This window comes from Arthrobacter sp. NPDC097144 (assembly GCF_044762205.1).
GTDB lineage: Bacteria > Actinomycetota > Actinomycetes > Actinomycetales > Micrococcaceae > Arthrobacter_B.
In genome coordinates this window covers 1-55,286 of sequence record NZ_JBIWDW010000009.1, presented here as the reverse complement: position 1 = coordinate 55,286, position 55,286 = coordinate 1, and the positions used below count along the sequence as shown (strand labels likewise).

The window sequence follows — 55,286 nt, the reverse complement described above, 5'->3', positions numbered from 1 at the left end:
GCCCGCAGAAGTTCCGGTGCTCACACGCCTGCCGGAGCCGGGACGGCGGCCGGGTCCGGCGTTGCTGCCGGAAGCTGCCCTGCCGTGGAGTCTTCAGCTGCGGGCCTCACTGGACCTCCCACGCGGGTGAAGAGTCCCGTTTCGACGGTCAGCCCGGGACCAAAGGCCATGGAGCAGATGCGTTCGTTGCCCCCGCGGAACGGTTGTTCCAGGATGTGCTTAAGAACGAACATCACCGTGGCGCTGGACATGTTGCCCCAGTTGCGCAGGGTTTCACGGGCCGGAACCAGCTGTTCCTCGGTGAGGTCGAGCTTGGCCTCCACCTTGTCCAGAATGCTCCGGCCGCCGGGATGGATGGCCCAATGTTCAATGTCGCGGTAAGCCTGCCCGGTGAGGGTGGGGTCCTTGGCAAGAAGCGGCTCGAGCGCGCCGACAATGTGGTCGTCGATAATGTGCGGCACATATGTTCCCAACACCATCTCGAAGCCCTCGTCGCCGATGTTCCACGCCATCGATTCCTCGCCCACCGGCGTCAGGATGGTCTCGAAGTGGTCCAGCTGGATTCCCGGGGCGTTGCCGGGCAGCTCCCGGGCAGTAATAACGGCCGCAGCGGAACCGTCAGCAAAGAGGGAGGAGCCCATGATGGTGTCCGGGTCATTGGAGGTCCGCACGTGCAGGGAGCACAGCTCGGCGCTGACCATCAGGACCACGGCGTCGGGGTCCGCTTCACAGAAGGACTTGGCCGCCCGCATCGCCGGGAAGGCGGCGTAGCAGCCCATGAAACCCAGATGGAACCGCTGCACCGACGGGTTCAGGCCAAGCGCCCGGACCACCTTGTAATCGGGGCCAGGATTGAAGAAACCCGTGCAGGAAACGGTAATCACGTGGGTGATGTCAGCAGGGCTGATGCCCTCGCACGCATCAACTGCTTTGCGGGCGGATTCGATGAATAGTTTGGTGGCTTCGGTTGCAAAAATGTCATTCCGGGTTTTTGTGCTGGGACTCAGCATGTTGCCGGTTTCAGCATCAAAGAATTTCGGATTTTCCGAACGGTAGGACAGCGAAAGCTCGCTGAGGGCCGTGCGGCGCGTATCGATTGCAGCTGAGTTAAAACAGGTATTGACCAGCCTTTGTCCCAGCCGGGTAAGGCCGGGCTGGGCGGCAAAGACGTCTCGTGCCTCGGTTTGTACCAGCACGGTAGGCGGGACAGCAATTTCCAGTGAACTGAGGGTAACCGTCATAGTCCATTCTTAGGGGAATGTTCTGCGGGACACAATGGTGTGGTCCGCTGTTACTTCCCGCGGGGGAGCTCGCCAGAGGCCCGTGGTACTGCCGTATTCGAACCGATTTCCGCAGCGGTACGGTGTTTCCGGGGATTGCTATTGTTATGTGCCCGCCGGCAACGTGATCCCCACCGAAGGTGCCACCACGGGCCAGGCGGCGAAGATTTGCAACAACCTGATGTTGTTCATCAACCTTGCGGCAACGTCCGAGGGAGCTGTCCTGGCCGACAGGCAAGACCCGCCCGGGCGGCGGCAGCTAGGCGGACCGGGCGCCCACATCTGCAGGCCGGAGGAGGTCCTTCTCCAGCACCAGGTCCACGGCGAGCGTCTTATAGCCCTCGGCCTCAAACAGCACAGTCACCGTACCGTCGTCATAGCTCATGACGGTTCCCGGACCCCACTCGGCGTGCAGCACCGCAGAATGCAGTGGAAAGGGCGGTGCCGGAGATTGGCCGCCCTGGGCGGCCTCCGGTTCCGCGGGGATTCCTTCCGCGGCTGCGCGGTCACAGTTGTCGCAGTTGCCGCAGGGCTCCTCGAGCTGTTCGCCAAAGTATCCGAGCAGGAACTGGCGGCGGCAGGAGGTTGTCTCAGCGTATTGGCGTGCCATGTCCACGCGGGACTGATCGATGTGCTCGCGCCGCCGGGCTGCATCCAGGGCAGCGGACAGGGCATCCTCCGGAGCCATGTCTTCCGCGCGGTAGACGCCGTTCTTTTCCCAGGCCGCTCCTGCTTCCCGAAGCAGGTTCAGCAGGCCGCCCAAGCGCCGGGAACTGATGCCCAGGGCAGTCCGCAGCTGCGCGGAAGTGGCGCCGGCGTCGTTGGCCCGCAGCACCGCATAGAGCTGGCGCAGACCCTCTTCGTCGGGGGATTTACTGGCAAAGAACCGGCGCAGTCCCAGGTCCTCCGGCCGGTAGTGGAGCACCGCCTGCGCCGGTTCCCCGTCCCGCCCGGCCCGTCCGATCTCCTGGTAATAACTATCCAGGGAGTCTGAAATCGCGGCATGCACCACAAAGCGGACATTGGGCTTGTCGATTCCCATTCCAAAGGCGTTTGTGGCAGCCACCACATCCACCTCGTCGGCCAGGAATTGCCGGTGGACCTCCGCACGGTCCTTGCTCCGCCGGGCCGAATGATAGAAATCCGAGCGCAAGCCGCGCTCTTCCAATTCGGAGGCGTAGTCTTCGGTGTCCCGGCGGGTAGCGACATATAAAAGACCGGGGCCGTCCAGTTCCGGAACGGAGTTCAGGACGGCGCGGCGTTTGTCTCCGGCTTCCACGTACATGTGGACAGCCAGGTGCAGATTGGGCCGGTCGAAACCGTGGGAGAGCACCAGCGGATCACGGAGATTCAGCACGGAGGCAATTTCACTGCGCACCGGAGGAGCGGCAGTGGCGGTCAGCGCGAGGACCGGCCGGCCCAGGGCTGATACCAGAGACCCGAGCTTCAGGTAGTCAGGGCGGAAGTCATGGCCCCAGGCGGAGACACAGTGCGCTTCATCGATGACGAGGAGGGACACCTCTAGAGCCATGAGCCGGCCAACGACTTCATCCCGGGCCAGCTGTTCCGGGGCCAGGAAGATGAACTTTGCCCGGCTGTCCTCGTCGGGGTTTTCAGCGGCTGCCCACGCTTCATCAATGGAACCCTGCGGCTCCGTCGAGTTCAGGACGTAGGCCCGCGGGCGGCCGATGGCCTCATTGATTGCGTCAGCCTGGTCCCGCTGGAGCGCGATCAAAGGGGAAACTACAACGGCAACGCCCGGGAGCGTCAGCGCTGGGACCTGATAAATGGCGGATTTTCCGTAGCCCGTGGGCATCACACAGACGGCGTCCCGTCCGCCTGCAACAGCTTCCATGGCCTCAAGCTGCCCGTCCCGGAAGGAGTCCCAGCCGAAGACACTGGCTGCGGTGTGCAAAAGATCGCGACGTGTAATAGTCATGGAACCCCTTGTTCTGCCTGCCGGCCTACCCGGTGGCCACCCTCATCCATAATACTAAGCCGACTTAGTATATTTCCGCGATGCGATGTTTGGACGCGGCCGGGCGGCGCGGTACCACTGCCGGCAGAGCAGGAAAATCAGTGCCAGCTCCACCGCTCCGCCGCCGTAATACAGGATCAGGGCGCCTGTCTCCCCGTTCGCCTGGCCCACTCCCGCAGGGGGAACAGCATAGAGCGTCTTCGTCAGGATGTTGTGGGCCGCTGCCGAAAGAACCAGCACCACTGCACGCAGCCGCACTCCGGCGCGGTGGCGCATGGGGTCCCGGCCAACGAGGGCCGCGGTGTACAGGTAGCCGGCGGCCACCAGATGGAAGGTCACCAGCCAATGGACCGGCGGTGACTCCTGCATGGCGGTAAACACCCCGGTACGGAACATCACCACCATTCCTCCGATGTTCAGGACGGCGGCAGTTACCGGGAAGGCCAGGAACCGCAGCAGCGGGCTGCCCAGAAAACGGGAGACCCGGCGGGCGGGAACAACATCCAGCGCGCACAGGGCGAGGGATGCCGGCCGGGAGAGAACCAGGAGCAGCGGCCCCAGCATGCCGGCCAGGATGTGGGCGAGGCTCAGCGCAGCGAAATCCTGGTGGCTGCGGGCGGCCAGCGGACCCATGACAGTAACCAGGACTGCGGCAACCCCGGCCGTGAACAGAAACGAACGCCGCTGCGGCCAGTTCCTGGACCGGGCTGACAGCGCGCCGGCCCAGTAGGCGGCAACGGCTGCGGCGGCGGGTATGAGAAACAGCAATTCAACACCAAATCCACCGCTTTGATGGCTGTGCACGGCTAGCTCCGGGCTGCCCCGGCGTGTGCCGGAACCGCATGGCGCGTCCGGTAGAGCAGGGCGGCGCCGGCAAGAATCATCACCGCCGCAGTGAGGTTCCACGCCAGATCGTAGGGCAGCAGGGCAACCTCATAGCGGATCTGGTGCAGCCCCATGAGCTTGTGCTGGACGGTGCCGTCATAGAGCTGGAAGGCGCCGGTGCCCAGCAGGACGGCACCGGCCCACCTGGCGGGCAGCAGGATGGCCCGGCGGCGCAGGTCGGCAAACAGGAACAATCCGGCCACCACGGCAAACCAGCCGAAGGCATGGAACAGTCCGTCGGACAGGAGTCCGACTGATGTGGTGGATTTGTCGTAGAAATGGTGCCACTGCAGCAACTGGTGGAAGAGAACCTCGTCCACAAAAGCGGCCACCCCGATTCCCACTAACACTCCGGAGAGGACGTTGCGGCGGGTGGGGCGGGCCGGAGCTTTGGCGGGCGTGCTCATCCAGAGAAGATAACACCGGCCCCGTGGACGGCGCATCCCGGCAGGCAGGCACTCCCGCTGTTGTTGCCGAACCATGCACTGGTGCTCTCCGGCAGGCATGGACCACCATAATTCCATGTGGATGGGCATTATCGAATTTGATCTGTTGTTGGGAGACGTGCATTCGCTCAAGGGCAAACGCTCAGTCATCCGCCCGATCCTGGCCGAGCTGCGGAGAAAATTCGAGGTATCGGCCGCCGAAACCGGTGAGCCGGACCTGCACCGGCGTGCGGGCATCGGGGTGGGGTTGGTGACGGCGGACAGCGCCCACGCGGTGGAGGTGCTTGACGCCGTCGAACGCCTGGTAGCCGGACGGCCCGAGATTGAACTGCTCAGTGCCCGACGGCGGCTGTTCAGTTCCGAGGACTGGTAGCCGGTGAGTACGTCCCGCTATGCACCACGCCCATCCTGATACTGGGTTTCACTTGTTATCCGGGTTAGGGTGCACAAACAGCGGTACAACGACGTTTCGCGGTGTGCTGACAAGTTTCAGACTGAGAACCTAGGGAGATGGCAATGGCGCAATCGGTACCAGCGCGGAAATTCACGGCACAGGACACCACGGTGGATCTGTTGATCATTGGCTCAGGTACCGGAATGGCTGCAGCCCTGGCGGCGGCAGAACAGGGTTCCTCCGTTCTGATCGTGGAAAAGACCGCCACGGTGGGCGGGTCCACGGCCCGTTCCGGCGGAGCATTCTGGATTCCCAACAATCCGGTCCTCAAGGCTGCCGGTGCCGCCGATACACCCGTCCGGGCCACAGCGTATGTCGACGCCGTCGTCGCCGGCACTTCCTCCGCAGAACGTTGGCAGGCTTTCCTGGACAACGGAACCGCCACAGTGGAAATGCTGCAGCGAACCACGCCCATGAAATTCATGTGGGATGAAGAGTATTCGGATTACCATCCGGAGGAGCCGGGCGGATCGGCTGCGGGCCGCAGCTGTGAGTGCAAGCCTTTCGACGCAAATGTCCTCGGTGAGGAACGCGGCCGGCTTCGCGGCGGCACCATGGAATCTTCTTTGCCGATGGCCATCACCGGCAAGGACTACCGTGCGCTGAACCTGATCTCCAAAGCGCCGGTCCAGGGGCTCAGCACCGCAGCCACCCGGATCTTCCAGGGCGTTGGCGGCCTCGCATTGAAGCGGGACTACGTGGCCGGCGGGCAGGCCCTCGCGGCTGGTTTGTACGCCGGGGTGCTGGCAGCCGGCATTCCCGTCTGGACGGAAACCTCCCTGGTGCGGCTCGTTACCGAAAGTGGCCGGGTGACGGGAGCGGTGCTGCAGCAGGATGGCCGAGAGGTCACGGTGACCGCTCGGCAGGGCGTGGTCCTCGCCGCCGGCGGATTTGACCATGACATGGCCATGCGTCATGAGCACCAGTCGAAAATGCTGGAAAACTGGAGTTTTGGCAGTGAAGGAAACACCGGTGACGCCATTAAGGCTGCCGTTTCCGTCGGTGCCGGCACCGCGCTGATGGACCAGTCCTGGTGGTTCCCGGCCGTTGCCCCGCTGCCCGGCGGAGCGCCGTCGGTCATGCTCGCGGAACGTTCCCTGCCCGGATCCCTCATTGTTGACGGCAGCGGATCCCGTTTCGTGAACGAGGCCCAGGATTACATGTCCTTTGGCCAGCGCGTCCTGGAACGTGAACGCCAGGGCAACCCGGTAGGCACCATGTGGATGGTGTTCGACCAGGAATACCGGAACAGCTACATCCTTGCCGGAAGCCTGTTTCCCCGGATGGCGCTGCCGGAGAAATGGTATGAGGAAGGGATTGCAGCCAAGGCTGAGAGCCTGGGCGAACTGGCACGGAAAATCGGCATGCCGGAGGAAACATTCACGGCAACAGCATCCCGCTTCAATGAACTGGCCGGGGCCGGCGTCGACGAGGACTTCCACCGCGGATCGAGCGCCTATGACCGGTACTACGGCGACCCCACGGTTCGGCCCAACCCCAACCTGCGCCCCCTTTCCGGCAAGGTGTTCTATGCCGTCAAGGTTGTTCTCAGCGACCTGGGCACATGCGGCGGCCTCACCGCTGATGCGCGGGGACGGGTCCTGACCGAAGACGGCTCCGCCGTTGATGGTCTGTATGCCATCGGAAACACCGCTGCCAACGTGTTCGGCAAGAGCTATCCGGGCGCAGGGGCAACCATCGGCCAAGGGCTGGTGTACGGCTACATTGTGGCCCGGGACGCTGCGGCGCGGCCGGCCGCGGCTGGAGACGGGGTCCGGGCAGGAGCGGGGGAAGCGCCGGCACAGGCGGGTTAGTTTCCGCACGTGCTTGTTTCCCCTCTCGATAGTCGATAGATTTGCGCTGACAATCAATCGGTGTCCGTCAGTCGATGAGGGGAAATTCCATGAGCAGGTTAACTATCCTGGCGCTGCGCGTCGTGCTGGCTGCAGTCCTTGCCGGCACGCTGTTTGTGCAGACCGTCATGGTGCCCCTGCTGGCCACTGATCTGGCACAGGCGGGCCCGGACGCAGACGCCGTCCGGGTTCCCGTCGTCGTCATTATTGTCCTGGGCCTCATCGCGGTGCAGGTCATCCTGGTCTGTGTCTGGTGCCTGTTGACCATGGTGCGCAGGGGAACGGTGTTTTCCCCGGCCGCCTTCCGCTATGTGGACGGGGTGATAGGTGCCGTCAGCGCGGGTTCCCTGCTCCTGTTCGCCCTGGGAGCGGTGCTTGCCCCGGGAGAGGGTGTGGCGCCCGGCGTCGTCCTGCTCATAGGAGGAGCGGGACTGGCCATCGCAGGGGGAGCACTGATCGTCCTGGTGCTGCGGATGCTGCTGGCCCGTGCTGTCGCCACCGATGTGGAGGCAACTCAGTTGCGCAGCGAACTCGGAGAGGTGATCTGATGCCCATCATCGTGGACATCGACGTCATGGTGGCCAAACGGAAGATACCGGTGGGTGTCCTGGCTGAGCGCATCGGAATCACCCCGGCCAACCTCGCCGTCCTCAAGAACGGCCGGGCCAAGGCGGTGCGGTTCACCACGCTGGCCGCCCTGTGCGAAGTGCTGGACTGCCAGCCCGGTGACCTGCTGCGGTGGGAGCCGGACGAGGAGACACCGGTTGATGAGCTTGCCGCGCCCCAGCCCGTGAATCGGCAATAGTTGACCGATCCTGCGGCCCGTAGGGAACAATTGGGCGGGTGAGTCTTCCTTCGGTACACCCCAAGAACCCGGCAGCTTCCTCCGCAACGCGTCCCGCCCGGCAGGAGGGCGGGAAAGCAGGCACGGCCGCCGAGCAGGTCACCGGCCGGGTCTGCGCACAGATCGCCGCGGAGCTGGATGTGGCCCCGTGGCAGGTGCGTGCCGCCGTCGACCTTCTGGACAGCGGCGCCACCGTCCCCTTCATTGCCCGGTACCGCAAGGAGGCCACCGGAACCCTCGATGATGCGCAGCTGCGCGAACTCGACGAGCGCCTGCGGTACCTGCGCGAGCTGGAGGACCGGCGGCAGTCCGTCCGGGAAGCCATCGAGAGCCAGGGCAAGCTGACTCCGCAGCTGGCAGCGGCCATCGCCGCAGCGGACACCAAATCCCGGCTCGAGGATATTTACCTGCCGTACAAAACCAAGCGGCGCACCAAGGCGCAGATGGCCCGCGAAGCCGGCCTGGAACCGTTGGCGGAGGCGCTGCTGGCCAACCCCTCGCTGGATCCGGAACGCACAGCCGCCGGATATGTCAACGACGCCGTCCCGGACGGGGCGGAAGCGCTCGCCGGAGCGCGGGCCATCCTGATTGAACGGGCGGGCCAGGACGCGGACCTGCTCACCGGGCAGCGCGAGCGGCTCTGGAAGCAGGGCAAATTGCGCTCGCAGGTCAAGGCCGGCAAGGAAACTGAAGGCCAGAAATTCGCCGACTACTTCGCGTTCACCGGCTCGCCGTCGAGCATGCCCTCGCACCGGGTGCTGGCGCTGCTGCGCGGGGAGAAGGAAGGCGTCCTGGACCTTGAGCTGGCGGAGGCTGACCCGGCCGACGCCGCAGCCCTGACCGCAGCCCGGCAGAAGTATGAGCGGGCAGTGGCCGCTCACCTGGGCGTGAGTGACCGCGGCCGGCCGGCCGATGCCTGGCTTCTGCAGACTGCACAGCTCGCGTGGCGGCGGATCCTGGCCAAGCTCTCTGCCGATCTGCGCGTCCGCCTCTTCACCTCTGCTGAAACCGAAGCAGTGCGCGTCTTTGCCGCCAATCTCCGCGACGTCCTGCTGGCCGCCCCGGCCGGGAACCGGCCCACCCTGGGGCTGGATCCCGGGCTGCGCACCGGTGTGAAGGTTGCGGTGGTGGACGGCACCGGCCAGTCAGTGGCCACCGACACCATCTATCCGCATGCTCCCGCCCGCAAATGGGATGAGGCGCTGTCCCGGCTCGCGGAGCTGGTGAAGCAGCACCATGTGGAGCTGATTGCCATCGGCAACGGCACCGCCTCGCGCGAAACCGACAAGCTGGCCACCGAACTGATCCGGCTGCTGCCCGGTGCAGGCCTGCAGAAGCTGGTGGTCTCCGAAGCCGGAGCCTCCGTCTACTCCGCGTCCGCCCTTGCCTCGGCGGAACTGCCGGGAATGGACGTATCGCTGCGCGGAGCCGTGTCCATTGCCCGGCGGCTGCAGGACCCGCTGGCGGAGCTGGTGAAGATCGACCCCAAATCGATCGGTGTTGGCCAGTATCAGCATGATGTCAGTGCCGCCAAACTGGAACGTTCCCTGAACGCCGTGATCGAAGACTGCGTGACCGCTGTCGGCGTTGATGTGAATACCGCATCGCCGGCGCTGCTGACCCGCGTGGCCGGTGTGGGGCCGCTGCTGAGCGAGAACATTGTGGCTTACCGCAATGAGAACGGGCCTTTTGCCCGGCGTGCCGATCTGAAAAAGGTGCCCCGGCTGGGTGCCAAGGCCTTTGAACAGTGCGCCGGCTTCCTGCGCGTTACGGCCGGGAGTGAGCCGCTGGACGCCTCCAGTGTGCATCCGGAGTCCTACGGCACTGCCCGCAAAATTCTTGCTGCGGCCGGTGCCCGGATGAGCCCGTCCGGTACGGTGCTGGACAACCTTGACCCGGCCGCGTTTGTGGATGATTCGGTGGGCCTGCCCACGATCCTGGATATCCTGGCCGAACTGCGCAAACCCGGCCGCGACCCCCGGCCGGAATTCCGCACTGCAACCTTCTCGGAGGGCGTGGAGAAGATTTCCGACCTCCGGCCGGGAATGGTGCTGGACGGCGTGGTCACGAATGTGGCGGCCTTCGGGGCTTTTGTCGATGTGGGGGTGCACCAGGACGGGCTGGTTCATATTTCGGCCATGTCCTCCACTTTCGTCTCGGACCCGCACGACGTCGTGAAGTCCGGACAGGTGGTCAAGGTCAGGGTGCTGGAAGCGGACCCGGACCGTCAACGGATCTCACTGACACTTCGCCTGGACGACGATGCTGCTGCCGCCGGCCCCCGGGCTCCGCGGGACAGGACATCCAACGGCCGCCCGGCCAATGGAGGCAAGGCGGCCGGCCGCACAGCGGCGGCAAAGTCCGGCGGCGGCAAGGGGTCAGCTCCGCAGCGCGCGGGCAAGGCGGGGACCTCCGCCCCGGACAGCGGGCGCCGCCGTCCTGCGGCTCCAGTGCAGCCGCAGGGGCCGATGGCCGAAGCGCTGCGCCGGGCCGGACTGGTCTAGCCGTCCGAAGATTCCGGCGCTGCCAGGGCTTCTTCCGGGGCGGTGCCGCCGGCGGCAGCGGGATCACCGGGGTCTTTTCCTGAGTGGCCGGCCGGAACCGTGCCTGCAGGGGAAGTGCCCTGAGCCTCACGGATGTTGGCGGCCTTCTGTTCCGGCCGGGCGTCCCGGCCCGGCCGGCGGGGGCCGCCGGTCGGTTCGGGCTGGGGCGTGCTGGGGCCCAGCGGATCCTCATCGGTGTTGGCAGGTCCTGCGGGTTCCGTGGTCATTGAGTGCCTTTCTTCCTCATTGGTTTTTGGAGACTACCACCGGGTTCCCCCGGCGATCCGCGCCTGCCGCGTTCCCGGTCTCCCCGGTGGCGGGCATGAGATTCCAGGTTTGGAGCCGGCCGCACATCCCGTACACGGGATCGGAGGAGGTGGGCGCGGCGGAGCGCACGACGGCGCGGGACAGATGGGTGCCGTCACCCACTGCCAGCCGTTCCAGCTGTTCCAGGCTCTGCTGGGCCTGGGCCAGCGGACCGTTGCGGACAAGGGCCGTCCACGTTGCCACTTTGTCCTGAACGAGGGCGGCCGCCTGCCGGTGGAGGTGGTCCAGGGCCTGCGGACCCTCGGTTTCCAGACGGGAGCGAAGGGCAAGGAATCCTTCCATCGCCAGGTCCCGGCGGGCCACCACGGCTGCCTCCCTGGCCGCCGCTGTGCCTTCGGACGGGAGGGCGGCTGCCCTGCGGTATGTCTCCGGATCATTCAGATAGCGGTCAGGGAAGGTAAGGACCGCATCACCGTTTTCCGGCAGCCCGGAATTGCCCATGACAGCGACAATTTCCAGGGCGCCGTCGTCGTTGATGAGCCGGTGGACCGTGCCCGGGGTAAACCACAGCACGGTGCCCGGTGCCAGCGGATGTTCGTCAAAGCCGGTGGAACTGAGCGTCTGCACCCGCCCGCGTCCGGCCACCACCACATAACTTTCAGTGGTGGCCGTGTGTAAATGGGGGCTGCCCCCGCACTGGCCGTCCACCGCATCCCACGTGTAGACGTTGATCCGGGTGACCCCGGTGCCGCCGGGGAATCCGGCGGTTCCGTCCCCGGTGACGGGTAGCATCAGCGGCCGGCCGCGGCGGAGGACCCGAGCAGCTGCAGGCTGGCTTCGGCAAGCTGCTCCGACCCCTCCACGCCGCGGTCCAGGTCCGCAATCACCACGGCGTACTCGTAGGACAGGCGCTGCCCCGGCTCGAACGTGAGTTCCGTGGAGTAGTAGGGGGACGGGCTCACGACGGCGAAGATCCCGGTGCGGACAAACCATTCGGTGTTCTCAGCCCCGGCGTAGGAATTGTTGGGCGAATCGACGAAGACCAGCGTAGAAGCGCCGCCCTCGCCGTCGCGCCGGCCGCTGAAGGCCATCCAGGGGAAGCGGATTCCGTTAAGGTCGTCGCCGCCTTCCCTGCCGGGAATGTAGACGGAGCCGCCGGTGAAGGAGCGGGGGCCGCGCCAAAACAGTCCGCCATAGCCGGCATTCTCCCGGCCATTGGCGGTGGGGCTGCCCATCACGATGTCGGATCCGGACACATTGGTGAAAGAGGTGGAATAGGTCAGCGTCCAGGCCCGCTCGTCGGGTTCGCCGTCGAGCACGTCCACCGCGAACCGGCGCTCTTCCCTGACCCACAGCTCACCGGCCTGGGTAATCCACCGTGCCGGACCGTGCCGGCGGGTCGGGAAAGCGCTTCCGCTGCGCTTACCCTTGTACAGATCGGAAGTGATGTCAATCACGCGATATGCAGGTGCGTGCCGAGCATCTGCCCCAGTCAGCCACTCCCGGCGCGTAACGGAGCGGGCAGAACAGCCCTTCTCCGGCGGACGGAACCTCGAACAAGCCCGCGGACAGAACAGAGGGCCGGGGGATATGTTTCCCCGGCCCTCCGTCTGGCTTTTCTGTCCTGTTTGGTGCCCCTGGCTGCCCGGGTGCCCCGGTTGCCCGGGTTCAGTCGCGGCTAATGAGCTTCCCCAGCTCAGATGTATGCAGGTTGTCCAGCAGGTCGCGGGGATCTTCGAAGATTTCCTTGGCCCCGGCGTCGCGCAGTTCGGCTTCACTGGTGCCGCCGCAGAGCAGCCCAATGGTGGGAATCTCCAGATCGGCGGCTGCCTTTACGTCCCACACTGAATCACCGACGAAGATGGTGTCTTCAGCTGTAAGGCCGGAGGTGTCCAAGGCTGCCTGCAGGATGTTCGGTGCCGGCTTGGATTCTTCGGCGTCGGATGAACTGGTGGCGGCGGCAATGGCCGAATCGGCATCGATCACGCCGCGCAGGACTTTCAGCTCGGGCTCCGTCGCCGAAGAGGCCAGCACCACGGTCAGATCCTGATCAGCGCAGGCGAGCAGGAGCTCCCGTGCGCCGTTGAAGGAGCGCAGGGACGGCCACCAGGTGGAGAAGATGGCACCGTGGGTTTCGTCGAGTTTCTCGTCCTCGTCCGTGTTCCTGTCTTCACCCAGCAGGTGTTCCACGAGTTTGTCTCCGCCCATGCCGATGGCGCGGTGCACGGCGGACATGGGGACGTCGTGGTCCATTCGACGGAACGCCTGCCACCAGGCCACGGCGTGCAGATAGTTGGAATCGACCAGTGTTCCGTCGACGTCGAAAAGGACGCCGCGCTTGGCGGCGCTGTTCTGTGCCATGTAGGTCCTGCCTTCACTTGAGTGCGATTGAGGTGAGGTTCTAAAGTCTAGTGACCGCCGGACCGGGTGGGCCAAGGAAGCTGACCAGTTGATCCTCCAAAGCGCTGCGGTCCTTCAATTCGCACTCCCATACCGTCAGCGATTCCCACCCTGCGAGGGTCAGCGACTCTACTGCCGCGGCATCGCGCAGGGCGGTCCGCCGGCGTTTCTCAGCCCAAAAGGCGCCGTTGGTCTGCGGCGCATGCTGTCCGGCGGGACAGCTGTGCAGATGCCAGAAACATCCGTTGACGAAAACGACTTTGCGCCGCGCAGCGAACACCAGGTCGGGCTTTCCCGGGAGCAGTTTTCCGCCGGCGGAACCGTGAAGGCGGAACCGGTAGCCGGCCGCATGAAGCAGCCGCCGTACCAGGAGCTCAGGTTTGGTGTTCTTGCTCCGGATCCTGGACATGTTCCGGCTGCGCTGCTCAGCAGTGACGGTATCGGCCATGAATCCAGTCTAGGTAAGGGTGGAGGCTGCGCCTGCCGCAGACAACTAGATGCAGACGCCGGTGTAAGGGTCGCAGAGCGACTGTCCCGTGGGTACGGCAAAGGTGCCGTCGCCGCCCTCAACCAGCCGCAGGGCGCCCATATCCTCCAGGGTTTTAAGGACGTTCAGGGTCTGCACTCCACCGAGGTCAAATTCCTCGGCAACGTCCTGGGGCTGGACCCTTCCGTAGCGGCGAACGTAGTCGATCACTTTCTGATCAATGGTCTGCATGGTGCCCTTCTCGCTTTTCGCGTTACTTCTCACGTCGCGTCACTTCTCCTTCGGCGCGCTATTCGGTCCAACACCGGCCCCGTCCGCGGCATTCCCCGGATCAGCTTCCACGCGGCCGGTACAGCGCTGCGCCCTAGCCACGGCCCGCAGACTCGGCCTACCTTGGCTGTTAAACGGGAAACACTCGAAGGGCTGGTCTATGGCTTCCATCCGAATCATCGGCACTGGAGGGACCATCGCGTCCCGCAGCACCGGGCCCGGCGGGTTGGTGCCTACGGATCACGCCGCCGACTTAATCCGCGGGCTCTCCCGCCGGCATACCGTGACCGTGCAGGACGTCATGGTCAGCGGAAGCTACACGCTGCAGCTCTCGGACCTTCGCCGCATCGCGCAGGCTGCCCGGAACGCGGTCATGGATTCCACCGTGGACGGCGTGGTGATCACCCACGGAACAGACACCATGGAGGAATCAGCCTTCCTGCTGGATCTGGTCCACAGCTCACCCAAGCCGGTGGTGTTTACCGGTTCCCGGCGTCCCGCCGACAGCCCGGCACCTGACGGCCCGCAGAACCTGGAAGAGGCGGTGGAGGCTGCGGCTTCTCCGGAGCTGCGCGGCACCGGCGTGCTTATTTCATTTGCGGGGACGGTCCGATCCGCCCGCGGTGCCTTCGCCGCCAGTACCACGGCTGCAGATCCCTTTGCCGGCGGCACGGAGGTCGCACACTTCATCGGCGACAGCCTGCACGTAACAGCCCGGCCGCTGCGGCCGGCTGCGCTGCGCATGCCGGGCGAGAAGTTCGACGCCGCCCGGGTCAACATCATCGACTGTCCGCTCGGCGCGGATCCTGCCCTTTTCTCCTATGCCGTCCACGCCGGCGCCGATGCCGTCGTCCTTGCCGGAACAGGGCTCGGCAATGCCGGTCCCGGGTTTGCTGAAGCAGTCCAGGACGCTGTGCGGGCCGGGTGCTTTGTGGTGCTGAGTTCCCGGGTGCCTTTTGGGCCCGTGGTGCCGACGTTCGGAGCAGGGGGCGGAGTTGACCTGGTGCGGGCCGGAGCCATTCCGTCGGGGGATCTCAAGCCCGCCCAGGCGCGCATCCTCGCGGCCCTGCTCACCTCTCAGCCCGCTACCCCGGAACAGATTCTCCGCGCCCTCACCTCCGCTCCCGGCAGGCAGGGCGGGCAGTCCGGATGAGAGCGCAGCAGGAGGTACTCGAATTTTGTACCTGATGGTTCCGAAAGACGTAAGCTGGCTTACTATTAAGGGCACAGATGTACCCCTTACAAGGAGGTAAGAGATGTCGGGCTACTTCAAGCTGGTAGACGCCCACGACGGCGCGTTCCGGATTAAGCTCATTTCCGGTGACGGCGCCCTGATGGCGGTATCAGCGATGTTCCCCACGAAACAGGCGGCTGTTGCCGGTATTGAACTGCTGCGCGAGATTGCCGGCACCGGCCCGATCGTGGACCAAAGCCACGACGCCGATGTGCTGGGCGAGGCCAGACGCAACACTGGAAGGGCAAGGGCTTCCTGACGGTAAGCCCGTCGGTTCAACCGTCATATCGGCCGTAATACCAACGCCGTAATGCCAACGCCCTAATACCAACTGAGAAGGCCTGGGATTCCGAAATGGAATCCCAGGCCTTCTCAGTTGCCCTCTTCGCCGCCTGTTCCCAGTCCCCGGGGGAAGGACCAGTTTTACTAAGCGGCTTGGTTACTGCCGGCCTACTTCTTGCCGGCGTCGTCTCCCTCAGCTGCATCCTGGGTGTGCTGGCGCTGAGTGTCCGGATCGACCGAAGTGTCCCCTTCCGAGGGAGCCTCATTGTGGGTCCGATCCTGGTCCTCGCCGGCTGCGGGGTTTTCCTTTTCAGTCATGGTTTCTCTCCAGTCAGGTAGGGGCGGACAGCAGCTCTGTGGAAGAGCAACCCTTAGCCGCAAGTCTAGGAACCAGTGGTCCGTACAGAAAGGGGCAACCATCAACTGGCCGGTGCGGCGGACACCGGAGCCAAGCGGTTGTCCGCTGGCGACCAGTATCAGTCGTAGCCAGAGCCATAATCTGCCGGTACCGTGAACCGGATGCAGCCAACCACAGACGCGGACGTCATTGTTGTAGGAGCCGGACTGGCGGGGCTGGTGGCAACCTCGGAACTCATTGACGCCGGCCGCACCGTCATCCTGCTGGAACAGGAGGGCGAGGCGAGCCTCGGCGGGCAGGCCTGGTGGTCCTTCGGCGGGCTGTTCATGGTGGATACACCCGAGCAGCGGAGGCTGAGGGTCCGCGATTCCGTGGATCTTGCCTGGCAGGACTGGCTGGGGACGGCAGGGTTTGACCGGCCGGAAGATCATTGGCCGCGTCGCTGGGCCGAGGCCTACGTTCACTTTGCGGCCGGGGAAAAACGAGCGTGGCTGCATGAAATGGGCCATCGGCTGTTCCCCGTGGTCGGCTGGGCGGAACGCGGCGGCTACGGTGCCACCGGCCCCGGCAACTCCGTGCCCCGGTTCCACATCACCTGGGGCACCGGACCGGGCATCACCGCACCGTTCGAAGCAAAGGTGCGCGACGGCGTCGCCCGCGGACGGGTTCGCCTGGCCTTCCGCCACCGGATGGAGGAGCTGGCGCTCAGCAACGGAGGCGTCACCGGAGTTCGCGGGACTGTCCTGGAGCCGACGACGGCGGCCCGCGGCGCTGCGACCAGCCGCACACCGGCGGGGGAGTTCGAGTTCTCAGCCGGCGCCGTCGTGATTACCACCGGTGGAATTGGCGGGAACCATTCCCTCGTGCGCAAGGCGTGGCCGGCGCGGATGGGCTCTGCGCCGGCCACCATGCTCAGCGGTGTGCCTGAACATGTGGACGGCCGGGGCATCCTGGCCGCTGAAGCCGCCGGCGGCCGGGGCATCAACCCGGACCGGATGTGGCACTACGTGGAGGGCATCAAGAACTGGAACCCGGTGTGGGCGAACCACGGCATCCGGATCCTGCCCGGGCCGTCCTCGCTGTGGCTGGACGCTGCGGGACATCGGCTGCCCGTGCCGCTGTTTCCGGGCTTCGATACCCTGGGTACGCTGGAACATCTGCGCACCACAGGCCATGACTACAGCTGGTTCCTTTTGAACAAGGCGATCATCCGGAAAGAGTTTGCACTGTCCGGGTCCGAGCAGAACCCGGACCTGACCGGCAAGTCCGTGCGGGATGTGCTGGGGCGTGCCACGGCCGGAGTGCCCGGACCGGTGCAGAAGTTCCTGGACCACGGCGAGGATTTCCTCACCGCCGGTTCGGTGGAGGAACTGGTGGCGGGGATGAATGCGCTGGCAAAGGACTCCACCAACGGTGACGCTCCGGTGCTGTCCGCCGAGGCAGTCCGCGGTGAGCTGGAAGCCCGCGACCGTGAAATTGCCAATCCGTTCAGCAAGGACAGCCAGGTGACCGCGATCCGGGGTGCACGAAACTATTTGGGGGACCGGCTCATTCGCACAGCGGCTCCGCGTCCAATCCTGGATCCCAAAGACGGTCCGCTCATCGCAGTCCGGCTGTCCGTGCTGACCCGCAAGAGCCTCGGCGGGTTGGAAACCGACCTCGAGTCGCGTGTCCTCGGGCTGGACGGCAACCCCGTTCCCGGCCTTTTCGCCGCCGGGGAAGCCGCGGGTTTTGGCGGTGGCGGCATGCACGGCTACCGGTCCCTGGAGGGAACCTTCCTGGGCGGCTGCCTGTTCAGCGGCCGGGCGGCGGGACGGGCCGCGGGCCGCTGACCGGCAGGCCGCCGGCGCCTAAGCTGTTCCCTGTCAAGAATGCGTCAAGAATCCGTCAAGAACCCGGTGTGGAGCCGGCCATGATGAGGTCCGCAATCTCGGTAAAGCCCAGTCGCTGCGCATTCTCCAGGGCCGTCCGGCCCTCAGGGTCGCGGATCATCGGGTCCGCGCCGGCGGCCAGGAGTAGCCGGACTACCTCCTGCTGGCGAGGCCCGCCGGTATTCAGCAGGATGGCCTCCTGCAGGGCTGTCCAGCCCAGGTTGTTGACGTGGTTTACGGGAACCCCCGCGGTAAGGAGGATGGCCACCGTCTCTGTGTGTCCGTGCTCGCTGGCCGGAATCAGCGCCGTTCCGCCGTAGCGGTTGGTGCTGGCTACGTCCGCTCCTGCAGCCAGTGTCAGCTGCAGGACCTCGTTGAACCCTTCTGCCCCGGCGTACAGGAACGCCGAATCCTGGATGGCGTCCTTGGCGTTGACACTGCCTCCAGCCGCGATCAGCGTGGCTACTTGGGCGGCGTCGTTGGCTTTGGCGGCCAGGATCAGGCGTCCGTCCACGTCCGCCTGCGCTTGAGGGGACAGGGCTAATGGTTCGGGCGCGGCAGCCGGCGGTTCTGCGGACGACGTCGGCGCGGGGGTTGCCGACGGGGTTGACGTTGCACCGCTGGCCAGGTCGCGGGAGGCAGCGGGCTGACCGGATTCCGTGCTGCAGGCGGCCGGCCCGATGGCCGCGGCACAGGCCAGGACCAGAAACAGGGCGTTCCGGGGGCGAATCATGCCTTCTCCTTCATGGCGGCTGCCGGGTCACCTTCCGGTTCCGGCTGTGCCGGCGATGGTTGCCGCTCCTGCTGCGGCGCAGGCTTCATCCAGCATGCCATCGGGTGCACCGCCCACACCAATGCCGGCCACGGAGACCCCGTTGACCTTTAGCGGAACCCCGCCGGCAAGGAAGAGGGTCCCGGGAAGGTCGGCGATGCTGGGCCCGTTCCCCGCAATCCGCTGGGACAGCTCGCTGGTGGGTGCGCCAAAGGCGGCAGCCGTGTATGCCTTCTGCCGGGCAGCTTCAATGGTGTGCTCGGCGGCATTGTCACCGTGAAGCAGGGCCTGCACAGTGCCAAAGCGGTCTACCAGCGCCACCGTCACAAACGGCAGGTTATCCGCCGCACAATGACTCAAGGCTTCCCGGACCGCGGCAGCTGAAGCGTCAGCACTGATGCGGTTTTGGGTCACTGTGGTCTCCGGGGCCGGCTGGATGTCCACAGTCGCCGCGGGGGCGGCACTGGCGGCGGTACTGGTGGCAGAGCTGGAATCCGGGGCGGTACCGGCATTGGCGGCGGCGGTCAGCCCGCCCGTGAGGAGCAACGCTCCGGCCACGGCAACAGTGGTGATTTTCGTGGACTTCTGCATGGGTTCTCCTGCGAACGGTGGGGCTTGCCCCGTGGACGCCCGGCTGATTTGCCCGGGCTTGGCTTCCATCTTTCCGGCCGCCGGTTCGGCGGGCATCGAGCCTTGGGCTGCCGTTTCCTCCACCAACCGGCTGGAAGTATCAGCCAAAAGGTGGAGACGCGGAGAAGCTGGGACGACGGCGTGGGCCCTAGCATGGTGGAGAGCACACCATCCACCGGAACCGGACCTCCTATGCCCTTTTTGCCTGCCGCCCCCGACTCCCTGCACGCACTGGCGCCGGAGCCACAGTCCCGGCAGCTCCCCGATCCTGTTGAGGCTGGCCCGCTGCGCCGGATTGACGCCGTCGTCCATCTGGGGTTTGCCGTGCTGCTGGTGGCCTCGGCCGTCCGGTACGTGATGCGGCATAGCCCCTCGGAGAAACTGGGTGTGCTGGCGCTTGCCGCGGCGGCGTGCGCGATCTATGCCCTGATTGCCGTTTTGTCCCGGCGGCCGCGGCCGTGGGCGGTGTACATGTATGTATTGGTGGCCCTCTGGTCGGTGCTGGTGGTGATAGCGCCGAGCTTTGCCTGGGGCTCCTTCGCGGTGTTCTTCCTCTGCCGGATGGCCTTCACCGGCTGGACCGCCTATCTCACCGGCGGCATAACGACGGCGGCAACCGCTGTGGGGCTCTTCAGGTTGGGCGGCGGCACCGATGTAGCCCTGCTCCTGGGACCGCTCGCCGTGGGCGTGGTGCTCACCCTGATTTACGACCGCATTGAACACGATGCAGCCGAGCAGCGCCGCCTGCATGCTGCGGTGTCCCTGGCACAGGGACAGCTTGCGGTCACGGAGCGCCGGGCCGGCAGCATTGAAGAACGCGCGCGGGTGTCACGGGAAATCCACGACACCGTAACCCAGGGCCTGGCCAGCAGCCTGCTTCATCTGGAGGCCGCCCAGCGGTCCTGGCCCGGCCCGGCCACACAGGACGAAATCCGGTCCGCCAGCGTCATGCTCCGGCAAAGCCTGGCCGATGCCCGCAGCCTGGTCCATGACCTCGCGTCCCCCGGGCTGGAAACGGCGCCGCTGCCCGATGCCCTGCTGCAGGCGGCATCACACTACCTGCCCGGGGTGCGCTTATACGTGACCGGGGAACCCCGTCCGGTGGGCGGTGACACCCGCCACGCCTTGTTGCGGGTGCTCCAGAGCGCGGCAGCCAACAGTGCCCTGCATGCCGGGGCGGCCCACACTACGGTGACGCTGGGGTTCCTGCCGGATTCCGTCACGCTGGACGTGTACGACGACGGCGTGGGGTTTGATCCGGCGCTACTGTCCCAGCCCTCGGAAGCGGGAGGTTATGGGCTGCGCGCCATGCGGCAGCGAGTGGAGCAGCTCGGCGGTGAATTTTCGGTGGAAAGCAGTCCCGGTGCCGGAACCGTGATTGCCGCGAAACTGCCTGCCGGGAAGCTGGCTGCGGGAGCAAACCGATGAGTACTATTACCGTGCTCCTGGTCGATGACCATCTGGTGATCCGCAGCGGACTCCGCGCACTGCTGGCGACGCAGCCGGACATCGAGGTGGTAGCTGAGGCAGCCTCCGGCGAAGACGCGCTCGTACTCACCCAGCAGCACACCCCCGCCGTGGTGATGATGGACCTTGCAATGGGGGCCGGCATGGACGGCATCCAAGCGATCAGGGAGCTGCGCCGGCGCACCAGCCGGCAGGCGATCATTGTCTTCACCACCTATGATTCCGACGCCGATATTGTCCGTGCGGTGGACGCCGGCGCGATGGGCTATCTGCTCAAGGATGCTTCATCCGAGGAGATCTTCGCCGCGATCCGCGGCGCGGTCCAGGGCAGGAGCGTGATGAGCGCCCCGGTGGCCTCGCGGCTCTTCGAGCAACTGCGCAACCCCGACGCCGTCCTGACCCCGCGGGAGGCAGAGCTGTTGGGGCTGCTGACCGAAGGCCTCAGCAACAAGGAGCTCGGCCGCAGGCTCTTTATTTCCGAGGCCACTGTTAAAACACACCTGGCGCATGTCTACGCCAAACTCGGGGTTGACACCCGGGCAGCGGCTATTGCCACCGCTATTCGCAGGGAGCGCATGCGCTAGCGGCTGTCTCAGGGCTCTCTCGTCGGGAGACTGGCCCGCGTCAGCACGTCAATGAGGAGGAGGCAGCGCCGCCGCAGGTTTAAAAACGGTGCCTCCCTTCCGGGAGACACCGTTTTTAAACCTGCTGAAGACTCAGCCCGACAGCCTTAGCCCACCAACTCTGCCAGTGCCGAATACGAGGACTGCGCACCCTCGCGGGTGGCAGCAAGTGCGCCGGCACGGGCTGCGAACGTGGCAGCCTCGGCGAGCGAATCCCCAGCCGCAAGGCGGGCAGCCGTGGCCGCTGTGAAGGCGTCCCCGCAGCCGGTGGTGTCCACCGCGGTAACCCGGGTGGGTGCCACGTTGACCACGCGTTCCGCACCGGCGGCAGTGCCGTCCAAAACGACTGCGCCGTCCCCGCCCAGGGTGATGATCGTGCGCCGGACACCGAGCTCACCGAGTGCGGCGATGACCGCTTCCCAGTCCGACGCCGGATCGGCCAGACCGGTCACGAGCGCCGCTTCGTGGGCGTTGAGCAGCAGCACATCGGTCAGTGACAGCAGCTCCGCCGGAACTTCCTGGTACGGCGAGAGGTTCAGCAGAACGGAAGCTCCGGCGTCGTGCCCTGCCCGGGCGGCAGCGGTGACAGCTTCGAGCGGAACCTCCAGGCTCAGGGTGAGCACGGCGGCTCCGTCGAAAAGGTCTGCCGGCAGCTCGGCTCCGGTGACCGTGCCGTTGGCGCCGGGGGAGACGATGATGGTGTTTTCCCCGGCAGCGTCCACCACGATCATGGCCGTACCGGTGGCCGTGTCTGCGCGGCGGAGCACCCGGGAGGCATCCACGCCGACATTCCCCGCGGCCTTCAGCAGCAGGTCTCCGTGGCCGTCGGCGCCCACCGCACCGAACAGGCGGACCTCGGCGCCCAAAATGGCCGCGGCTGCCGCCTGGTTGGCGCTCTTTCCGCCGGGAACAATCACCAGTTCAGACCCGTTGAGGGTTTCCCCGGGCTGCGGGAAGCGATCGGTGCGGACGGTGAGGTCAGCATTCAGCGACCCTACAACTACAACTACTCCGGCGGACATACGGGAACTCTCCTTGGGGATGAACTGCGGATCAGACGGTGTCAGTGCCGGGCAGGCACGGGGCTGGCGCCGCCCACTTCGGCGTCGGCAGGCTTGGGAATCAGGAAGGATGTGGCCAGGGCCAAAACGAGGATGATCAGACCGGCAATAATACCGCCGTAGTAACCGTCAGCACCCGACCCGTCTGCCGCAGTGGTGGCCGTCTTCACAGCGTAGATGACTGCGAAGCTCAGCCCTGCTCCCAGGTTGAACGCACCGGCGTTCAGGCCCGGCAGGAAGCCGGGATTCTCCTTGGGGGAGAGCACAATGCCCAGGCCGTTGAGCATGATGTTGCCGATGCCGGCGTAGGTAATACCGACTAGCACCGAGACACCCAGCAGTCCCAGCTTGGAATCGCTGCCAACCACCAGGAGCATCAGGGCCAGCGCAATGACGGATCCGATCATGCCGATCCGCAGCATCCTGCCATACCCGAAGCTCGCGGCAAGGCGGCCCGCAACAGGACCCATGACCAGGCCGGCGATGGCGTACGGGGTGAGCGTCCACCAGGCAGAGTCTTCGGCACCCAGGCCAAAGCCGATGACGCCGTCCTGCGCCAGCGCCGGAATGATGCCGTTCATGACGGCAAAGACGCCGGTCATGGTCAGCAGGGTGGTCAGCAGCAGGGACCAGGTGGACCGCTGCTTGAGCAGATGGGTGGCCACCAGCGGATGGCTGCTGCGGTTCTCCACCTTCCAGAACACGGCAAACGTAATCACGGAAACGGCGATCAGGCCGATGACCAGCGGCCAGTTGGCGTCCGCCAGCTTTCCGGCCTCGTTGAAGGCGGTGAGCAGGGTGCCCACCGAGATGACCAGGGGAACCACTCCCACCCAGTCCATCTTTTCCTTCTTCTCAGCGGTGGACTCGGGTGCCAGGAAGATCAGCAGGACAGCGGCAATGGCGCCGACAACAGCCATGGCCCAGAAGACCGAAGCGAAGCCGTGGTTTTCGGCCAGATATCCGCCGGCCAGGGCGTCAACGCCGGCAATGCCTCCGTTGACGGCAGTGATGACGCCCATCAGCGTGCCGTACAGCTTGGGTTCCTTGATCTCCACGCGGAGCATGATCAGGGCCAGGGGCACCACGGGGCCGGAGACACCCTGGATCAGGCGGGCGATGAACAGCACTTCGATGCTCGGCGCCAGGGCCGCGACCACGGAGCCGATGGTCAGGACCACCAGCATGCCGCCGAGGACCTTCTTGCGGCCGATGATGTCACCGAGCCGCGGCAGGAACAGGGAGAAGAGGGCGGCGGAGGTGAAGAACGCGGTCTGGCTCAGGCCAACGGCCGCAGAAGTGGTGTTGAGTTCTTCCTCGATTTTCACCAGCGCGGGAGAGAGCATGGAGGCGTTCAGCTGGAACGCCACGCAGGCAGCCAGCAGGGCCGTCATCAGGACGGCGACGTTGACGCGGCGCTGAGCGGGTGCGCTCACAGATCCACCTCGCCAATTCGTTCCAGTGCGTCCACTACCAGGTCCCAGAACTTCTGGTGGTCCAGGTCCACGGCTACGGAGGTGGTGCAGTCCGCAGGTGCAGGCGCACGGAAGTCCGCCACCGTCATGCCCAGAGTCAGGGTGCCGGTCAGTTCAACATTCAGCGGAACCCGCTGCGTGGTCATCACCGAGGGGTCAATGACGTACGCCACCGCGCAGGGGTCATGGACGGGCGGAAAATCGAAGCCCTGGGCGTCCTTGTAGGCGTGGCCGAAGAACTCCAGCAGCTCGCCGACGAACTTTGCGGGCTTGGTGCCCACTGCGGCAATGCGGCCGGCGACCTCGTCCGTGGCCAGGGCCTGATGCGTGAGATCCAGGCCGACCATGGTCAGCGGCCACTTCTCATTGAAAACGATGTGTGCGGCTTCGGGGTCGATCTTGATGTTGAATTCCGCGACGGCGGACCAGTTGCCCACGTGGTAGCCGCCGCCCATCAGGACGACTTCCTTTACGCGCTCGGCGAGGCGGGGTTCCTTGCGGACCGCCAGCGCAATGTTGGTCAGTCCGCCGGTGGGAACCAGTGTGACCGTTCCGGGTTCGTGGGACATGACCGTGTCGATAATGAGGTCGACGGCGTGGCGCGGGTCCAGTTCAATGGCCGGCTCCGGCAGTTCGGGGCCGTCCATGCCGGATTCACCGTGGATGTCCGGAGCATTTTCAATGGTCCGGACCAGGGGCCGCGGACTGCCGGCAGCGAAGGGGACGCCTGTGATATTTGCGACACGCGCAATTGCCAGGGCGTTGCGGGTCACCTTCTCCAGGGTCTGGTTTCCGACGACGGTGGTCACCGCCAAAAGTTCGATTTCCGGGCTGCCGTGTGCCAGCAGCAGGGCGACCGCATCATCATGACCCGGATCGCAGTCCAGGATGATTTTGTGGGGCATTGCATCTCCGCTTCGTTGAGGTTCTAGCTGGGGGCCGGGCCCCTTGGTGCAGTGCCCTGCCTGGGCGGTCCGGTCCGCGGGCGGGAGGAAATACGCTGTGCGGACTGGGCCGTCAGCGGGGTGCGGTGCACTGCGGAACGGGTTCCGGCTGGACCGGAAGACGGTTCGAAGAGCAGCACATTTCCCCGGAAACGGCGGACACTGCATTAAAGATATCGGCGTTTTGGGGCCCGCACTTCTGAGTGCTGCTGCGCCGGGCCTGATACCCTCCCGCCGATTTGCGTACTCCGCAGACAAGCTCTAACCTAACCCGTCCGAACCCGGGAATATCCGGCTGCAGCTGACGGTTCTGCATACTAGATGCAAACGCATGAACTTAGGAGGTCGGTATGTCGAATCGCAGGATCGTAGTCGTCACAGCGGGTCTGGGGGTTCCCTCGTCGAGCAGGATGCTGGCCGACCAATTGGGTGCTGCCGCCCGGCAGGCACTGGAGGCATCCGGTACCACGGCCTCCGTCAGTACCTTTGAACTCCGCGAATATGCCGTGGACATCGCCAACAACATGGTGACCGGTTATGCCCCGCCCAAGTTGGAAGCACTGATCAATGAAGTGGTGGATGCAGATGCCCTGGTGGCAGTGACGCCCGTCTTCACCGCTTCCATGAGCGGACTGTTCAAGTCCTTCTTCGATGTCCTGGACAACACCTCCCTGGACGGCAAACCCGTAATCCTCGGGGCTACCGGCGGCAGCGCAAGGCACTCCATGGTGCTGGACTTCGCACTGCGGCCCATGTTCAGTTATCTTCGCGCCCGGGTTGCTCCCACAGCCGTGTATGCGGCCCCGGAAGACTGGGGCTCCGGGTCTGCCGACGCCGGAACGGTCCAGCCGGGAGCGGCAGCCCTGGACGCCCGGGTTCGCCGTGCCGCAGGCGAGCTCGCTGCGCTGTTCGGCGACCAACAGCCAGCGGCACGCCGGGACCCGCTGGCATCGCTGCCCTTCGAGCAGTTGCTGGCCCAAACCCGGCAGGGGTAGTCCCGGCACCGGTGTAGAAGCCTTCATTACGGGTGGGTGCGGAACTACACTCGACAGGAGCCGTCCCGGTCTCCGGGAACCTCACCAGCCCAGGAGCCGAACATGGCCCAGCATGCTGACCCTGAGTCATCCTCCCCTTCGCTCCAGAACAGGACCGAGCCTGTGCCTTCGGCCAATCCGTTTCAGCCGGGCCCGGCAGCGCCCTCGGTTGCGGTTCTTCCCGCGCCCACCGCGGAACTCGTGCGTGCCGTCTCGGAGGGCGGCGGCGTCGTCGAGCCCCTTTCAAGCCGCACCGACGGGCTGGTACTGGCGGAAGCCATTGGCCCCGGAGACGTTGGCCGAGCCGTGGCCGCGCACGCGAATATCCGCTGGGTACAGCTTCCCCTTGCCGGCGTGGACCAGTACGACGAGGTCTTGAGGACCTACCGGAAGATCGAGTGGACCAGCGGCAAGGGTGCCTTCCGGCAGCCGGTGGGGGAGTTTGCGCTGGCCCTCACTCTGGCGGTGATGCGTAACATCCCGGCGTATGCACGCTCCCGCACCTGGGGACAGCCGCAGGGGACATCGCTGCACAACCGGCGGGTGGTCCTGGTGGGCGCAGGCGGAGTCGGACAGGAAATCCTGCGGCTGCTGAGTTTATTCACGGACCATGTCACGGTGGTCCGCGCCCATGACCGGCAGGTTCCGGGCGCCGAACGCACCATTACCGACGCCGGGCTGGATAAGGCACTACCGGCCGCCGACGTCGTTATTCTTGCCGCCGCCATGACCCCCGGCACCGCACATCTGATGGATGCCAGGCGGTTGAAGCTGATGAAGCCTGACGCCTTCCTGATCAACATTGCCCGCGGGCCCCTCGTGGACACGAATGCCCTGGCGCAGGCGCTCGCCGCCGGCAAACTGGCCGGTGCGGCGTTGGACGTCACCGATCCGCAGCCACTGCCGGACGGGCATCCGCTCTGGACGGAACCGCGTGCACTGGTAACGCCGCACACCGCTGAAACGCCTGCGATGGTGGCTCCCCTTCTGGCCGGACGCGTGCGGGACAACGTACGCAGGCTCGCTGCCGGACAGCCGCTGGACGGCTTAGTGGACGTTGAAGCAGGGTACTGACTACTGGTTGAGCACCTGGCGGATGAACTTTTCAGTGCGCGCTTGCAGCCCTTCAATGCGTGACTTCACCACCACGTCAGGATCGGGGTGGATGGCGGTGGGCTTGACCTCCGCCCGGACGTTGCGTGAGCAGGTGAAGTCCGAGTGGATGAGGGTGCCAACGGTGTTTCCGTTCCGGCCCGGTGCCCCTGCGCGCTTGGCTACGAAGAGGAAGACCTCGTCCTCGGAAAAAATGTCCTCACACAGGGCACAGAGGACCCGGCGGTTCCGCGGCGGGGCGGTGTCAGGGGCGCGCAGCAGGACGCCGACCACTGATCCCTCAAAAGGCGCCAGCAGATAGCCGCGCTTGGGCATCTTATAGTCACGCCAGCCCAGCTGGTCCAGGTTTTCCCAGTCGATGGATTCAAGGTCCTGCGGAAGGTGCAGCGCGGCCGTCTCGGACCGGCTGGCATTAATGAAGGACCGGCGGATGGCAGATTCTGTCATTGGTTGCATGCAAGGACTGCTTTCATCGGAGGCAAGGCGATTCACATTCTAGTCCCGGCTATTCCCGGATTTCCTCCCGGCGGGGTTTAAGGCGGGCCGGTACGTCCGCTGCCGCCACTGCCGGGAACTCACAGCTGAACTCGCCGCGGTAGCCAAAGAGGAAACCAAAGATCGGGTTGCGCACCTGCAGCTGGATACTGAAGCGCTGACGGTCCTCGTTCCAGGACTCGTACAGGTCCGCACTTCCGCTGAACAGGCGGGGAACCGTGAAACGGATTCTTCCTTCAGAGAACCTGAGCTCGGTGGAGCGCAGGTGCAGTGAGCCGTCCTCTCGCACCGCCAGCTGGAGATCGGTCGCCAAATGCTGGTGGGTTCCCAAATAGTCGACGACGCCGCCGCGCTCCGGGCTGAAGACCATCGTGGCGTCGAACCGCCGGAGCTTGCCTGGACGGACTTCAAGGGTGCGGGCAAAGGTGACCGTCGGCCGGCCGAAGCCGTCCACGTACGGGTAGTTCTCGATGGTGAAGGGGACGTTGGTGCCCGAATCGGGGAAAAGGATGTTGCGGAAGGCTCCGAGTTTCAGGAAAGGAACCGTCCACCAGGCACCGCGCCGAACCTCGGCGAAAACACCGTGCCCAATGCAGGCATAGCCGGCTGCGGGGTCCACGCCAAAACGGCGCTGCAGCATGGGGTGCAACCGGTCGAATTCGGGGCCGAGCGCCTGCCGGAAGATAGAACGCGGGCTCATATCGGTGGGAGGAACAGGATTGTTGGGTGCCACCGGGCTGATGTCCGGGCTCATGCCGGTTCCTGCAGATCCGCCAGTGCAGAGGGAGCCCGGGAGACCGTTAGGTCTGCTGTAGACCTGCTGCAGCGTGCGGCCCGCGGCACAATCCTGGCGGCGGGACAGGCCAGCGCGGCAATGATGAGCGTGGCTGCCGCCGGCACTGTGGTGAGACGCCGATCCCGGATCCTGATTCGGCCGGGGCTTCCTGGTTGTCTTTGGAGCCGGGCTCCTGTGGTGGTTCCGGCCGGAGCCTGCAACAGCAGGAGGGCAAGGCTAATTCCGACCGCCCGGGCAAAGGCGTCCGCCAGCCAGGCGTTGCGGGCTGTTGCCGGGTTCGTGTCATTCTCGGCCCACAGCCGCAACCGATCAAAGCTGACGGCGGTGGCCCAACCCAGTGCGGGCCGGATGACACGGGCATCCAGGAGCTTCCCCAGCGGTCCCCAGCCCGGCTGGTAGTTGTAGCCGGTGATGAACCTGACCCCGCCGCCGTCGGGCACGTAGCGCCAGTATCCGGCCCCGGATTCAATCGGTGAAAGGACATCCGAAGTGGCGAACTTCAAAACGGACGTCGTGTGGCCGCTGCCCGATACCCGCGTCCCCAGCGACGTGCCGGTGCCGCAGATGGTGTGGAACGGGAGGGCGAATTTGTAGCTAAAGTGCTGCGTTCCATCCGGATCTTTTTGTTCCGCCCCCGGAGGAGCAGTCACAGGGTCAACGGGGCGGATGGCTGTGAAGCGCAGGTCCCACCGGGGATGCATGTCGGGGTCCTGGCTGAGCTGCCAGAGCCTGTCGAGACTGGCCCGCACCGGTATTTCCACATAAATCTGCTGTCCCTGTTTCCCCATGCGGGAAGCCTAATGCACGGCGCCGGTCTTCCTATCAGCCGGTGGAGGTCAGCCGGTGGAGGTTCAGTGGCGGAAGTCCGGCGGTGATGCCGGCAGACGCACTGTTAGACGCACCGTCAAAAGCACTGTCAGGCTGAAACCGGCGGCTGCTCTGCGGATCCGTCCCAGCCGAGGTTGGTCGCCATGCGCTGCAGCACTGCCACCAGGGCGCCGTACTCTTCTTCGGAAATGTTATCGGTCAGCTGTTCACGGATGCGCTCGACGGCCCCGCGCAGATTCTCCAGGCTTCTGCGGCCGAGATCCGTGAGCTGGTACTGGCCCTCGCTGAGATCCACCCAGCCGCTTTCGCGCAATTCCTCAATCAGCTCCGCTGAGGTGATGCTGCCCTCCACCACGGGAAAGAACGGCTTCAAGGCATCCGAAAGCTGCCTCTCAGTGGCCGGGCCGTCCGTCAGGAGATTCATCATCTGCCATTGCCGCCTGGTGACGCCGTGCTCTTCGAAGCTGGCCCCAAACTGGTCGTCAACCAGCTGGTCCACAAGTTTGAGCCAGAATCCGATGGGGCGTTCGTCAGTAGCCATCACCCCACTGTACAAATCAATCTGTGTTGGCGGAATGCTGAATTCAGAGTTGCGCGCGCATTCCGCAGCGGGGGCAGGGGGCCGAACGGGCAAGGTCGACGCAGACTACGCAGACGGGAAGGTGTCCATCGTCGTCCCGGAGGGGACGGTTGGGCATGGTCTTTCCGCAGAACGGAACGGGGCGCTTAGCGTGGTGCATCGCGCGGCGCTTGCAGGGAGTGCAGAAAACATGAACAAGTTCGTCGTCGTCCTTGGCGCTGGATTCCCTGGGCCGGACGAGGGTTGAATCCTGAGTGCTCATATCCCTTTCCTGGTGACAACACAGGACAGCCAGCATGCGGGGTCCGAAGCGGGGACGCGATACCGGCTGGTGCCTACAGAATACTTCTCCCTGCCGGCACGCCGTCGGAGACGACAGCTGGTTGTGGCCGGCCGTTCCGCGGAACGGCGCGGGACAGGATCGCACCGGGTGCGGGGTCCTGTGCCGGAATTCATAGCTGGCTGCCGTGAGCTGCGGCGCTAAGACCCGGACCAGGTTCAAGCCTTGGTCGCCGAGCCGAGCCGAGCCGAGCCGAGCTTAGCTGAGCCGAGCTGAGCTGAGCTGAGTTGAGCTGAGCTGAGCCAGGCCAGAGCCAGGCCCTGGTCCCGGCCGAGCTCTAGTCCAGCAACGCCCGGATGTCCTCCGCGGTGAGCGCTGAGCTGAAGACGGCGTCGTCGTCCATGACAGAGCTGAAAAGCTTGGCTTTCTGCTCCTTGAGCGCCATCACTTTTTCTTCAATGGTTCCGCGCGCAACCATGCGGTAGACCATCACGTTCCGGGTCTGGCCGATGCGGTGGGTACGGTCCACTGCCTGCGACTCCGCTGCGGGGTTCCACCACGGATCCAGCAGGAAGACATAGTCCGCCTCCGTGAGGTTCAGCCCGAAACCGCCGGCCTTGAGGCTGATCAGGAATACAGGGGCTTTCCCATCTTTGAAGGAAGCGATGACTTCCCCCCGGTTGCGGGTGGAACCGTCCAGATAGGAGTAGGGGATTCCGGCGGCATCCAGGCGTGCTGCGGCCTTTTTGAGGAACGAAGTGAACTGGCTGAAGATCAGCGCCCGGTGGCCTTCGGTGGTCACATCCTCCAACTGCTCGAAGAGGGCATCAAGCTTGGCCGAGGACACTCCGGCGTACTCTTCATCCACCAGGGAGGCATCAAGGCTCAGCATTCGCAGCAAGGTCAGCGACCGGAAGACGATCATCCGGTTCCGGTCCAGATCCTTGATCAGTCCCATCAGCTTTTGGCGTTCGCGCTGCAGATGCATCTCGTAGATCTTGCGGTGCTTGGGGCTCAGCTCCACCTCCAGCACCTGCTCCTGCTTCTCCGGCAGGTCCTTGGCTACAGCTTCCTTGGTGCGGCGCATCAGCAGCGGCCTGATACGGCGCCGCAGCCGGGCCAGGAGCTTATGATCCTCACCGCGCTCGATCGGACGCTGGTATTCCTCGATGAACTTACGGGCGGAGGGAAAGAGCCCCGGTGCCACGATGGCAAACAGGCTCCACAGCTCCAGCAGGTTGTTTTCCATCGGGGTGCCGGTAATGGCCAATTTGAACGGAGCATTGAGATCCCGGGCGCACTGATGGGCCCGGGTGGTCCGGTTCTTCACGAACTGTGCCTCGTCCAGAATGAGCCCGTCCCACTCCAGAGCGCGATACGAGGCGAAGTCCAGGCGGAACACCGCATAGGAGGTGACGACTATGTCCGCGTCCTCGGTCAGCTTAGCCAGCGCCACCTTCGACTTGGCGGTGGTGTCGGGGATGGCGACAGCGCGCAGACCCGGAGTGAAACGTGCAGCCTCGGAGAGCCAGTTGGGCACCACAGAAGTGGGCGCCACCACCAGGAACGGCCGGCGAGGTGCGGGCCCGCCGCCGGAGCCGCCGTCGTCCTTTGCTGCCTGCTCCCGCGCATGGGCCAGCAGAGCCAGCGTCTGCAGCGTCTTGCCCAGCCCCATGTCGTCCGCAAGGACTCCGCCTAGCCCGTGCTCCCACAGGAAGGCGAGCCAATTGAACCCTTCAGCCTGGTAGGGACGAAGGCTGGCCTTCAGCCCGGCCGGCAGCGGCGTCTGTGCCACCGAGTCCAGCTCCAGCAGCCCGGTGACGGAAGCGCGCCAGGCTGCCGCCTGTTCGGTCTCCTCTGCCAGCTCCTCCAGTTCGGACCACAGGCCGGCCTGGTAGCGGCTGATGGTCATTTCGCCTGTCTCCCACTCCTGCAGGCCCTCGGCCTCTTCCAGGAGAGCATGGAGCTGGGCGAACTCCGGCCGGTCCAGTGAAAGGTAGGTGCGGTCAGGAAGCAAAATCTTCGTTTTGCCCTGTGACAGCGCCTTGAACACATCCGCGAAGGGCACAAGCCGACCCTCCACCGTGATCATGATGCCGAGGTCAAACCAGTCCCGGCGCTCTGTTTCCACTGTGGTGATTTTGAGTTCGGGCACACTCGTGAGTTCGCGGTAGGCAGGACGCTCGCCAAGGATGTCCACCCTCACGCCGTCGACCTTCTCGATTTTGGGCAGCAGGTACTCGGTGAATTCCGCGGTGTCGATGCCCTGATAGGAGCGGCTGCGCGGCACTGAACCCAGGACCTTTCCGACGGCGGTCAGCAGGTCCGATTCTGCCGCCACGTCCCGGTAGCCCGACGCAGGGTCCGATCTGGTGCCAAGGGCGATCCGGGTGAGCTCATCCCCGTGCCGGTATTCCCATTCCCAGTCCAGGAACAGCGAATCATCCGGCTGGAACGAGGCACTAAGCACCAGCAGGGGCGGAGAAATCTCAGGGAATTCCACCGACTGGTCGCTGCTTGTCACGGGGAGTACCTGACGCAGTTTGGGGTAGAACTTCTCCAGGAACACCGGAGCGTCTTCTTCGGGGATCATTACCGGCGCGCTGTTCAGGAGCAGGCCTTTGTCCTGATCGGTCAGCGGCCGCGCGGTGGGTGCCAGCGTGATGACATTTTCCGGGCTTCGAACGTAGATTCCGTGGCTCGCGATCAGGCCGGCGGCATCGGCGGGGTACGCCTCGCCGTCGATCTCCAGGACCGGAAGGAGCTGGAGGGGAACAGCCCGGGTGTCCGCTGCGCCCGGTTCGGCAGCACCGGTCTCGGCCGCACCGCTCTGGGCAGCACGGACGTCGAGAGACAGCGCCGCCCGCTTCCCCAGCTGGATGGCGGTGTCCTTTTTGGTGCCGACAAACTGCACGCCGATCCGCTGGGCTTCTTCGAGCAGCTGCCACAGCAGGGGGTTGGAGAAATCGTCCAGATAGAGCCAGGAGTCGTTTTGGCCGAAATAGCTCACCCCGTTGGACCGGTGCAAAGCGGGAAACTGGGAAAACCAGCGGTGCTGTTCCGGATTCAGCTTCAACCCGTGGGTTTGATAGGCGATGTTGCTCCAGGCGAGATTGTTCTTGACCCAGTTGCCCTTGGTGTTGCGGATGACCGGGCGGACGCCCAAGCGGAAAGAGGTGTTCCGGTGAGCGCTGCGCGGAGCCGGGGCTCCCCACCTGGTACTGATTCCGGCGTCGGATGTGCGGATCTCAAACTGCAGTGCCAAAGGTGTGGCGGAGGCGCCGGCGGAACCCGTGAGTGCGTGGAAGTCCGCATCAATCAGGGTCTGCAGCGACTCCTGCCAGGCCGGCACCGCGGCTGCGCCGGAGGCACCGGGACGGATGAATTCCTGTCTGGCTACGAGATGATCGGTGTTGCTCTGCAGTGCGACAGCAGCCACATGCTTGCAGTCGAACCCGACGGGGCAGCTGCAGTGATTGTCCAGCAACCGGTAATCGCCCTGCCGTTTTTCGCCGAGCTGGAGCATGGTCCGGTATGGAACGGACGAATGTCCGCGGACTTTGGCTCGGAGCACTTCACTCTGGGGCTCCCATTCCAGCTCCACTACCGCGCCGCCCTTGGCATAGGTCTGGCCGCGTTGGAAGGCTGCTCCGCCGACTACCCGGATGATGTCCGTGACGTCGATCAGAGGCGGTGAGGAAGGCATGTTTTTATCGTCTCACGCACCCCGGACACTTCCACGACCGGCTGATTGGCAGCTCCGGCGCGAAGGTGCCGGGTGCCTTCGGAGCGTTCCCTGCAAAGAGCACCAATTCTCGCTAGCATCATGGATAACGCAGATCACAATGGCGTGATCTGCGTCCTTCTTCTTTGTGTTGCCTGAGCCCCGAGGGACTATTTTCCGGCTGCCGACCGAGAAGCACCACCGGTCCGGGAACACGCCGACTGCACGAATGAGTAGACAGAACCGGTGAATTCGGGGTCGGGAACAAGCCGTATCTGTCCTGAGCCTGCGCTTGTCGCTACGTCTATGGGCAGTTTGGTGCCCGTCTTGTCTTCGGCCAGGGCGTGGGCATCGCATCGCGCCGGCAGCACTGACAGTTCCACGACAGCAGGATCGTCGGAGCCGCTCACCGAAATGTTCCGAGGCCACTGCTGCCCGGGATTCTCAGCCAAAAGAGTGGTTTCACCAAAGCTCACAAGCGTAATGCTGCCGGTGTTTCCAGCCGGGACAATTGAAAGGCGTACGACGGCAGTGCCTCCGTCCGGTGCGACGGCAAGGTCCGGGGACAGCTCCAGTGCAGCTACGTCGAGGACCGCATGTTCCAAGCAGCTCTGTTGCTGAAGCCGCTCCAGTGCAGCATATGGATCGGGTGCTTCATAGTTCTGTTGCTGTCCGTCTACGGTCAGGAGAACGGTGGCTTCTGCTGGCGGTGTTGTCTGCAGTTGGGGACTGTTGCCGCAGATGGGGGCTGCGGTCAGCGGGGCTGGCAGGGCGACTGTCGCACCCGCTTTTAGGCTGCTGCGCCCCGAAGGTCCGGGCGTCCACCTGCTGGTGTTCGGGTAAAGAGGCGTGCTGAGCTCTGCGGCAGTAATGTCCACCGGTGCCGGACCGTTGTTGGTCACCAACATGCTGATGATGCCCTCACCTATGTCCAGCCTGCGTTCATCGAGGGTCACCGTGAGTCCCTGGGGAGAGGTTGGAGATGAGGACGGAGAGGTTGGAATTGAGGACGGAGTCGAGGGTGGAGCTGGAATTGCAGTTGCCGTTGGAGCGGGTTGCTTGGATCCGGACTCTTGGGAGGTGTCTTCGGTACACGCGGAAACGGCTGGAACCGCTGCGAGAGTTAAAACCAAAACAGTAGCCAACCGCGTACAAAGGCCCCTCCGCCTGAAAACGGTATAGGAGGGGGCAGCCTGTTGCTCAGCGTGAATAACTGCCACACGAGAAGGTTAGATCCGGGAGGAAATCCGGGACAGACTGCGCCTCAGAAAGGCGGTGGATCGTCGCCGTAGTCGTAAGGATTGGGATCGTCTACTGGTGCGTCGGTGGGTTGAGAGACTGGGTCCGTGCCTGAGCCGGGGGCAAGGTGGAGATGCGGTTCGGTGCGGTAAGTCCGGCCTCCCGGTGAAACCCACTCAATAATCCCGGGTGAGTGTTGTCTTGCTTTCCAGAAGCCCCGGGTCTTGAACATATGATGCCTCCGGCACAAATGTTCAAGGTTGTCATGATCCGTTGCCCCGCCGCGGGACCAGGGGGTGGTGTGGTCGATCTCGGAGATCAGGGCGTTGGTGCGGCAGCCCGGAAACCGGCAGGTACCGTCCCGGGCACGCAGCCAGCGCTGGAGTCCGGGCGGGACTTTGCGCCGGCGGCCAACCCTCAGGACTTCTTCGATGTGCGGGGTGCGTTCCACCGGGGTCCACCGGGCTGCCTGCCGGGCGAGTCTGCGGGCTGTTTCGGCACTGATCGGCCCGTACCCGTGCAGTTCGGCAGGATCTTCATCGGCACCGAGCAGGGTTTCAGCGGTGATCAGGACCAGGATCTCGGTCCGGGCACCGGAACCATGCCTCACGGGACGGTCCTGGTCACTGGTGTTCTTCCCTGCGCCCGAATCCGAGGTCTCGCCCGCGCGAGAAACCGGGTCAGAATCCGAGTTCTGGGTCTCGTTCGCGCCCGGGACCCACACACCGTCACCATCTCCTTTACCGTCAGTGTTGCTGCCCGGGTCTCCGGCCCTGGCGCCGCTGGTTAGCAGGTCGGCCAGGATGTCGGCCCGCAGCTGATCCACGGGGCGGGGGTCTCCGGCAGCCTGCTCGCCCCGGGCCGCAACACTGAGCTGCGTATAAATCGCCTGCGCCCGCTGCGCCGGAAGGAACGCCGACAACCACGACATCCCGTCCGTGTCCGGCTGCAAACACACGCGACGGGTTTCAAAAGCACTCTGATGCCGGACCGGAATGGTCTCCGGGTACCGGGTTTCCCGCAGCCGGCGGGCTTTGACCCGGAACTGCGCCAGGGTCAAACCCCCGCCACCCTGCTGCCCGGCCGCGACCAGCAGATCCTGCTCGAACCCGGGCAGGTCAGCGGCAGGAATGTTCTGGGACTGCTCCAACACGGTTTGCACCTGCCCGTACCCGAGGGATCCCGCTTCAAGATGCTGCAGGGTGGCTGTGTGGGTGTGGCAGAGGGTACCGGCGTCGATCATGAGCATCTTCGCGGTACCGGTGGGCAGATGCAGGATCGCTGCTGCTTCCTCCGCCGCGAGACTGAAAGCCAGCCCCGGATCCAACTGCCGGCCTTCCACTGATCCTGTTCCCGGCAGGAAACCGTTCCGGAAGATCCCTTCCAGCCGGTTCAGGACCCTGGCCTGCTGGGCCTGAGCCCACCGGACCAAGTGATCCAACCGGGCCAGAACCGCACCGGCTTCATCCTGGTCAAAAACCTCAACACCCTGCAGAGCCAGACCACCGGTGAACCCCTCCCGGCAGGACGGACCGGACGAAACACTCTCAACAGTGCCGGCCTCGGCGGCGTACACGGACAGGCTACGCCCCGGCGCCGTCACACCACCGCCTCCGCCCTCACCGGCGCCTGGTGCGTTCCCTGAAGAAGATCCGTGCTGATCCATGGCCTCAGGTTTTCACCCGCCACTGACATTCCCGACCCGAAAACAGCTCCGAAAGTCCCAAAATCGGCGCTTTTCATACGGGTCGAATACCCGTCTTTTTCGGCACTCTCGATAGCCCTGCAGATTGCCGCCCTGCCACTGGCTCAGAGGTACCCGCATGGTCCGGAAGAGCTCTGCCTTTATCCGTTCGGCTTGACCACAGGGAAACGGCCGCTGGGCTCTTCGTCTTCTTCGAAATGGCTTGCTGCTGGACCAACAATCAGCGGATCGGGCGCGTGTGCAACCGAAGTGTCCTTATTTGGATAGTCCACGCTGTGCAGCACAAACCGCATGGCTTCCAGCCTGGCCCGCTTTTTGTCATTGGACTTCACCACAGTCCATGGCGCATCACCGGTATCCGTATAAAAGAACATGGCCTCTTTGGCTTCGGTGTAGTCATCCCATTTGTCCAGACTGGCAAGATCTGTGGGGGACAGCTTCCACTGTTTCACGGGGTCTGTTTCACGGGCGGCAAACCGTGCGGCCTGCTCCGCACGTCCCACGGAAAACCACAATTTGTTGAGCAGCACCCCTGAATTCACCAGCATGCGCTCGAGTTCCGGCACTTCACGCATGAACTCCAGATACTGCGCAGGAGTGCAATATCCCATGACGCGTTCCACGCCTGCCCGGTTGTACCAGGACCGGTCCATCATGACGATTTCTCCGCCGCTGGGAAGCCGTGCCACATAGCGCTGGAAGTACCACTGCGTGCGCTCGGTGTCGGTGGGCTTCTCGAGCGCCACTATCCGGGCACCGCGGGGGTTCAGATGCTCGTTGAACCGCTTGATCGCCCCGCCCTTGCCTGCAGCGTCCCGGCCCTCAAAGATGAGGAGCATCTTTTGGCCGCTGTCCTTCACCCAAAGCTGCATCTTCAAAAGTTCTATCTGCAGAGCGCGTTTTTGTTTTTCGTAACTGCGCCGGCTGAGCTTCTTGTCATACGGGTAATTGTGCCGCCAGGCTTCGCCGTCGACGCTTTCAGTGATTTTCCTGCTTTTGATTTTCAGCTCTCGCAGCTCATCGAGCTCGCTGGCGTAGTCCGGCGACAGCGCCACCTGCTTGTCCTGATCGGAGGAATTGAAGTTGGACGCCTTGGAAACCTCCCGTTCTTCCACCTGCTCGGGCGGTTTTTTGTCTTCTGCGGTGACGGTGGTCTTGTTCGTAGCCATGGGTATCTCCTGCACGCGGACGGTGACTATTGAATCTACTTCGCCGCGGGAAGGCAGGGAAGAGCTGCCGCCCCGGACCGTCGGGCGGCAGCGGTCCGGAGATCGGTATTCTCCTCCTCAAGGGTGACAGGACGCTACCCGCTGAACTTCGCGGAGAAACGGTACATGAACGCCGCCATTGCGTCGCGGTTCACCGGGCTCAGGGGGTGGAAGGCGCTGGTGCCGTTCCCTGCCGGCCAGCCGGTGGAGATTCCCGAGGAGGCCAGCCAGGAAATCTCCTTGTAGAACTGATTGTTTTGAGGCACGTCCGTGAACGGAGCAGCCGCAAGGGGAGTTTCGGCCGGGCTCTGGTTGCCCTGCACTTCAGCAAACCGGTACATAAAAGCGGCCATCGCGTCACGGTTAACCGGTTGCAGGGGCCGATAAGTCCGGGAACCGTTCCGCTCCGCCCAGCCGGTGGAGATGTTCGCTTCTTCCAGCCAGGTGATTTCTTTGTAGAAAAGGTTGTTGGACGGGACATCCGCGAACGGTGACACCTCAGGCGGCGTGTACTCCGGACTGCCTGCCAGCCGGTACATGAACGCAGCCATTGCATCGCGGTTGACGGGACGCAGGGGGCGGTACGTCCGCGTTCCGTCCGCCTCGACCCAGCCGGTGGAGATGCCCGTGGAGGCCATCCAATTCATCTCCGCGGAGAACAGCATGCCGCGCGGCACATCGATGAAGGGCAGCGCGTCAGCAGCGACAGCGGACACTGCAGCAGCAGTGTCCAGCAACTTGGGGCCGCAGTAGGGTTTACAGGTTCCCGGCAGGGTCCGGGCTGTTTCCTTCAACGCTGCTTCCACCTGGGCGGGAGTCAGTCCAGGATCTGCGGCCAGCAGAAGGGCCGCGGCACCGGCCACATGCGGAGCAGCCATGGACGTTCCCTGATAGAACTCGTAGCTTTCGGCAGCGGGGACCGAAGCGCCGCTGTTCAGCGTGGAAAGGATACCGTCAGACTCGCGCTCAAAAGTGCTTCCGCCCGGAGCCATAAGGTCCAGCTGCGGGCCATGGTTTGAGTACTCCGCGCGGGACCCGCTCCGGTCGGCGGCCCCCACGACGACGACGTTCCCGCAGTTGGCAGGCTGGCTCCGGCCGGCGGAAATGCCGTCATTGCCGGCTGCCGCCACCACGACGGCGTTTCGGCCCACGGCGTAGTTGATCGCCTCCTGCATGGAACGGGAGCAGGTGCTCACCCCGCCCAGGCTCAGGTTGATGACCCGGGCAGGGGTGGGATTCACGGCCAGGCCCGGCAGCTGCCCGCCGGCCGCCCAGATAATGCCGTCGGAAATATCGGACATGTAGCCGCCGCAGGTACCCAGCGCCCGCACCGGGAGAATCCGGGCTCCGGGGGCCATTCCGCTGATGCCTGCGCCGTTGTTGGTGCTGGCGGCAATAATCCCGGAAACATGTGTGCCGTGCCAGGTCGACGGGCTGCCCACAGTCCTCCCGCACCCGCCGTCGGGATACCAGTCGCCCTCGTCCTGCGGGTCGGCGTCGCGCCCGTCGCCGTCCCCTGCCACTTCCAGGTCGGAGATGACGTCCGCCCCGGGCAGCAGCTGCCCCTGGAGGTCACTATGCGAGGTGATGCCGGTATCCACCACGGCCACCACCTGGCGTGCACCGGTGGATGTTGCCCACGCGGCTGCAGCATTGGCTCCGCCGCCGGTTCCCGTAAGGCTCCACTGCTGCGGATACAGAGGATCGTTGGGAGCCGCTGCGGCCGGCTGCAGGAGGACGTCCGGTTCCACAAACTCGACGTCCGGATTGGCGGCCAGGATGCGGACGACGTCGGCGCTTTCCGCTGCGCTGAGCGTCCGGTCCACTGCCACTACGGCTGCTCCGGCCGCGGTCTGGCGCAGCTCGGTCACGGCAGCGCCCAGGGGAACGCCGGCTTCCACATAGGAGCGGGCGCGGTCGGCAGTGGAAGGTGCGGCGCGGTCGGCAAACTTCACAATGAAGCGGTTGGTTCCGAGCTGCTGCCCGGCGCCGGCAGACGGCAGCTGGTCAGCCTGGCTGACTGCGGCGGCCGGCGGGGCCATCAGCACGCCGCCCGTTAAAAAGAGGGCAACTGCCCCGGCCGCGGTGCGGACCCGGACACGGGCACCAAGAATCTTCGCCAAAAAGTGTTCCTGTTCAAACGGAAACCCGCTGAGCAACGTTCAGCGGGTAAATAGACGGCGGCTTTTGCCGCGCATGCTGACTCTATCCCTTGGAATGATGAACTCCCCGAAGTACCCGCAGTGCTAAACCAAAGTGTTAGTTTGCGCTGGAGTCCCGCAGCGGGGAGCCGCGGAAAGTCCGCCGGAATTCTTCATTCATAATGAATACTGATGATTTCTCTACGCACCAAGATGCTGTCCCTCGCCGCACTGCCCGCATTGTTGTTCGGTTCCGTTGCCTGTACTCCGCTGACGGAGGCCGGTCCCAGCGCCGGAACAGGACCCGGGCAATCGTCGGCCCGGGAGGCGGCAGCAGGGTCCGCGCTGGAGCAGCTGGAAACCCTTCCGGTCAAGGGCCGTGCCCCCAAGACCGGCTATGACCGGGACCAGTTTGGTCCGTCCTGGGCGGACGTTGACCACAACGGATGCGACACCCGCAACGACATCCTGGCCCGGGACCTCACCGCCGTCATCTTCAAGGACGGCTCCAAGGAATGCGTGGTGGCTTCCGGTACCTTCGCCGATCCCTACACCGGCACTACCATCAGCTTCACGCGCGGCAATGAAACCAGCACCGCTGTGCAGATCGACCACATTGTGGCGCTGTCCGACGCCTGGCAAAAAGGTGCTCAGCAGCTCTCCGCTGAGGAACGCCGCCAGCTCGCCAACGACCCGCTGAACCTGATGGCCGCCGACGGCCCGGCCAACGGCGCCAAGTCCGACTCCGACGCCGCCAGCTGGCTGCCGCCGAACAAAGCCTTCCGCTGCGAATATGTGGCCCGCCAGATTGCGGTCAAGTCCCGCTACCAGTTGTGGGTGACCCCGCCTGAGCACGATGCGATTGCCGGTGTTCTCTCCACCTGCCCGGACCAGCCGGTCGCAGATGCGAGCCCGGACGCGGCGGCAGCGGTGGACATCGCCCCGGAGGTGCCTGAAAGCGTGGTTCCCGAAAGCGTTCCGGTCTACGCGAACTGCGCGGCCGTGAAGGCCGCCGGGGCTGCACCCATCCGGCCCGGCGACGCCGGCTGGGATCCCAAGTTCGACGGCGACGGCGACGGCGAAGGCTGCACTTCCTAGGGCACGCCGCCGGACCGTCCTACCGGTCCTCGCTGTCCTGCAGAGTCAGCGCTGCGGTGATCAGCGCCAGGTGGGAGAGCCCCTGCGGGAAGTTGCCCAGGAACGCATGGTCCTCCTCGGCGATCATCTCGGTGAAGAGGCCCACGTCATTCGCCAGCGGAACCAGCTGGTCCATAAGCTCCACCGCTTCTTCCCGCCGGCCGACATGGGTCAGCGCGGAGACCATCCAAAACGCGCAGGCCACGAAGGTGCCCTCCTCCTTTTCTGCACCGCTGTAACGGTAGAGCAGGGGCCCGCGGCCAAGTTCTTTCCGCAGCGCATCGAGGGTGGAATTCATCCGCTCCCCGCGGTCGAATCCGCTGATTGCGTGCAGGAGGATGGAGGCATCCAGCTTGTCTGACCCCGGATACCAGACGTAGCTTCCGCGTTCCTCGGACCAGCAGTTGTCCCGGACCCACTGCTCAATCCGCTCTTTCTCCGCCAGCCACCGCTTTCCGGGGCCGGGTATCTGCCCCAAATCCGCCAGGTGCGAGGCGCAGCTGAGGGCATGCCAGCAGCCCAGCTTCGACGTGGTGTAGTGCTGCTCGTCATACAGTTCCCACATCCCGGCGTCGCGCCTTTGCCACGTATCGCAGGCAAGGTCAGCCAGATCGGCCAGCAGCCGCCCGGTACCCGTATCCAGGACATGGCCGGCATCAACATAGAGCTGAACAATATTGAACAGGTCCCCGAAGACGCCCATCTGGAGCTGGGACGCCGCATTGTTGCCGCGGACCACCGGCCCAATCCCGCGCCAGCCGGGCATGTCCAGCTCCTGCGCACCGTCCGCCCGTTCTCCGTTCAGAGCCGTGAATACCTGCAATTCCTTCCCTTGGCTGCGGATATTCTTCAGCATCCCGGCCACGGCCGCATGGACCTCCTCGCGCAGGCCGAACCGGATCAGGGCATTGAGGGTGTACGCCGTGTCCCGGACCCATGCGTAGCGGTAGTCCCAGTTCTTTCCGCCGTTCAGGCTCTCCGGCAGCGAAGTGGTGGCGGCAGCGGCCACAGCGCCGGACGGACTGTGGATCAGCAGCTTCAGCGCCAGCGCGCTGCGCTGTACTGCCTCGGACCAGGGTCCGTCATAGGTAAACTCCCGCATCCAGCTCTGCCAGTTGGCGATGGTGCGGTCGACGCCGGCATCAACGGTCTGCGCATCCGGCAGTGCCAGCGGCTCGTCATGGGTGGAGACAACGGCCACCAGGTGCCGGGAACCCGGGGAGGTGGTGAAGGATCCGGCAATGCTGCGGTCCGAGACCTGCTCGCTGCCGTGATGAAGACCGCGGACGCCGATGGTGGTCTGCTGGGCATGAAGCACCGGTCCGTGAGCCGTCTGTTCCACCCACGGTGATGCGGTACCGAAACAGGTTCCGGGGATCACGGCCCAGCGCATCCGCACTGTGCCGGCCAAACCTTCCACCCGCCGGGCCAGCTCACCCCAGGGCAGGCGCCCGGCAACGCCGGTATTGAGGGAATCGGTCACCCGGACGGTTCCGGATGAGGTGCTGAAGGTGGTTGCCAGGACGTTGGATCCGTCCACATAGGCCCGCTCCACCGTGAAGTCCCCCTCCGGACGCAGCTCAATCCGGCCGCCGTCGCCGGCATCCAGCAGCGCCGCGAAGGAGGGAACCGAATCCAGATCGGGGGTGGGGTACCAGTCCACCGAACCGTCCAGGGCCACCAGTGCGACCGTGCGTCCGTCCCCGATCGCCGCGTAGGAACGCAGATCCGCATACCCGTTGATGCGGGTCTTGGAGCCGGCCGCGTTTGACGTCGAAGCGCCAGGGGGTGACGGCGGAAAGTTCTTGGCAGTCATTGCGGCCTTCCTCTGTGAAGCATGTAAAGCAGGTCCGGTCCTTCCATCCTAGAGGTGCCGGAAATCGGCTGCGCTCCTGCCGGTTGGAAACCGGACCCGGCCGTTAGGATGGCTTCAACGTTCCGGCAGATCCGGAATCCGTTGCCTTATTGCACTGGAAACACTTGTTTTCCTTTTCGAAATGTCTCGCTGTCAGGATCGGAATATGACTTCTTCATTAACCATCGGATATGCAGCAATGCTGGAGCAGTTCCATCCCTCGGAAGCGGTGGCACTTGCTGAATATGCCGAAAGCAGGGGATTTTCCGGCGTCATGGCCGCGGACCATTTCCAGCCGTGGGTTCCCGCCCAGGGCCAGTCCGCTTTTGTCTGGAACGTCTTGTCCGCTTTGGGGGAGCGCACCAGGGGCGACATAGGCCCCGGCGTCACGGCTCCCACCTTCCGCTGGCATCCGGCCATGGTGGCGCAGGCATCGGCCACGCTGGCGGCCATGTATCCGGGCCGGCACTGGCTGGGCCTTGGCTCCGGAGAGGCACTGAACGAGCACATCACCGGACAGTACTGGCCGGAAGCACCCGAGCGCATCAACCGCATGTTCGAAGCGATTGAGATCATCACCAAGCTCTTCACGAATTCACTGGCCGGCAAGGACGTGCGCCACAAGGGTGAGTTCTACAAGATGGAGTCCACCCGGCTGTGGACCATGCCGGAAGTCGCCCCTGAAATCCTGGTGGCCACCGCCGGACCGGTGACGGCCAAGCGCGCCGGACGCCACGCGGACGGACTCATCACGGTGGGCGCTCCGCTGGAGAAGATCGGCATGCTCTTTGAACGGTTCGACGCCGGTGCCCGCGAGGCCGGCAAGGATCCGGACACTATGCCCAAAGTCCTTCAGCTGCACATGAGCTGGGCAGAGACCGAAGAAGAAGCCCTCAGCAATGCCATGGTGGAATGGCCCAACGGCGGCATGAAGTTCCCCAAGGGAGACATCCGTTCACCGTTTGAGCTGGAGCAGATGGCCAAGCTGGTCCGGCCCGAAGACTTTGAGGGCCGGCTGGTCATTTCCAGCGATCCGGACATCCACCGCGCCTATATCCAGAAGTTCGTGGACCTGGGCTTCGACCGCATCTACCTGCACAACGTGGGGCGGAACCAGCGCGAGTGGATCGACGTCTTTGGCAGCAGCGTCCTGCCCGCGCTGAATCGCTGACCGCCATGCGCGGCATCACGCTTTTTGCCCTTCCCGGGATCGGCGAAATTATGCCCGGCACGGATCTGGCGGCGGTCATCCTGGCCGCCGCCGGGCGGGCTCCCGGTACTGAACTGCAACCCGGGGACATCCTGGCGGTCACGTCAAAGATTGTTTCCAAGGCCGAGGGACGCCAGATAGCAGCTGAGGACCGTGAACAGGCCATCACGGAGGAAACCGTCCGGGTGGTGGCCAGCAAGGTCCATCCCGGCGGCGTGACCCGGATTGTGGAGAACAAGCTGGGCATCGTGGCCGCCGCAGCCGGAGTGGACAACAGCAACACCCCCGACGGGACGGTCCTGCTGCTTCCGGTGGATCCGGACGCCTCCGCCCGCGCGCTGTGTGCCGCGCTGCGCCGGGAACTGGGGTTCGACGTCGGGGTCCTGATCACCGACACCTTGGGCCGCGCCTGGCGGGAGGGACAGACCGACGCCGCCATCGGCGCCGCTGGCATGGACGTCCTGATGGATCTGCGCGGAACGGCCGACAGCTTCGGCCAGCAGATGAAGGCGACCATCACCGCGGTGGGGGACGAAATAGCCGCAGCCGCGGACCTCGTGAAGGGCAAAACCAGCCAATGCCCGGTGGCAGTGCTGCGGGGCCTTCCGGGCCTGGTGCGTTCCGAGCTGCCCGCGGGCGCCGATGCGGGCGCACGGGCGCTGGTTCGTGCCGCGGATACTGACATGTTCCGTCTCGGCAGCGCCGAAGCCTGGCGGGAAGGTTACGCCGCAGCGTGCCGCGACGCCGGTCTGCCGGTGCCGGCCTGGCTGAACCCGGCTGCCGGCAAGGAAACCCTTAACCCGGCAGCCGGCGGGTTCCGCCGGGAGGCCGAAGGACCACGCTAGGTTCCCGGACTGTCCTCCACCGGCAGGGACAGGGCGATCAGCGGACGCCCCGTTCCGGGATGCACCAGCACATGAGCCTGCACTCCGTAGACCTCGCGGATCAGTTCAGCGGTGAGCACTGTGCGCGGATCGCCGGCCGCCACCACCGAGCCCCCGGAGAGGACAATGACGTGGTCGCAGTGCGCGGCGGCGTGGGTCAGGTCATGCAGGGCGGCGACGACGGCGATGCCCCGGCCGGCCAGCTCCCGAAGCAGATGCAGGGTTGTCAGCTGGGCGTACGGATCGAGGTGGTTGGTGGGCTCATCCAAAAGCAGGAGCTGCGGGCGCTGCGCCAGCGCGCGGGCCAGCTGCACCCGCTGCCGCTGCCCGCCGGAGAGCTCGGAAAACATCCGGTCCGCCAGATCAGGAACACCAGCGGTGTCCAGTGCCGCCAGCACCTCGGACTCATCCTCGCTGGTGCCGAATCCCAGCAATGGCCGGTGCGGCATGGTTCCCAGTGCCACTACGTCCCGCACGGTCAGCGGTGAATCGGTGCCTGATTCCTGCTCGGCCAGGGCAGCAATGCGGGCACGGTCGCGCCTCGGCCGGCGCAGCAGGTCCCGCCCCTCCCACAGCACGGTTCCGGCGCGCACCGGGATCACCCCGGCGAGCGCCCGCAGCAGCGTGGACTTTCCGGCGCCGTTGGGACCCACCAGTGCTGACAGGGCACCTGCCGGAACCGTGCAGTCCACGCCGTCCACCACCAGCTTCCCGCCAAGCTGCACCTCCACACCGGCAGCCTGCAGGGACGCTTCACGCAACGCATCAGCCTTTTCACCGGTCCTTGCCTGCGCGGCCGGACTCATGCTCCGCCCTTCCGCCGGGCCAGCACATAGGCAAACACCGGCGCGCCAATAACGGCAGTCACTATGCCCACGGGAAGTTCCCGGGGCTCAAACGCGGCGCGGGCCGCGGTGTCCGCCCAAATCAGGAAGACGGCGCCGAGCAGCGCGGACAGCGGCAGCAGGGCACGGTGCCCCGGTCCGGCAATCAGCCGGACGACGTGCGGGAACACCAGTCCAATAAAGCCGATCGATCCGCTCACGGACACCATGGCTCCGGTCAGCAGCGCCGTGGCGGCGAGCATGCTCCAGCGCACGGCCGGAACGTTGATGCCCAGGGCGGAGGCGGCGTCGTCCCCGAAGGCGAACCCGTCCAGCAGGCGGGCGGTGGCCAGCAGCGGAAGGCCCACCAGCACCAGGGCTCCGGCGGCGATTCCCGCACTGGACCACTGGGTGCCGCTGAGGGAACCGAGCAGCCAGCCCAGGATGTTCCGGTAAGAATCCCCGGTGGCGGTCCAAAAGATCACCAGGCTGGTCAGGGCGCTGCCCAGGGAAGAGACCGCGACTCCGGCCAGGACTGTCCGGGAGGGCGTCAGGCCGCCGGCCAGCCGTGCCAGCAGCAGGGTGGCGGCCAGAGCAGCCAGCGCGCCGATGAACGCCGCCAGCGGCAGCAGCACCTGAGCCCCGAGCAGCACCACGCAGACCGCGCCCAGGGAAGCACCCGAGGACAAACCCAGCAGATAGGGATCAGCCAGGGCATTGCGGGTCAGCGCCTGCATCACTGCTCCGCTGACCGCCAGTCCGGCGCCCACCGCTCCGGCGGTCAGGACGCGCGGGAGCCGCAGCTCCCAGATGATTCCGTCCTGCAAGGCGGACAGCGGACTGGTGCCGAGGCCGAGATGGGACAGGATGGACCGGAACGCGTCCGCCACGCTGATCTCCGCCGGGCCAACAGTGGCCGCGGCGGCCACGGAAAAGACCAGGGCAGCGGCCAGCACCGCCGTCGCCGGTCCCGTGCGGAACCGGCGGCGGGATGACGGTTGGAGGCGGACTGCGGTCACGGAAGCGTGGAGAGCTGGTCGGCGAGGTCTGCCACTGCTTCAGCGTTGCGTACACCGGCCTCTCCCGCAGCGAAGGGAAGGACCAGATAGCGGTTGTTGATGACGGCGTCCATGCCCGCCGTCGCCGGATTGGACTTCAGGAGCTCCTTTTTGGACTCGGCCGTATTCCGGTCCGCGTCCACGAGCACAATGACATCAGGGTTGGCTGCCACCACGGTCTCCCAGCTCAGCGATGCCCAGGATTCCTGCACGTCGGCGGCAATGTTTTTCAGCCCCAGCTCCTCCATCATCATCTGGGGAGCGCCCAGGCCGGCACCGGCGTAGGGGGTGTCGCGGCCGGAGGAAAACCAGAAGGCGGTGCGCCCGTCACCGGCGGGTTCGACGCCGGCCAGCACGTCACGCTGATCAGCAATCAGTTCCGCGGCGGCATCCGGTGCGCCCAGAAGTGCGCCCGCTTCGGTGATGTCGTCAAAAACGGAGTCAAAGGTCAGCTTGCCCGGTGCTCCTTCTGCGCGGCAGGCTGCGGGAGACACGTAGCTGCTGATGCCCAGTGAGGCCAGGGAACCGCGTTCCCCGGCAGCATCGGCGCTCAGGTTGGATTCCCAGCCGGCGTAAATGAAGTCCGGTTCGCTCTCCAGCACCACTTCCTGTGACGGGGCGGCATCTGACAGGGACGGCAGCCCTTCGGCTGCTGCCGCCATGGACTCCGGAACCGGTCCGTCCAGGAAAGCCGTCCCCACCACTTTGCTGCCCAGGCCCAGGGCCAGGACCGTCTCCAGGGAGGTGGACTTAATGGTCACAATGCGCTCGGGAGGCGCCGTGAGGGTCACGGTGGTGCCGCAGTTGGACACGGAAACCGGGTACGACGGCGCCGGGGCATCCGCGGTGCTGCTCATCCCGGAGGCGCTGGGTTTGGAGCTGCCGGCGGCATCGGCCGGGGCTGCGGAATCGGAGGCCGCGGAACAGCCGGCCAACGCGGCGGCCAGAAGCAGGGAAAGGGCAGGCAAAAGGGATCGGTTCATAGTTCCTCGTCAGTGGGGCGGGAGAGCGGAGGGATCTATGGTCCAAATCCAGACCAGTGCTACCGGCCATTTCCGGCCGGTGATCTTTCGACTAAACGCTAGCATCTCTTTGTTTCCGGTACGTTCCTTCTCTTTCTCCGGATATTTTCGGTGAATCAGGGGCAAAATCAGAGCCGTTTAAGGGCCGCATAAGACCGAATCGTTCGGCATCGGTTTCAAAACAACACCTTAAAACCCTTGCCAGTTCCCGGACGGGAGCGAAGGATGAATCCACGCCGCGGAAAAGGCCATTTTTAACGCCGCGGAAATGTTGGGGAAATGTTCAGCCCAAAGACTGGGAACGGCCCGTGAAACGGCCGTTCGGAACTGCGGCGCACCTGCCGCTACAAGGAGGCACAATGACGATCGTCCGCACAGCCCTGACCCAGACCACCTGGACCGGGGATGAAGAATCCATGGTTGCCAAGCACGAGGAGTTTGTCCGCAAGGCAGCTGCCGAGGGCGCCCAGGTCATTTGTTTCCAGGAACTCTTTCACGGTCCGTACTTCGGAATCGTGCAGGACAGCAAGTACTACGACTATGCGCAGAAGGTTCCGGGCCCCCTGACGGAACGGTTCTCCAAGCTCGCCGCCGAGCACAACATGGTGATCATCCTGCCCGTCTATGAAGAAGAACAGCCGGGTGTCTACTACAACACCGCAGCGGTTATTGATGCTGACGGAACGTACCTGGGCAAATACCGCAAGAACCATATTCCGCATGTGGAGAAGTTCTGGGAGAAGTTCTATTTCCGGCCGGGAAACATGGGCTGGCCGGTGTTCGAAACCGCCGTCGGCACTGTGGGCGTGACCATCTGTTATGACCGGCATTTCCCGGAGGGCTGGCGCGTCCTGGGACTTAACGGTGCCCAGCTTGTCTTCAACCCCAACGCTTCCAAGCCCGGGCTCTCCAACCGGCTCTGGGAACTCGAGCAGCCCACCGCTGCTGCCGCCAACGGCTACTACGTGGTGGTCCCCAACCGGGTAGGCAGCGAAACCAATGAATTCGGCGAGGAAGCGGTGGACTTCTACGGCACCTCCTACATTGCCGACCCCCAGGGCAACTATGTGGGAGAGCTGGGGAACCGCCACAGCGAGGAACTGATGATCCGCGACCTGGACATGGACCTGGTCCGCACCGCCCGCAACAACTGGCAGTTCTACCGGGACCGCCGGCCGGACGCCTACACGCCCATCACCAACCCGTAACGGCCGGTTCCACCGGCCGGTCCTGCGCAGGAGAGAAGTCTTAGTTCTATAAGGGAGTCGTTTTGAGTACAACACTGATCACCGGAGGGACAGTTGTCACCTCCACCGGCCGCAGCGAAGCGGACGTCCTCATCGACGGGGAAAAGATCGCAGCGGTACTCGCCCCCGGATCCACCCTGCTGGGCCATGACCTTGCCGGCTCCGCGGACACGGTCCTGGATGCCCGCGGCAAATACGTCATTCCCGGCGGCATTGATGCGCACACCCACATGCAGATGCCGTTCGGCGGCACGGAAGCCTCCGACACCTTTGAAACCGGCACCCGCGCCGCGGCCTGGGGAGGCACGACGACGATCGTGGACTTCGCGATCCAGCGTTACGGCGAGCGGGTCATGGACGGCCTGGCGGCATGGCATGAAAAGGCCGCGGGGGAGTGCGCCGTCGACTACGGGTTCCATCAGATCGTGGGGGATGTCAATGATGATTCCCTCAAGGCCATGGAGGGACTCATTGATGAGGGTGTGTCCAGCTACAAGCTGTTCATGGCCTATCCGGGTGTCTTCTACAGTGACGATGCGCAGATCTACAAGGCCATGCGGGTGGGTGCCGAAACCGGCCTGATGACCATGATGCACGCCGAAAACGGCCCGGCCATTGACGCCATGGTCACCGAACTGCTGGCCCAGGGCAAAACCGATCCCTACTACCACGGGGTGGCGCGGGCCTGGCAGATGGAAGAAGAGGCCACGCACCGGGCCATCATGCTGGCCAACCTCACCAACGCTCCCCTGTATGTGGTGCATGTTTCAGCGAAGCAGGCAGTGGAGCAGCTGGCGGCCGCCCGGGACAACGGCCAGAACGTGTTCGGGGAAACCTGCCCGCAGTACCTGTACCTGAATATGGAGGACCAGCTCGGCGCGGAGGGCTTCGAAGGGGCCAAATGGGTGTGTTCGACCCCGCTGCGTTCCAAGCACGAACACCATCAGGACCACATGTGGCAGTCGCTGCGCACCAATGACATCCAGATGGTGGCCACCGACCACTGCCCGTTCTGCATGAAGGGGCAAAAGGACCTGGGGCAGGGAGACTTCTCCAAGATCCCCAACGGCATCGGCTCCGTGGAGCACCGCATGGACCTCATGTACCAGGGCGTGGTGGACGGAAAAATCTCGCTCGAACGCTGGGTGGAAATCACGAGCACGACGCCGGCGCGCATGTTTGGCATGTACGGCACCAAGGGCGTGATCGCCCCGGGAGCCGATGCCGACGTCGTGATCTATGACCCCAACGGCCACACCTCGATTGGGATGGAGAAAACCCATCACATGAACATGGACTACTCCGCGTGGGAAGGCTACGAGATTGACGGGCACGTGGACACGGTGCTGTCCCGCGGACGGATCCTCATCAATGACAACGAATACCTCGGATCGAAGGGCCACGGCCGGTACATCCGCCGGGCCCCCAGCCAGTACCTGATCTAGGCCAGTACCTGATTGAGGCCAGTACCTGACAAGGAGCGGAACAGCATGGAATTTGGCGCAGTACTGCAATGCAATCCGCCCGCAGCCCGCACGGTGGCGCTCGCAAAAAGAGCCGAGGAATACGGGTTTGACTACGTCTGGACGTTCGACTCCCACATCCTGTGGCAGGAACCCTATGTGATCTACAGCCAGATCCTGGCGCAGACGCAGAACATCAAGGTGGGGCCCATGGTCACCAACCCGGCCACCCGTGACTGGACCGTCACCGCTTCCACCTACGCCACGCTGAACTCGATGTACGGCAACCGGACGGTGTGCGGCATCGGCCGCGGCGACTCCGCGCTGCGGGTGAGCGGCGGATCGCCCACCACCCTGAAAACCCTGCGCGAGGCGATCCACGTGATCCGCGAGCTGGCGAACTCCCGTTCAGTGGAATACAACGGCCGGACCATCCAGTTTCCATGGAGCACCGGCTCGGAGCTGGAAATGTGGGTGGCCGCCTACGGACCGCTGGCGCTCAAGCTTACGGGCGAAGTGGGGGACGGTTTCATCCTGCAGCTGGCCGATCTGGACATTGCCGAATGGATGATCAACACCGTGCGCTCCGCCGCGGCCGCCGCGGGACGGGATCCGATGGCCATCAAGTTCTGTGTGGCGGCGCCCATGTATATCGGAGACGACTGGGAACACATGCGGGACCAGTGCCGCTGGTTTGGCGGAATGGTGGGCAACCATGTGGCGGACATTGTGGCCAAATACGGAGCCGACGCCGCTGTGCCGCAGGCGCTGACCGATTACATCGCCGGGCGGGAGGGCTATGACTACAACGAGCACGGCCGGGCCGGAAACACCCATGCCGCGTTTGTCCCGGACGAAATTGTGGACCGGTTCTGCCTCATGGGCACCGCCGAGCAGCACATGGAAAAGCTGGAAAAGCTCAAGGCCCTGGGGGTGACGCAGTTTGCCGGCTACCTCCAGCACGACAACAAGGAGGAAACCCTGCGGGTGTACGGCGAGAGCATCATTCCGGCGCTGCGCGAGCACGTGAGCGCAACGGCATGAGCAGCGCATGAGCCCGACGGCGGGCCCGGCGGCCCGGATCGGGTGGGCCGCCGGCGGGGTCCTGGCCCCGGTGCTGCTGTGGGAAGGGTACAAGTTCGCCGGACCCGAAAACGGTGTGAGCCTGGCCGGGCTGCCGCTGCTGCCGCGGACTTCCGACCTGGCCATGCCGCACCTGTGGACCATGCTGGCGCGGCTGGCTGAACCGGCCACGTCAGCTGCGGGGGCGCTGCCCCTGTGGGCCGCCGTGCTGCAGGCGGCGGCGTTCACGCTGGGAATTGCGGCGCTGGGATGGCTGATCGGGGTAGTGGTGGGCACCGGCCTGGCCATGGTGATGCAGCGGTTCCGTTCCGCCGGATCGGCCCTGCTGCCGTGGATCATCCTGAGCCAGACCGTTCCGCTGATCGCCATTGCTCCGCTGGTGCGGCGCTGGGGATCCCAGCTGGAGGTGGGGGCCTTCACCTGGGAAAACTGGATGTCGGTGGCGGTCATCGCCTCCTACCTGGCCTTCTTCCCGGTGGCGATCGGTGCCCTGCGCGGATTTTCCTCTCCCGCAGCCAGCCACCTTGATTTGATGCACAGCTATTCCGTGGGCTGGTGGCGCAGCTTCCTGTTCCTCCGGCTTCCCGCCAGTGTTCCGTTCCTGCTTCCCGCCCTGCGCCTGGCCGCAGCGAACGCCGTCATCGGCGCCGTGGTGGCGGAAGTATCGATCGGGCTGAAGGGCGGGATCGGCCGGATGATCGTGGAATATGCGGCCGCCGCCGGCGGAGATCCGGGCAAACCCTGGGCACCCATTTTCGGGGCAGTCCTGCTGGGGCTGGCTGCCGTCACCGCCACCACAGTCCTGGGACTGTTCCTGCACCGCTACCGCAGAGGAGAACAACCATCATGAGCGGACCAGTTGAACCGGCGGTGGAAGTCCGGGATGTTCATCGGGTGTTTTCCACGAACCGCGGGGCGGTCACAGCGTTGGAAGCTGCCAGTCTGAGCGTGGCGCCGGGGGAGTTCGTCTCCCTGATCGGCCCCTCGGGCTGCGGCAAGTCAACGCTGCTGCGCCTGATCGCTGATCTTGATGAGCCCACCAGCGGAACCATCAGCGTGTTTGGCCGCACCGCCCGGCAGGCCCGGAAGGAACAGGCGTACGGGATCGCCTTCCAGCAGGCGGGGCTGCTGCCGTGGCGGAGCGTGCGGGCGAATATCGAACTGCCGCTTCAGCTCCACGGGGCTGCGGCGCCCGCCCGCGGCCGCCGCGTCGACGAGCTGCTGGACATGGTGGGCCTGGCCGAGTTTGCCGATTCCTTTCCGGACCAGCTCTCAGGCGGCATGCAGCAGCGCGTGGCGATCGCCCGGTCCCTGGCCGAAAGTCCGCGGCTGCTGCTGATGGATGAGCCGTTCGGTGCACTGGATGAAATGACGCGCGAACGGATGCAGAACGAGCTGGTGCGGATCTGCGCGGACACGGGTGCCGCCGTCGTTTTTGTTACCCACTCCATTCCGGAGGCTGTTTTCCTGTCCGACCGCGTGTTCGTCATGTCCGCCCGGCCGGGCCGGATCAAGGATGTGCTGCCGATCCGGCTCGGAGCCGCGGAGGAGCGCGGCGAGAACCTGCGTGAAGAAACAGCCTTCTATGCGGCCATCACCGCGGTGCGGGAATCCCTGCACGGCACCGGGGTGGCAACCCTGCGCGGAGTGGAGACACGGTGACGGCGGCGGAGCCCGCAACGCTTCCCACAGCGCCGGCGGCAGCGGGAGCCACGTCACCGGCACTGCTGGGCAGGGCGCTCGACGGCGGGAAGCAGGCCGCGCTGCCGCTGCTGCTGGGTGCCGCGGCGGTGCTGCTGTGGCAGGGCGCGGTGAGCCTGTTCGCGGTTCCTCCGTTTGTCCTGCCGGGACCCTTTGCCATCGCCGCTGAATTCGCCGCAAATCTCGGCAACATTGCCTCGGCCTCGCTCGTCACAGGTACCAACGCCCTGGCGGGTCTGGTGGCCGGCGCAGTCATCGGGGTGCTGGCCGCCGTCGTGGCAGCGTTCCTCCCGGTCTTTGACCGGCTGGCCGGCCCCACGGTGACGGCTCTTTCCGTGGTGCCGATCGTGGCAGTGGCTCCGGTGCTGTACACAATGTTCGGCGCCGGGGAGGAAGCGCCCCGGCAGATCGTTGCGGGGATCGCCGTGTTTGTCCCCGTGTACGTGAACTCGCTGCGCGGATTCCGGCAGGTCCTGCCGGTGCACCGGGACCTGATGCGCTCCTACGCCGCGGGCCGCTGGCAGGTCACCCGCGCAGTCACCCTGCCCAGTGCAGTGCCCTATATGTTCACCGGGCTGCGGATCGCCTCCTCGCTGGCAGTGATTTCGGCGCTGATTGCCGAGTACTTCGGCGGCCCGGTGGGCGGACTGGGCAAATCCATCACCTCCGCCGCTGCCGGCAGCAACTACACGCTGGCCTGGGCCTACGTGCTGGGCGCCGTCGTCGTCGGCCTGCTGTTCTTCGGCGCAACCGCAGCGCTGGAGAAATACAGTTCCCGGCACTAGCTCATTCCGGCGCACGCTGCTGTTCTTCGTCCCGCTCACCCGCTCACCCACTGGAGGCAATGACATGGCACATGGAAAAGAAACGGCACATCGAAACGAAACGGCACATCGAAAAGAGACGGCACAGAGAAAAGAGACGGCACAGAAAAAACGCATCCGCACGGCTGCAGCGGCCGGAACCGCTGCAGCACTGGTCCTGGCCGGCTGCGCCTCGGGCAGCGGGGCAGCGGACGGCGGCGGGGACGCCGAGGGGCTGACCCCGGTCAAGCTGCAGCTGCAGTGGTTCGCTCAGGCACAGTTTGCCGGCTATTACGCGGCACTGGATCAGGGGTTCTTTGAAGATGAGGGCCTGGACGTGGAGATCGTTGAAGGCGGAGCGGACATCGTGCCGCAGGACGTGCTCGCGTCCGGGGACGTGGACTACGCGATTTCCTGGGTGCCCAAGGTCTTGGGATCGATTGAGCAGGGCGCCAACATTACCGACGTGGCGCAGATCTTTGAGCGCAGCGCCACTTTGCAGGTGGCGATGGCGGATTCCGGGATTGACGGGCCGGAAGACCTCGCCGGAAAGAAAGTGGGCTCCTGGGGTTACGGCAACGAATGGGAGCTGTTCGCCGGAATGAAGGACGCCGGCGTTGATCCGGGGGATATTGAACTGATCCAGCAGGCCTTTGACATGAACGGCTTCCTGTCCGGGGACATCGATGCAGCGCAGGCCATGACCTACAACGAATATGCGCAGGTGCTGGAGACCGTCAATCCGGACACGGGGGAGCTGTACCGGCCCGGGGACCTGAGCGTTATTGACTGGAACGACGAGGGATCCGCGATGCTGCAGGACGCGATCTGGGCGGACGCGGGCCGGCTTGCCGATGATGCCGAGTACCAGGAGACCACCACCGCTTTCATCAAGGCAGCGATCAAGGGCTGGATCTATGCGAAGGACAATCCCGAGGACGCGGCCCGCATCGTGACCGAGGCGGGATCCACCCTGGGCCAGAGCCACCAGCTGTGGATGACGAACGAGACCAACAAGCTCATCTTCCCCTCCACCAGCGGCGTGGGAATGATCGATGAGACAGCGTGGAAGAACACGGTGGACATCGCCATGGGTACGCAGAATGAAACCGGGGCGACCATCCTGACCACCGAACCGCCGGCAACCGCCTATACCAATGAGTACGTCGGGAAGGCGCTCGCGGAGCTGGAGGAAGAAGGCGTGGACACCAGGGGCGCGGATTACGAGCCCGTGGAAGTCTCACTGGCTGAGGGCGGAAACTAGGCCCCGACGACGGTGGCCGGTGGCCTAATTCGCCGGCCGCTTCGGGCGTTCGCCAGCCGATTTGCGCGGGCCTCGAACCCCGTGTAGAGTCTTCTAAGTCGCCGCGGCCGGGAGTTGCAAAACATCCTGAGCATGGCGGCCAAACCCCACCAAAAACATCCTGGTGAT

At 65.0% G+C, this 55,286-nt stretch carries 53 protein-coding genes and 1 pseudogene (1 of these 54 running past the window's edge); 23 read left to right on the top strand and 31 right to left on the bottom strand.

Features of this window, described 5'->3' with window-relative positions:
- Together ACIQXM_RS17300 and ACIQXM_RS17295 are read right to left on the bottom strand one after the other, a co-directional pair.
- A protein-coding gene (locus ACIQXM_RS17300) for a class I SAM-dependent methyltransferase (RefSeq protein ID WP_400933722.1) crosses the window boundary here: on the bottom strand, window positions 1–24 show its 5' portion. 750 nt of this gene lie to the left of the window's left edge; only the first 24 of its 774 coding nucleotides appear in the window; the start codon lies at window positions 22–24; its stop codon lies beyond the left edge, outside the window.
- A complete protein-coding gene (locus ACIQXM_RS17295) occupies window positions 21–1,241 on the bottom strand; it encodes a type III polyketide synthase (RefSeq protein ID WP_400933720.1) in 1,221 nt (406 codons plus the stop codon). The genes ACIQXM_RS17300 and ACIQXM_RS17295 overlap by 4 nt, the downstream gene beginning before the upstream one ends.
- Before the next feature lie 154 nt (window positions 1,242–1,395).
- On the opposite strand from ACIQXM_RS17295, the pseudogene ACIQXM_RS17290 reads away from it, so the two are divergent.
- Window positions 1,396–1,515, top strand: a pseudogene (locus tag ACIQXM_RS17290) (3-hydroxyisobutyrate dehydrogenase); the annotation flags it as partial.
- A 24-nt stretch (window positions 1,516–1,539) separates the two neighbouring features.
- On the opposite strand, the gene ACIQXM_RS17285 reads toward ACIQXM_RS17290, so the two are convergent.
- The 3 genes from ACIQXM_RS17285 to ACIQXM_RS17275 are packed head-to-tail and all read right to left on the bottom strand — an operon-like array spanning window position 1,540 to window position 4,550.
- The gene (locus tag ACIQXM_RS17285; protein ID WP_400933718.1) at window positions 1,540–3,219 is read right to left on the bottom strand and encodes a RecQ family ATP-dependent DNA helicase; all 1,680 of its coding nucleotides are present in this window, start codon (window positions 3,217–3,219) and stop codon (window positions 1,540–1,542) included.
- A gap of 54 nt (window positions 3,220–3,273) precedes the next feature.
- Window positions 3,274–4,026, bottom strand: a complete 753-nt coding sequence (locus ACIQXM_RS17280; RefSeq protein ID WP_400933716.1) for a cytochrome c oxidase assembly protein — start codon at window positions 4,024–4,026, stop codon at window positions 3,274–3,276.
- A 38-nt stretch (window positions 4,027–4,064) separates the two neighbouring features.
- Window positions 4,065–4,550 (bottom strand): DUF2243 domain-containing protein, encoded by a 486-nt coding sequence (locus ACIQXM_RS17275; RefSeq protein ID WP_400933714.1) that lies wholly within the window; start codon window positions 4,548–4,550, stop codon window positions 4,065–4,067.
- Between the two features lie 115 nt (window positions 4,551–4,665).
- On the opposite strand from ACIQXM_RS17275, the gene ACIQXM_RS17270 reads away from it, so the two are divergent.
- The 5 genes from ACIQXM_RS17270 to ACIQXM_RS17250 all read left to right on the top strand — a co-directional run bounded on the left by ACIQXM_RS17270 (window position 4,666) and on the right by ACIQXM_RS17250 (window position 10,244).
- A complete protein-coding gene (locus tag ACIQXM_RS17270) occupies window positions 4,666–4,962 on the top strand; it encodes a DUF503 domain-containing protein (protein ID WP_400933989.1) in 297 nt (98 codons plus the stop codon).
- Between the two features lie 143 nt (window positions 4,963–5,105).
- The gene (locus ACIQXM_RS17265) at window positions 5,106–6,857 is read left to right on the top strand and encodes a 3-ketosteroid-delta-1-dehydrogenase (protein ID WP_400933712.1); all 1,752 of its coding nucleotides are present in this window, start codon (window positions 5,106–5,108) and stop codon (window positions 6,855–6,857) included.
- A gap of 89 nt (window positions 6,858–6,946) precedes the next feature.
- Window positions 6,947–7,444 carry a DUF2975 domain-containing protein gene (locus ACIQXM_RS17260; protein ID WP_400933710.1) on the top strand — a complete coding sequence of 166 codons (498 nt, stop codon included), beginning with the start codon at window positions 6,947–6,949 and terminating at the stop codon, window positions 7,442–7,444.
- Window positions 7,444–7,701, top strand: coding sequence for a helix-turn-helix domain-containing protein (locus tag ACIQXM_RS17255; RefSeq protein ID WP_400933707.1), 258 nt, complete (start codon window positions 7,444–7,446; stop codon window positions 7,699–7,701). Before ACIQXM_RS17260 ends, ACIQXM_RS17255 begins: the two co-directional genes overlap by 1 nt.
- A 161-nt stretch (window positions 7,702–7,862) precedes the next feature.
- Entirely contained in the window at window positions 7,863–10,244 is a 2,382-nt protein-coding gene (locus ACIQXM_RS17250) for a Tex-like N-terminal domain-containing protein (RefSeq protein WP_400933987.1), read from the top strand.
- Here the strand turns inward: ACIQXM_RS17250 and ACIQXM_RS17245 are convergent.
- The 6 genes from ACIQXM_RS17245 to ACIQXM_RS17220 form a co-directional block, all read right to left on the bottom strand.
- Window positions 10,241–10,510 (bottom strand): hypothetical protein, encoded by a 270-nt coding sequence (locus ACIQXM_RS17245; RefSeq protein WP_400933697.1) that lies wholly within the window; start codon window positions 10,508–10,510, stop codon window positions 10,241–10,243. The two genes, ACIQXM_RS17250 and ACIQXM_RS17245, sit on opposite strands and share 4 nt — an antisense overlap.
- A 16-nt stretch (window positions 10,511–10,526) precedes the next feature.
- A complete protein-coding gene (locus tag ACIQXM_RS17240) occupies window positions 10,527–11,342 on the bottom strand; it encodes a cupin domain-containing protein (protein ID WP_400933695.1) in 816 nt (271 codons plus the stop codon).
- Entirely contained in the window at window positions 11,342–12,007 is a 666-nt protein-coding gene (locus ACIQXM_RS17235) for a DUF6807 family protein (RefSeq protein ID WP_400933693.1), read from the bottom strand. The genes ACIQXM_RS17240 and ACIQXM_RS17235 overlap by 1 nt, the downstream gene beginning before the upstream one ends.
- Before the next feature lie 211 nt (window positions 12,008–12,218).
- Complete coding sequence (locus ACIQXM_RS17230) at window positions 12,219–12,911, bottom strand: HAD family hydrolase (protein WP_400933691.1); 693 nt, start codon at window positions 12,909–12,911, stop codon at window positions 12,219–12,221.
- A gap of 40 nt (window positions 12,912–12,951) precedes the next feature.
- On the bottom strand, window positions 12,952–13,398 hold the full coding sequence (locus tag ACIQXM_RS17225; protein WP_400933689.1) for a very short patch repair endonuclease: 447 nt from the start codon (window positions 13,396–13,398) through the stop codon (window positions 12,952–12,954).
- Window positions 13,399–13,443: 45 nt separating this feature from the next.
- Complete coding sequence (locus ACIQXM_RS17220; RefSeq protein ID WP_400933687.1) at window positions 13,444–13,668, bottom strand: hypothetical protein; 225 nt, start codon at window positions 13,666–13,668, stop codon at window positions 13,444–13,446.
- A 199-nt stretch (window positions 13,669–13,867) separates the two neighbouring features.
- Here ACIQXM_RS17220 and ACIQXM_RS17215 point away from each other — a divergent pair, with 199 nt between their 5' ends.
- Both ACIQXM_RS17215 and ACIQXM_RS17210 read left to right on the top strand, forming a co-directional pair.
- A complete protein-coding gene (locus ACIQXM_RS17215; protein WP_400933685.1) occupies window positions 13,868–14,860 on the top strand; it encodes an asparaginase in 993 nt (330 codons plus the stop codon).
- A 103-nt stretch (window positions 14,861–14,963) separates the two neighbouring features.
- Window positions 14,964–15,200 carry a YegP family protein gene (locus ACIQXM_RS17210; RefSeq protein WP_400933683.1) on the top strand — a complete coding sequence of 79 codons (237 nt, stop codon included), beginning with the start codon at window positions 14,964–14,966 and terminating at the stop codon, window positions 15,198–15,200.
- 191 nt (window positions 15,201–15,391) lie between these two features.
- Here the strand turns inward: ACIQXM_RS17210 and ACIQXM_RS17205 are convergent, their stop codons facing one another.
- Window positions 15,392–15,541 carry a hypothetical protein gene (locus tag ACIQXM_RS17205; RefSeq protein ID WP_400933681.1) on the bottom strand — a complete coding sequence of 50 codons (150 nt, stop codon included), beginning with the start codon at window positions 15,539–15,541 and terminating at the stop codon, window positions 15,392–15,394.
- A gap of 201 nt (window positions 15,542–15,742) precedes the next feature.
- On the opposite strand from ACIQXM_RS17205, the gene ACIQXM_RS17200 reads away from it, so the two are divergent.
- Window positions 15,743–17,413 carry an FAD-binding dehydrogenase gene (locus tag ACIQXM_RS17200; protein ID WP_400933679.1) on the top strand — a complete coding sequence of 557 codons (1,671 nt, stop codon included), beginning with the start codon at window positions 15,743–15,745 and terminating at the stop codon, window positions 17,411–17,413.
- A 55-nt stretch (window positions 17,414–17,468) separates the two neighbouring features.
- Here ACIQXM_RS17200 and ACIQXM_RS17195 read toward each other — a convergent pair whose 3' ends face one another.
- Both ACIQXM_RS17195 and ACIQXM_RS17190 read right to left on the bottom strand, forming a co-directional pair.
- Window positions 17,469–18,185, bottom strand: coding sequence for an ankyrin repeat domain-containing protein (locus ACIQXM_RS17195; protein WP_400933677.1), 717 nt, complete (start codon window positions 18,183–18,185; stop codon window positions 17,469–17,471).
- A 27-nt stretch (window positions 18,186–18,212) separates the two neighbouring features.
- Window positions 18,213–18,815 (bottom strand): heme-binding protein, encoded by a 603-nt coding sequence (locus ACIQXM_RS17190; RefSeq protein ID WP_400933675.1) that lies wholly within the window; start codon window positions 18,813–18,815, stop codon window positions 18,213–18,215.
- A gap of 231 nt (window positions 18,816–19,046) precedes the next feature.
- Between ACIQXM_RS17190 and ACIQXM_RS17185 the strand changes: the two genes are divergently transcribed.
- Window positions 19,047–20,282 carry a sensor histidine kinase gene (locus ACIQXM_RS17185; protein ID WP_400933673.1) on the top strand — a complete coding sequence of 412 codons (1,236 nt, stop codon included), beginning with the start codon at window positions 19,047–19,049 and terminating at the stop codon, window positions 20,280–20,282.
- Window positions 20,279–20,905 carry a response regulator gene (locus ACIQXM_RS17180; protein WP_400933671.1) on the top strand — a complete coding sequence of 209 codons (627 nt, stop codon included), beginning with the start codon at window positions 20,279–20,281 and terminating at the stop codon, window positions 20,903–20,905. The genes ACIQXM_RS17185 and ACIQXM_RS17180 overlap by 4 nt, the downstream gene beginning before the upstream one ends.
- A gap of 146 nt (window positions 20,906–21,051) precedes the next feature.
- Here the strand turns inward: ACIQXM_RS17180 and ACIQXM_RS17175 are convergent, their stop codons facing one another.
- The 3 genes from ACIQXM_RS17175 to ACIQXM_RS17165 are packed head-to-tail and all read right to left on the bottom strand — an operon-like array spanning window position 21,052 to window position 24,385.
- Complete coding sequence (locus ACIQXM_RS17175) at window positions 21,052–21,966, bottom strand: ribokinase (protein ID WP_400933669.1); 915 nt, start codon at window positions 21,964–21,966, stop codon at window positions 21,052–21,054.
- Window positions 21,967–22,007: 41 nt separating this feature from the next.
- Window positions 22,008–23,441 carry an MFS transporter gene (locus ACIQXM_RS17170; protein ID WP_400933667.1) on the bottom strand — a complete coding sequence of 478 codons (1,434 nt, stop codon included), beginning with the start codon at window positions 23,439–23,441 and terminating at the stop codon, window positions 22,008–22,010.
- The gene (locus tag ACIQXM_RS17165) at window positions 23,438–24,385 is read right to left on the bottom strand and encodes a nucleoside hydrolase (protein WP_400933665.1); all 948 of its coding nucleotides are present in this window, start codon (window positions 24,383–24,385) and stop codon (window positions 23,438–23,440) included. The genes ACIQXM_RS17170 and ACIQXM_RS17165 overlap by 4 nt, the downstream gene beginning before the upstream one ends.
- Before the next feature lie 389 nt (window positions 24,386–24,774).
- On the opposite strand from ACIQXM_RS17165, the gene ACIQXM_RS17160 reads away from it, so the two are divergent.
- Together ACIQXM_RS17160 and ACIQXM_RS17155 are read left to right on the top strand one after the other, a co-directional pair.
- A complete protein-coding gene (locus tag ACIQXM_RS17160; RefSeq protein WP_400933663.1) occupies window positions 24,775–25,419 on the top strand; it encodes an FMN reductase in 645 nt (214 codons plus the stop codon).
- A gap of 102 nt (window positions 25,420–25,521) precedes the next feature.
- A complete protein-coding gene (locus ACIQXM_RS17155) occupies window positions 25,522–26,532 on the top strand; it encodes an NAD(P)-dependent oxidoreductase (protein ID WP_400933662.1) in 1,011 nt (336 codons plus the stop codon).
- Here ACIQXM_RS17155 and ACIQXM_RS17150 read toward each other — a convergent pair whose 3' ends face one another.
- From ACIQXM_RS17150 to ACIQXM_RS17105, 10 genes are all read right to left on the bottom strand, one after another.
- Window positions 26,533–27,027, bottom strand: a complete 495-nt coding sequence (locus tag ACIQXM_RS17150) for an FBP domain-containing protein (protein WP_400933660.1) — start codon at window positions 27,025–27,027, stop codon at window positions 26,533–26,535.
- A gap of 49 nt (window positions 27,028–27,076) precedes the next feature.
- A complete protein-coding gene (locus ACIQXM_RS17145; protein ID WP_400933658.1) occupies window positions 27,077–27,820 on the bottom strand; it encodes a DUF4166 domain-containing protein in 744 nt (247 codons plus the stop codon).
- Window positions 27,817–28,650, bottom strand: coding sequence for a hypothetical protein (locus ACIQXM_RS17140; RefSeq protein ID WP_400933656.1), 834 nt, complete (start codon window positions 28,648–28,650; stop codon window positions 27,817–27,819). The genes ACIQXM_RS17145 and ACIQXM_RS17140 overlap by 4 nt, the downstream gene beginning before the upstream one ends.
- 128 nt (window positions 28,651–28,778) lie before the next feature.
- The gene (locus tag ACIQXM_RS17135) at window positions 28,779–29,231 is read right to left on the bottom strand and encodes a MarR family winged helix-turn-helix transcriptional regulator (protein WP_400933655.1); all 453 of its coding nucleotides are present in this window, start codon (window positions 29,229–29,231) and stop codon (window positions 28,779–28,781) included.
- A gap of 43 nt (window positions 29,232–29,274) precedes the next feature.
- A complete protein-coding gene (locus ACIQXM_RS17130) occupies window positions 29,275–29,532 on the bottom strand; it encodes a hypothetical protein (RefSeq protein WP_400933654.1) in 258 nt (85 codons plus the stop codon).
- 355 nt (window positions 29,533–29,887) lie between these two features.
- Entirely contained in the window at window positions 29,888–33,256 is a 3,369-nt protein-coding gene (locus ACIQXM_RS17125) for an SNF2-related protein (protein WP_400933652.1), read from the bottom strand.
- Window positions 33,257–33,444: 188 nt separating this feature from the next.
- A complete protein-coding gene (locus ACIQXM_RS17120; protein WP_400933650.1) occupies window positions 33,445–34,230 on the bottom strand; it encodes a hypothetical protein in 786 nt (261 codons plus the stop codon).
- Window positions 34,231–34,538: 308 nt separating this feature from the next.
- The gene (locus ACIQXM_RS17115; RefSeq protein WP_400933648.1) at window positions 34,539–36,116 is read right to left on the bottom strand and encodes a DUF222 domain-containing protein; all 1,578 of its coding nucleotides are present in this window, start codon (window positions 36,114–36,116) and stop codon (window positions 34,539–34,541) included.
- A gap of 242 nt (window positions 36,117–36,358) precedes the next feature.
- Complete coding sequence (ppk2, locus tag ACIQXM_RS17110) at window positions 36,359–37,387, bottom strand: polyphosphate kinase 2 (RefSeq protein ID WP_400933646.1); 1,029 nt, start codon at window positions 37,385–37,387, stop codon at window positions 36,359–36,361.
- A gap of 134 nt (window positions 37,388–37,521) precedes the next feature.
- Entirely contained in the window at window positions 37,522–39,549 is a 2,028-nt protein-coding gene (locus ACIQXM_RS17105) for a S8 family serine peptidase (RefSeq protein WP_400933644.1), read from the bottom strand.
- A gap of 210 nt (window positions 39,550–39,759) precedes the next feature.
- Here ACIQXM_RS17105 and ACIQXM_RS17100 point away from each other — a divergent pair, with 210 nt between their 5' ends.
- Window positions 39,760–40,665 carry a DUF1524 domain-containing protein gene (locus ACIQXM_RS17100; RefSeq protein WP_400933642.1) on the top strand — a complete coding sequence of 302 codons (906 nt, stop codon included), beginning with the start codon at window positions 39,760–39,762 and terminating at the stop codon, window positions 40,663–40,665.
- A 19-nt stretch (window positions 40,666–40,684) separates the two neighbouring features.
- Here the strand turns inward: ACIQXM_RS17100 and ACIQXM_RS17095 are convergent, their stop codons facing one another.
- On the bottom strand, window positions 40,685–42,520 hold the full coding sequence (locus ACIQXM_RS17095) for a glycoside hydrolase family 15 protein (RefSeq protein ID WP_400933640.1): 1,836 nt from the start codon (window positions 42,518–42,520) through the stop codon (window positions 40,685–40,687).
- A gap of 205 nt (window positions 42,521–42,725) precedes the next feature.
- On the opposite strand from ACIQXM_RS17095, the gene ACIQXM_RS17090 reads away from it, so the two are divergent.
- Window positions 42,726–43,730, top strand: coding sequence for a TIGR03557 family F420-dependent LLM class oxidoreductase (locus ACIQXM_RS17090; RefSeq protein ID WP_400933638.1), 1,005 nt, complete (start codon window positions 42,726–42,728; stop codon window positions 43,728–43,730).
- A gap of 5 nt (window positions 43,731–43,735) precedes the next feature.
- Window positions 43,736–44,614, top strand: a complete 879-nt coding sequence (gene cofE, locus ACIQXM_RS17085; protein WP_400933983.1) for a coenzyme F420-0:L-glutamate ligase — start codon at window positions 43,736–43,738, stop codon at window positions 44,612–44,614.
- Here the strand turns inward: cofE and ACIQXM_RS17080 are convergent.
- From ACIQXM_RS17080 to ACIQXM_RS17070, 3 genes are read right to left on the bottom strand one after another with little or no spacing between them, the layout of a single operon-like run.
- The gene (locus tag ACIQXM_RS17080; RefSeq protein WP_400933636.1) at window positions 44,611–45,459 is read right to left on the bottom strand and encodes an ABC transporter ATP-binding protein; all 849 of its coding nucleotides are present in this window, start codon (window positions 45,457–45,459) and stop codon (window positions 44,611–44,613) included. The genes cofE and ACIQXM_RS17080 overlap by 4 nt on opposite strands.
- A complete protein-coding gene (locus ACIQXM_RS17075) occupies window positions 45,456–46,496 on the bottom strand; it encodes a putative F420-0 ABC transporter permease subunit (RefSeq protein WP_400933634.1) in 1,041 nt (346 codons plus the stop codon). Before ACIQXM_RS17075 ends, ACIQXM_RS17080 begins: the two co-directional genes overlap by 4 nt.
- Window positions 46,493–47,518: a putative F420-0 ABC transporter substrate-binding protein gene (locus tag ACIQXM_RS17070; protein ID WP_400933632.1), complete on the bottom strand. Its 1,026-nt coding sequence runs from the start codon at window positions 47,516–47,518 to the stop codon at window positions 46,493–46,495. The genes ACIQXM_RS17075 and ACIQXM_RS17070 overlap by 4 nt, the downstream gene beginning before the upstream one ends.
- Window positions 47,519–47,916: 398 nt before the next feature.
- On the opposite strand from ACIQXM_RS17070, the gene ACIQXM_RS17065 reads away from it, so the two are divergent.
- The 7 genes from ACIQXM_RS17065 to ACIQXM_RS17035 all read left to right on the top strand — a co-directional run bounded on the left by ACIQXM_RS17065 (window position 47,917) and on the right by ACIQXM_RS17035 (window position 55,118).
- A complete protein-coding gene (locus tag ACIQXM_RS17065) occupies window positions 47,917–48,765 on the top strand; it encodes a nitrilase-related carbon-nitrogen hydrolase (RefSeq protein ID WP_400933630.1) in 849 nt (282 codons plus the stop codon).
- A 62-nt stretch (window positions 48,766–48,827) separates the two neighbouring features.
- On the top strand, window positions 48,828–50,249 hold the full coding sequence (hydA, locus tag ACIQXM_RS17060; protein WP_400933628.1) for a dihydropyrimidinase: 1,422 nt from the start codon (window positions 48,828–48,830) through the stop codon (window positions 50,247–50,249).
- A gap of 45 nt (window positions 50,250–50,294) precedes the next feature.
- On the top strand, window positions 50,295–51,311 hold the full coding sequence (locus ACIQXM_RS17055) for a TIGR03842 family LLM class F420-dependent oxidoreductase (RefSeq protein ID WP_400933626.1): 1,017 nt from the start codon (window positions 50,295–50,297) through the stop codon (window positions 51,309–51,311).
- A 7-nt stretch (window positions 51,312–51,318) separates the two neighbouring features.
- Complete coding sequence (locus ACIQXM_RS17050) at window positions 51,319–52,200, top strand: ABC transporter permease (protein WP_400933624.1); 882 nt, start codon at window positions 51,319–51,321, stop codon at window positions 52,198–52,200.
- Entirely contained in the window at window positions 52,197–53,012 is an 816-nt protein-coding gene (locus ACIQXM_RS17045; RefSeq protein ID WP_400933622.1) for an ABC transporter ATP-binding protein, read from the top strand. The genes ACIQXM_RS17050 and ACIQXM_RS17045 overlap by 4 nt, the downstream gene beginning before the upstream one ends.
- Window positions 53,009–53,836: an ABC transporter permease gene (locus ACIQXM_RS17040; RefSeq protein ID WP_400933620.1), complete on the top strand. Its 828-nt coding sequence runs from the start codon at window positions 53,009–53,011 to the stop codon at window positions 53,834–53,836. Before ACIQXM_RS17045 ends, ACIQXM_RS17040 begins: the two co-directional genes overlap by 4 nt.
- A 64-nt stretch (window positions 53,837–53,900) precedes the next feature.
- On the top strand, window positions 53,901–55,118 hold the full coding sequence (locus tag ACIQXM_RS17035; RefSeq protein WP_400933618.1) for an ABC transporter substrate-binding protein: 1,218 nt from the start codon (window positions 53,901–53,903) through the stop codon (window positions 55,116–55,118).
- The last annotated feature ends 168 nt before the right edge of the window (window positions 55,119–55,286 follow it).

What these genes read in the sequence shown, in the direction of transcription:
- ACIQXM_RS17245 (WP_400933697.1), bottom strand. Translation starts at nt 10,510, where the DNA reads ATGACCACGGAACCCGCAGGACCTGCCAACACCGATGAGGATCCGCTG.
- ACIQXM_RS17175 (WP_400933669.1), bottom strand. Translation starts at nt 21,966, where the DNA reads ATGTCCGCCGGAGTAGTTGTAGTTGTAGGGTCGCTGAATGCTGACCTC.
- ACIQXM_RS17055 (WP_400933626.1), top strand. Translation starts at nt 50,295, where the DNA reads ATGGAATTTGGCGCAGTACTGCAATGCAATCCGCCCGCAGCCCGCACG.
- ACIQXM_RS17275 (WP_400933714.1), bottom strand. Translation starts at nt 4,550, where the DNA reads ATGAGCACGCCCGCCAAAGCTCCGGCCCGCCCCACCCGCCGCAACGTC.
- ACIQXM_RS17135 (WP_400933655.1), bottom strand. Translation starts at nt 29,231, where the DNA reads ATGGCTACTGACGAACGCCCCATCGGATTCTGGCTCAAACTTGTGGAC.
- ACIQXM_RS17045 (WP_400933622.1), top strand. Translation starts at nt 52,197, where the DNA reads ATGAGCGGACCAGTTGAACCGGCGGTGGAAGTCCGGGATGTTCATCGG.
- ACIQXM_RS17260 (WP_400933710.1), top strand. Translation starts at nt 6,947, where the DNA reads ATGAGCAGGTTAACTATCCTGGCGCTGCGCGTCGTGCTGGCTGCAGTC.
- ACIQXM_RS17285 (WP_400933718.1), bottom strand. Translation starts at nt 3,219, where the DNA reads ATGACTATTACACGTCGCGATCTTTTGCACACCGCAGCCAGTGTCTTC.
- ACIQXM_RS17230 (WP_400933691.1), bottom strand. Translation starts at nt 12,911, where the DNA reads ATGGCACAGAACAGCGCCGCCAAGCGCGGCGTCCTTTTCGACGTCGAC.
- ACIQXM_RS17220 (WP_400933687.1), bottom strand. Translation starts at nt 13,668, where the DNA reads ATGCAGACCATTGATCAGAAAGTGATCGACTACGTTCGCCGCTACGGA.
- ACIQXM_RS17295 (WP_400933720.1), bottom strand. Translation starts at nt 1,241, where the DNA reads ATGACGGTTACCCTCAGTTCACTGGAAATTGCTGTCCCGCCTACCGTG.
- ACIQXM_RS17255 (WP_400933707.1), top strand. Translation starts at nt 7,444, where the DNA reads ATGCCCATCATCGTGGACATCGACGTCATGGTGGCCAAACGGAAGATA.
- cofE (WP_400933983.1), top strand. Translation starts at nt 43,736, where the DNA reads ATGCGCGGCATCACGCTTTTTGCCCTTCCCGGGATCGGCGAAATTATG.
- ACIQXM_RS17090 (WP_400933638.1), top strand. Translation starts at nt 42,726, where the DNA reads ATGACTTCTTCATTAACCATCGGATATGCAGCAATGCTGGAGCAGTTC.
- ACIQXM_RS17095 (WP_400933640.1), bottom strand. Translation starts at nt 42,520, where the DNA reads ATGACTGCCAAGAACTTTCCGCCGTCACCCCCTGGCGCTTCGACGTCA.
- ACIQXM_RS17070 (WP_400933632.1), bottom strand. Translation starts at nt 47,518, where the DNA reads ATGAACCGATCCCTTTTGCCTGCCCTTTCCCTGCTTCTGGCCGCCGCG.
- ACIQXM_RS17190 (WP_400933675.1), bottom strand. Translation starts at nt 18,815, where the DNA reads ATGCAGAAGTCCACGAAAATCACCACTGTTGCCGTGGCCGGAGCGTTG.
- ACIQXM_RS17180 (WP_400933671.1), top strand. Translation starts at nt 20,279, where the DNA reads ATGAGTACTATTACCGTGCTCCTGGTCGATGACCATCTGGTGATCCGC.
- ACIQXM_RS17225 (WP_400933689.1), bottom strand. Translation starts at nt 13,398, where the DNA reads ATGGCCGATACCGTCACTGCTGAGCAGCGCAGCCGGAACATGTCCAGG.
- ACIQXM_RS17215 (WP_400933685.1), top strand. Translation starts at nt 13,868, where the DNA reads ATGGCTTCCATCCGAATCATCGGCACTGGAGGGACCATCGCGTCCCGC.
- ACIQXM_RS17210 (WP_400933683.1), top strand. Translation starts at nt 14,964, where the DNA reads ATGTCGGGCTACTTCAAGCTGGTAGACGCCCACGACGGCGCGTTCCGG.
- ACIQXM_RS17125 (WP_400933652.1), bottom strand. Translation starts at nt 33,256, where the DNA reads ATGCCTTCCTCACCGCCTCTGATCGACGTCACGGACATCATCCGGGTA.
- ACIQXM_RS17240 (WP_400933695.1), bottom strand. Translation starts at nt 11,342, where the DNA reads ATGCTACCCGTCACCGGGGACGGAACCGCCGGATTCCCCGGCGGCACC.
- ACIQXM_RS17130 (WP_400933654.1), bottom strand. Translation starts at nt 29,532, where the DNA reads ATGAGCACTCAGGATTCAACCCTCGTCCGGCCCAGGGAATCCAGCGCC.
- ACIQXM_RS17155 (WP_400933662.1), top strand. Translation starts at nt 25,522, where the DNA reads ATGGCCCAGCATGCTGACCCTGAGTCATCCTCCCCTTCGCTCCAGAAC.
- ppk2 (WP_400933646.1), bottom strand. Translation starts at nt 37,387, where the DNA reads ATGGCTACGAACAAGACCACCGTCACCGCAGAAGACAAAAAACCGCCC.
- ACIQXM_RS17150 (WP_400933660.1), bottom strand. Translation starts at nt 27,027, where the DNA reads ATGCAACCAATGACAGAATCTGCCATCCGCCGGTCCTTCATTAATGCC.
- ACIQXM_RS17065 (WP_400933630.1), top strand. Translation starts at nt 47,917, where the DNA reads ATGACGATCGTCCGCACAGCCCTGACCCAGACCACCTGGACCGGGGAT.
- ACIQXM_RS17195 (WP_400933677.1), bottom strand. Translation starts at nt 18,185, where the DNA reads ATGATTCGCCCCCGGAACGCCCTGTTTCTGGTCCTGGCCTGTGCCGCG.
- ACIQXM_RS17160 (WP_400933663.1), top strand. Translation starts at nt 24,775, where the DNA reads ATGTCGAATCGCAGGATCGTAGTCGTCACAGCGGGTCTGGGGGTTCCC.
- ACIQXM_RS17100 (WP_400933642.1), top strand. Translation starts at nt 39,760, where the DNA reads ATGATTTCTCTACGCACCAAGATGCTGTCCCTCGCCGCACTGCCCGCA.
- ACIQXM_RS17265 (WP_400933712.1), top strand. Translation starts at nt 5,106, where the DNA reads ATGGCGCAATCGGTACCAGCGCGGAAATTCACGGCACAGGACACCACG.
- ACIQXM_RS17165 (WP_400933665.1), bottom strand. Translation starts at nt 24,385, where the DNA reads ATGCCCCACAAAATCATCCTGGACTGCGATCCGGGTCATGATGATGCG.
- ACIQXM_RS17035 (WP_400933618.1), top strand. Translation starts at nt 53,901, where the DNA reads ATGGCACATGGAAAAGAAACGGCACATCGAAACGAAACGGCACATCGA.
- ACIQXM_RS17145 (WP_400933658.1), bottom strand. Translation starts at nt 27,820, where the DNA reads ATGAGCCCGGACATCAGCCCGGTGGCACCCAACAATCCTGTTCCTCCC.
- ACIQXM_RS17140 (WP_400933656.1), bottom strand. Translation starts at nt 28,650, where the DNA reads ATGGGGAAACAGGGACAGCAGATTTATGTGGAAATACCGGTGCGGGCC.
- ACIQXM_RS17200 (WP_400933679.1), top strand. Translation starts at nt 15,743, where the DNA reads ATGCAGCCAACCACAGACGCGGACGTCATTGTTGTAGGAGCCGGACTG.
- ACIQXM_RS17050 (WP_400933624.1), top strand. Translation starts at nt 51,319, where the DNA reads ATGAGCCCGACGGCGGGCCCGGCGGCCCGGATCGGGTGGGCCGCCGGC.
- ACIQXM_RS17080 (WP_400933636.1), bottom strand. Translation starts at nt 45,459, where the DNA reads ATGAGTCCGGCCGCGCAGGCAAGGACCGGTGAAAAGGCTGATGCGTTG.
- ACIQXM_RS17205 (WP_400933681.1), bottom strand. Translation starts at nt 15,541, where the DNA reads ATGACTGAAAAGGAAAACCCCGCAGCCGGCGAGGACCAGGATCGGACC.
- ACIQXM_RS17270 (WP_400933989.1), top strand. Translation starts at nt 4,666, where the DNA reads ATGTGGATGGGCATTATCGAATTTGATCTGTTGTTGGGAGACGTGCAT.
- ACIQXM_RS17185 (WP_400933673.1), top strand. Translation starts at nt 19,047, where the DNA reads ATGCCCTTTTTGCCTGCCGCCCCCGACTCCCTGCACGCACTGGCGCCG.